The organism is Zestomonas ipomoeae (assembly GCF_057128665.1).
This window is the reverse complement of record NZ_JBSKHQ010000017.1, coordinates 55,202-110,756: the sequence shown is the minus strand read 5'-3', so window position 1 is coordinate 110,756 and position 55,555 is coordinate 55,202. Positions and strand designations below refer to the sequence as shown.

Below are 55,555 nucleotides of genomic sequence, written 5' to 3'. Positions count from 1 at the left end.
CTGCCGGCTCCTGGATACCGGCCTGCGCCGGTAAGACGGTGTCGAGCAGGACATATCCTGTCCACTCGCAGCCATGACGAGCGAAACCGCTCAGCCCCACTCGGTCCGTCACCCCGGCGCAGACCGGAGTCCAGAGTCGGCAGCGCGAGCTCTTCTGCGTTACCCACCCAGCGCCGGTACGACGCGGGTCAGGCGGGGCATCTCCTGACCATCCCTCGCCACGAAGAGCGAAACTGCACAGCCCCACTCGGTCCGCCACCCCGGCGCAGGCCGGGGCCCAGATTCGGCAACGCGGGCGTCTTCTGCGTACCCGCCCCTGAATACCGGCCAGTGTCGGTATGAAGGCATTGAGGAGGGCATTCCTGTCCATCCGCCGCCATGACGAGCGAAACCGCTCAGCCCCACTCGGTCCGTCACCCCGGCGCAGGCCGGGGCCCAGATTCGGCAACGCGGGCGTCTTCTGCGTACCCGCCTCTGAATACCGGCCAGTGTCGGTATGAAGGCATTGAGGAGGGTAATCCTGTCCATCCGCCGCCATGAAAAGCGAGACTGCACAGCCCCCACTCGGTCCGTCACCCCGGCGCAGGCCGGGGCCCAGGTTCGGCTGCACGGGGCCTCCTGTGCATTGCCCTCCCCAGCCGAATCCATCGCCCCCTCGCCTGCTGCACATGCGTTAGGATGGCCCGACTGTCCCTTTGCGAGGCCGCCATGCTCCATCGCCCTACCTCAAACGGCAGCCGGTCATGCTGATCGGCGCGCTGCTGTTCGTCACCTGGCTGATCCTGCTGGTGCGCTATCCGGGCAGGGCCCTGTCGGTGTCCTTCGCCGCCGCCTGCGGGCTCGCACTGGTGGCCAGCTGGGTGATCTGGCAGGAAAGCCGCGAGGAGCATCACCTGGCGCGGCTGGAACTGAGCCTCACCTACGATCCCGCGCTATGCCCGGCCAACCGCCCGCTGCGCATCGACCTCAAGAATGCCAGCGACAGCCCGCTGCTCGAACTGCACTGGCAGGTCGCCGCTTACCGGCCAGGCGACAGCGTCAACCTGACCGAAAACCGTTACGAAACCCCGCGCTATCGTGGTCCCGGCGAGCTGCAGCCGGGCGCGGACTGGCACGACTGCCTGCCCCTGCCGACACTACGCCCCGGCTATCGCGCCAGCACCCTGGAATTCCGCGCCGAACGCCTGCAGGGCAAGTTCGACTGATGCACGCAACACGGAAGGCAGCCTGCGCGCCATCATTCCGACCACCGGTTGCTCCCGTCCGCCAGCAGCATCACGCGGGCGGGCGGCCAAGCTGCGCCTAAGCTACTCAGGAACCCCATGCCAAGGAGCCGCGTCCCCATGCCCAGAACAGCATCGCTCGCCCTGCTGCTCGCCCTGGCCCTCGGCGGCTGCGCCACGGCACCGCCCGGCGACCGGCTGCGAGCCAGCGGGCAGATCGACCCCGTACTGCAACGCCAGGCCACCTGCCTGCTCGCGCTGAACGACGAACCCGCGCGCCGCATCGAGGGCCGCTTCGCGGTGGACTATGCGCTCGCGCCCGGCGACCGCCCGCACCATGTGCGCGTAGAATGCCGCACCGCCGATGGCCGCCTGCTGGCCAGCCAGCAAGGCATGGCCTCGACCGGCGAGGTCGACTTCGGCCTGATCGCCCTGCGCTGCCCCAGCACGATCGATGAGCGGGCCCAGGCCGAGGTATTGGCTGCCATCGAGCGCGACATGCACCAGCGCAGCGGGCCGAAGGTGACGCTTATGGAGATCTACGGGGTGCTGGTGGCAGGCGACTGGGCGCTGGCGGAAGTAGCCTTCGATCGGCTCGGCCCGACGCTGTTCGCCCTGCAGCGGGACGACGGCACCTACCGCGTGCGCAGCCATTACGCCACCGCGCGCCCCGGCCAGGCGCTGACGGCCAACGCCCACCAGCGCCTCAGCGAAGGAGCCCCCGGCTTGCCGCCGCACCTGCTCAGCTGCTACCCGCTGGCGCAATCGCGATGAAAACGGACTTCAGGAACCCCAGAACATGCTGCACACCCTCGCCGTCGCGAATTACCGCTCGATCAACACCCTGGTCCTGCCGCTGTCGCGGCTGAACGTCATTACCGGTCCGAACGGCAGCGGCAAGTCCAATCTGTACCGGGCCCTGCGCCTGCTGGCGGAAACGGCCCAGGGCGGCGTGGTCAATGCCCTGGCCCGCGAAGGCGGCCTGGAATCGACCTTCTGGGCCGGCCCCGAGCAGATTTCGCGGCGCATGCGCAACGGCGAAGTGCCCATCGAGGGCGGGCCGCGCCAATCGCCGGTACGCTTGCGCCTGGGGTTTTCCGGCGAGGACTTCGGCTATGCCATCAGCCTTGGCCTGCCCAAGCCATCGCAGTCGGCCTTCTCCCTGGACCCGGAAATCAAGCGCGAGTGCATCTGGGCCGGCGCCAGCTATCGGCCTGCCGCTTTATTGGTGGACCGCGACAACAGCATGGTGCGCCTGCGCGACGACCGCGACTGGACGGTGATTTCCCAGCACCTGCCGCTGTTCGACAGCCTGTTCGACCAGATCGGCAAAGACCCGGACTGCCCCGAGGTGTTCCAGATGCGCGAAACCATTCGCGGCTGGCGCTTCTACGATCACTTTCGCAGCGATGCCGACGCACCGGCGCGGCAGCCGCAGCTCGGCACCCGCACCCCGGTGCTGCACCATGACGGCCGCGACCTGGCGGCGGCGCTGCAGACCATTCGCGAAATCGGCGATCACCAGGCACTCGACGAGGCGATCGCCGATGCATTTCCCGGCAGTCGCCTGCGCATCGCCCAGCAGCCCGGGGGCCGTTTCGTTACCGAACTGCACCAGGAAGGCCTGCTGCGGCCGCTCTCCGCCGCCGAGCTTTCGGATGGCACCCTGCGCTACCTGTTGCTGGTGGCGGCGCTGCTCACCCCCAGGCCGCCATCGCTGATGGTGCTCAACGAGCCGGAGACCAGCCTGCACCCGGATCTTCTGCCAGCCCTCGGGCGGCTGATCGTCGGAGCCTCGCGGCATAGCCAGGTGTGGGTGGTCTCCCATGCCAGCCGGCTGATCGCCGCGCTCGAACAGCACGACGCGTGCAATTCGATCGTGCTCGACAAGCAATGGGGGCAGACCGAAGTCCTCGGCCAGGGCCCGCTCGACGGGCCGCCCTGGCGCTGGCCGGACTGATCTAGCGTGCCAGCTGCGCGCCCGGCACTGGCCGCGGTTGGCGAAACACCAGCACATTGCCCGCCATGACCAGTACCAGGCCGGCCAGCGCCGGCGGCGTCCACTGGTAGCCCTCGACGAACGCCGAGACATTCAGCGCCACCAGCGGAAACAGCACCGTGCAATACGCCGCCCGCTCCGGCCCCAGGCGCCCGACCAGGGTCAGGTAGGCGGTAAAGCCGATCACCGAACCGGGGATCGCCAGGTACAGCAGCGCACCGACGTAGCTGGGCCGCCAGTCGAAGGCGAAGGCCGTGCCCGTGGCGAGGCAATAGCCACCCAACAGCAGCGCGCCGTAGAGCATGCCCCAGGCATTGCTGCTGAGCGGCCGCACGCCGGCCTTCTGCTGCCGGCTGGAGATCAGGTTGCCGGCCGAGAAGCACAGCGTGCCGAGCAGCGCCAGGCCCAGGCCGATCAGCGTCTCGCGACTCGCCGTCTGCCCCACCACCTCCGGCCAGAACAGCAGCGCCAACCCGGCCAGCCCCAGCGCGCCTCCCGCCAGCACATTGGCGGCGATGTGCTGGCCGAAGAACAGGCGCGCGTTCAGCGCGTTCCACAGCGTCGCGGTGGAGAACACCACGGCGATCAGCCCGCTGGGGATGAACCGGCTGGCGCTGTAGAAGCAGATGAAGTTCACGCAGAACAGGCACAGCCCCTGGGCCAGGCACAGCAGGTGGGCACGCCGGTCGAGCCGCTGCAGGCGTCGGCTGAGCAGCAACCCGGCGAACAGCACCAGGGCCGCCAGGGCGAAGCGGTAAAGGATCGAGACGGTAATGGCCACCTCGCCCAGTTGCAGCTTGATGGCGATCCAGGTGGTGCCCCAGATCAGCACGGTCAACAGATACAGCGACAGGTTCATCGACAGCTCTCCAATGGCTGTCGCCAGTCTGACGCCACGACGCTCGCCGGGCTTGCACGAATTTGCGCATATCTCAGGTCGCGGCTGGCAACCCGGCCATTGCCGAAGCGTGTGGCCTGACTAGACTGAAGCACGCCCCGCTCTGGAATGCACCGCAGTCCTGGCGTTGGGAAACCTGGATGCCCAAGCCGCAAGAGAATGACAAGGTGTCGTATCGGTTCCGCTTCACCCTGCCCGTTGCCCTCGTCGCCTGCCTGCTCTGGGTCGGTGGGGTCGTTGCCGAGCCTTCGGGCCCGCAAACCGGCCCGCGGGCCCTTCCCGCCAAGCATGTGATCTTCATCGCCTCGGACTTCCAGAACGGCGGGGTGTCCGGCGTCTACCGCGGCTTCGAACGCGCCGCCAAGCTGCTGGGGTGGGAGATCGGCGCGCTGAACGGCAAGGGCGACGCGCAGCAATTGCACGATGCCCTCGCCGAGGCCATCGCCGCCCGCCCCGATGGCCTGGTGATCGGCGGCTTCGAGGCAAGCACCTATGCCGAACGGCTGGCCGAGGCCCGGCACGCCGGCATTGCCGTGGTCGGCTGGCATGCCACCGATCAACCCGGCCCCGGCGCGCTGCTGTTCACCAACATCACCACCGACCCCATCGCCGTCGCCGACGTCGCCGCCAGCCTGGTCGTTGCCAGCGGCAAGGCCGGCGTGGTGCTGCTCACCGACAGCCAGTTCTCCATCGCCACCGCCAAGACCGAACGCATGGCCGAGGTGATCCGGCGCTGCGCCGGCTGCCGGGTACTGGCCATCGAAGACGTGAAAATCTCCGAAGCCGGTCAGGCCATGCCGGTGCTGGTCGCGCGGCTGCATCAGCGCTTCGGCACAGCCTGGACCCACACCCTGGCGATCAACGACATCTACTTCGACAACATAAACGCCCCGCTGGCACGGCTGGGAAGACGGGATATCCAGCACATTTCCGCCGGCGACGGCTCCAGCAAGGCGCTTGGACGCATCCACTCGGGGCTGTCGCAGCAGGTGGCAACCGTTGCCGAACCGCTCGGCGCACAGGGCTGGCAACTGGTGGACGAACTCAACCGCGCCTTTGCCAGGCAGCCGCCCAGCGGCTTCGTCGCCACGCCTCGGCTGATCACCACCGACGTGCTGCGCAACAGCAAGACCCTGACCATCGAACTGGGCTACGACTACGAGGCGCACTACCTGCACATCTGGCGCCCCTGAGCGGCGCTGGCGGGCCCCGCGCACTTGCACGAACTTGCGCTTTTCGCCGGCCCGGGGCTGGCAAGGGCCGGGCACTGGCGTAGCATGCCGCCAGGAGGAGCGCGCCATGTCCCAGCCCGAACAACACCAGGTCTTCCAAGCCCTCAGCCGTTCCCGCGCCAGCCTGGAGCGCGCCGCCGACCTCGGCGACGGCCTGGCCGCAGCGCTCTGGCAGAACCGCCTGGACGCCCCAAGCTACAGCAACCCGGCGCATCACACCCTGACCTGCTACCTGGAAAACGGCTGGCAGACCTTCCGCCGCGACCGACCCCACCAGGGCGGCCATCCGAATGCGCTGTGCACCTTGCCCGCCGGGCAGGACTCGCAGTGGGTGGTCAACGGCCGCTTTCGCTTCCTGCACCTCTATGTCAGCCCCGAACAGTTCGCCCTCGGCGCCGTGCGCCTGCTCGACCGCGAACCGCGGGAGCTGCAACTGCGCGACGACACTTTCTTCGACGACCCGGTCCAGGCGGCGCGCTTCCATGCGCTGACCCACCTCGACTGGAGCGAGCCCGGCGAACGCCTGCTGACCAGCAGCCTGGCCCATGAGCTGCTCGATCACGCCCTGCTCAGCCAGGCCGGCCGGCGCGACGGCCTGCGCCTGAAGGGCGGCCTGGCGCCGGCGCAGCGCAAGCGATTGCGCGACTACATCGACTGTCATCTGGCCGAACCGTTGAGCCTGGGCCAGCTCGCCGGCCTAGTCGCGCAGTCCGAGTATCACTTCGCCCGCATGTTCCGCAGCAGCTTCGGCGTACCGCCGCACCGCTACGTGCTGGCCCGGCGCCTGGCCCGTGCCCGCCAGTTGCTGACGCACAGCGACCTGCCGCTCGGCGATATCGCCCTGGCCTGCGGCTTCGCCAGTGCCAGCCACTTCAGCAACCGCTTCCGCGCCGCCCACGGTGGTACGCCGGGGCAATACCGCGCCGCCCTGCGCCATTGAACCGGCGGGCTGCACAGCCGCCCCTTACCGTGCGAGAATTTCCGGCTGTTTTCTCGCTGGAAAAACCAATGCCGAGTTCACTGCCATATCGCAGCCGGTCGAACTGATGCCGCTGGATATCCATCATTTGCGCTGGCAGGACTGGGCGCTCGACTTCGACGATCGCTACTTCCAGCGCGGCCAGGTCTACGCCAAGGAAGGGCGGGTCACCCTGCTGGAAGTGGGCGATGGCGTGATTCTTGCCGAATGCCAGGGCAGCGGCAGAAATCGCTACCGGCAACGCATTTACCTGCACGCCAACGACCAGGGCTGGCAAGTGGACGGCGATTGCAGCTGCCCGGTCGACTACAACTGCAAGCATGTGGCCGCCGCCCTGCTCACCCTGGAGCGGCAACAACAGGTCGCACCGCCGCCGGAGGAGCGGCTGCTCGACGATCTGCAACCACAGCCGCTGCTCACCCTCGGCAGCCACTTCCGCGTGCACTACGACGCCCGTCGCGGGCGCATGGTCGACCAGTACCAGCACCGCGCCGCCCTGAGCTTTCTCTACGACGGACAACGTGCCTTCGGCAAACCGGCCAACGACCTGCTCAAGCCCGACGGCCCCGGCCGGGTACTGCGCATCCGCCGCCAGCCGAAGGCCGAAGAGACCTTGCGCCGCAGCCTCGGCGAATTTGGCTTCAGCGTCGCCCTGCGGCAGAGCGAGGCCCTGCGCCAGCTCGGCGGCGAGATGTACGAACAAGCCGACGATGCCGCCTGGTTGCGCTTCGTCCGCGAAGGTGTTCCGGCATTGCGCGAACGCGGCTGGCGCATCGACCAGCAGCCGGGCTTCCACTTCAACCTGGTGGAGGTGGAGGGCTGGTACGCCGAGATCGACGAGGAACCCGGACAGGACTGGTTCGACCTGGAACTGGGTATCGAAGTGGACGGCCAGCGCATCAGCCTGCTGCCGGTGATCCTCCATAGCATCCGCCACACCCCCTGGCTGCTGGCCCCGGAGGCCCTGGCCAAGCGCCGCGACGACGAACTGCTGCTGGTGCCGCTGCCCGGCGACGGCCAGGACGGCCGCCGTGTGGCGCTGCCCTTCGGCCGGCTCAAGGGCGTGCTGCACACTCTCGCCGAACTGTACTTCCGCGAGCCCGACTGGAACGAAGACCGCCTGCGCCTGAGCAAGCCGGACGCCGCCCGCCTGCTCGACCTGGAGACGGCCCTGCCGCTGCGCTGGCAGGGCGGCGAACAGTTGCGCCAGTTCGCCCAGCAGATGCGTGACCTGCCGCAACGCCCGCCGACCGCACCCACCGGCCTGCACGCCACCCTGCGCCCCTACCAGCTGGACGGCCTGGCCTGGATGCAGGCCCTGCGCGAACTCGGCTGCGGCGGCGTGCTGGCCGACGACATGGGCCTGGGCAAGACCCTGCAGACCCTCGCCCACCTTCTCGCCGAGAAGGAAGCCGGCCGTCTCGACGCCCCGGCGCTGATCGTCATGCCCACCAGCCTGATCCCCAACTGGCAGGACGAGGCGGCGCGCTTCGCCCCCGACCTGCGTGTGCTGGCCCTGCATGGCGCCAAGCGGCGCGAGGCATTCGCCCGGCTCGGCGATTACGACTTGCTACTGACCACCTACGCCCTGTTGCCGCGCGACCTCAAGGAGCTGGCCAAGCACGATTTCCACCTGCTGATCCTCGACGAAGCGCAGAACATCAAGAACAGCCGCAGCAAGGCGGCCCAGGCCGCACGCGAGCTGAGCGCCCGCCAGCGCCTGTGCCTGAGCGGCACGCCACTGGAAAACCACCTGGGCGAGCTGTGGTCACTGTTCCACTTCCTCATGCCCGGCTGGCTGGGCAACGAGAAGGCGTTCAACCGCGACTACCGCACCCCCATCGAGAAGCACGGCGACCGCAGCCGCCTGGCCCACCTCAACGACCGGGTGCGCCCGTTCCTGCTGCGCCGCACCAAGGAACAGGTGGCGCGCGAACTGCCGCCGAAGACCGAAATCATCCAGTGGGTGGAGCTGACCGAGGCCCAGCGCGACCGCTACGAGACCCTGCGCCTGGCCATGGATCGCAAGGTGCGCGAGGAGATCGACCGCCAGGGTCTCGGGCGCAGCCAGATCGTCATTCTCGAAGCCCTGCTGCGCCTGCGCCAGGCCTGTTGCGACCTGCGCTTGCTGGACCCGGACGCGCCGCTCAAGGCCGAACACTCGGCCAAGCTGAACACCCTGCTGGAAATGCTCGAAGAACTGTTCGACGAGGGCCGCCGGGTCCTGCTGTTCTCCCAGTTCACCGGCATGCTGGCGCTGATCCAGGCCGAACTGCAGCGGCGCAAGATTCCCTACGCCCTGCTCACCGGCGAGACCCGCGACCGCCGCACCCCGGTACAGGAATTCCAGGCCGGCAAGCTGCCGATCTTCCTGATCAGCCTGAAGGCCGGCGGCAGCGGCCTGAACCTCACCGCCGCCGACACCGTGATCCACTTCGACCCCTGGTGGAACCCCGCTGCCGAAGCCCAGGCCAGCGACCGCGCCTACCGCATCGGCCAGGACAAGCCGGTGTTCGTCTACAAGCTGATCGCCCGCGGCAGCGTCGAAGAAAAGATCCAGCAACTGCAGCAGCACAAGGCCGACCTCGCCCGCGACGTACTGGAAGGCGGCGCCCGTAGCGAATGGAAAATCAGCGAGGACGACATCGCCGCGCTGTTTGCGCCGCTGGCCTGACCTAGAGCGCTCTCACCAGGCCATGCTTCACAGGCGACCGACAGATCACCTGTTGGGCTTCGCTGCGCTCAACGCCAACCTACCGAAGGGGATAACGGTCGGGTTGAGATACGAAGCCCAACATGGAGCGCAAAGCGCTGCATCATTCAATTGCCGGCGAACTTGACCCAGAGCCGTTCGAATTGCTGGCCGTACTCGCCGACCAGATGGGCATCGTCGGTCACCAGGAAATTCTCTTCGTTGCCGGTGCTGGCGCTGCGGGTCCAGTTGAAGCTGCCGTTGAGCAGCCAGCGGCCATCGAACAGGGCGAACTTGTGGTGCATGTGGAACGGCCCGGCGTCGATGCGCAGCGGCACGCCCTTGCCGCGCAGCCATTGGATGTCGCTGCCTTCATCGAACTGCTTTTCGTTGTCGGTGATCACCCGCACGGCGATGCCGCGCTGGTGGCAAGCGAGGACTTCTTCGCTCAACTGGTCGTCGGAAATGGTGTACACACAGATGTCCACGCTGCGCCGGGCCTGGCGACACAGCTCGCGGACCTTGCGCCGACAGCTTTCGCCGGGGCTGAAGTGAGCGCTGGCCACACTGCGCTGTGGCGCGGAGCTGATATCCAGGGTCTTGATCACCTGCTCCAGCCATTTCAGCGTGGGCGCGGTGTTGTCGGCATTCTCGGCGATCAGCTCACGGACCAGCGCAAAGGCGCGGTTGCGCATGTAGCGCACCTGGTCCGGGCCCAGTTCGCTGCCGAGCTGGCGCAACTCGTCGCGTTCTTCGTTGCTGAGCTTGAGGTCCAGCAGGCTGTCGCGCAGTTGCTGGTCGAGGCGGTTGAAGTCCATTGCATCTCCTTGTTTGTCCCTTGGAAACCCACCGGGACACGCGCGACTGTAGGGCGAATTCATTCGCCTGAGGGAGCCGGGAAAGGCGAATGAATTCGCCCCTACGCTTGCCCCATGGTCAACCGGTTCCGCGTCATGCCGGCGTAAAGCACGCCGCAGACCGCGCCGGCGATATGGTATTCGAAGGACACCCCTTGCCGCGGCAGCAGGCCGAACAGCCAGCCGCCGTAGTAGAACAGCACCAGCACGGCCACCAGCAGGTCGAGCAGGCTGCGGCGGAACCAGGCCCTCGCCAGCAGGTAGCCCCAGAGACCGAACAGCCAGCCGCTGGCGCCGACATGAAACGCGGTGCGGCCGAACAGCCAGACCAGCAAGCCGCTGCCGAGGATGATCGCCGCGCTGGCGGAGACGAACTGGCGCACCGAGCCGAGCATGGCCAGCCAGCCGAGCACCAGCAGGCCGGGCAGGTTACTCAGCAAATGCAACCAACCGCCGTGCAGCCAGGGCGCGAAGAGGATACCGGGTAACCCCTGCAGGTGACGCGGCAACAGGCCCCAGGCGTTCAGGGCGTTGCCGCTGAGGCTGTTGAGCACCTGCAAGGCCAGCATCACCGCGGCGATGCCCAGCAGCAGGCGCAGCCGCGGCGCCAGCCAGGCGGTCACGACGGGTCGCCGTCGGGCGTCTGCCGCTGCTCCTGGCCGAGCAGGCGACCCAGGTCGTTCAGCTGGGTGGAGATGTCCTGCATGCGATTATGGGTGCGCAGGTCGATATCGATCTTCTTGTCCATTGCCCGGATCAGCGGCAGGAAGCTGTTCTCCAAGGCATGGGCCAGGCTTTCCAGCAGCGTCTGCACGGCCGGTGCCGGCTGGTTGACCACCTCGACACGGGGCGCCAGCTTCTCCAGCTTGTCCAGCCGGGCGAGCAGCTCGCTCCACGGCACCTCCGCGGGTTGCGGCAGCTCGACCGGCGGCCGGTCGAGCGCACTGCCGAGGCCGCGCACGCCTTCCACCAGGTCGTTGAGTTGGGCCACCACGCGTCCACCGACGTCCGTGTCGCTGCCGCCCATGGCCTTGTTGCGCAGGAAGTCGCGTTTGATCTGCGCCCAGCGCTCAGCTTGCTCGGCCGTCATATTGCCGCGCAGTTCGGCCAGCTTGAGCAGGTTCTCCTCGGCACCGGTGGTGAGCAGCTGCGATTCGCCTTGGTAGTGGTCGGCGATCAGCTGCAGCAACTCGGCTTCGTTCATCACCGAGGAAATCTTTTCCGCCATCTTGTTCATGTTGCGGTAGCTGCCCTGCAGCTTGAACGGCGGCTCGGTGCGGTACTGGTCGGCCTGGGCGGCGCTGGCGATGTACTGCTGGTTGACCTTGAGCACCACGTCGCGCACCTGCACCAGGCGCTCCAGGGTGGCGGTGATCTCGTTGATCTCCGCACCGCTGTAGCCGTGGGACAGCTCGTTGCTGGAGAACGGCTTGCCCTCGAGCTTGGCGATGAAGCGGTAGACGTCCGCCATGTCGCGGGTGGCCAGCGGCGCCAGCACCGGGTTGGAGGTCAGGGCGTTCTCGATGTAGCTGAGGTTGAACGCCTCCTGCATGCCGCTCAAGGTATCGCCGAGGTTATAGATATCGGCGCGGTTGGCCAGCATGTCGGGAATCTTGAAGACGTCGCCAGACTCGGTGTACGGGTTGCCGGACATGATCACGCAGAACTTGCGCCCGCGCATGTCATAGGTCTTGGTCTTGCCCTTCCACACGCCCTCGATGCGCCGGGTACCGTCGCATAGCGAGATGAACTTCTGTAGGAACTCCGGGTGGGTGTGCTGGATGTCGTCGACATACAGCATCACGTTGTTGCCCATCTCCAGCGCCAGGTTGAGCTTCTCCAGCTCCTGGCGGGCGGTGGCATCCGGCGCCTGGGCCGGGTCCAGCGAGCGGACTTCATGACCGAGCGCCGGGCCGTTGATCTTCATGAAGATCAGGCCGAGACGGTGCGCCACATATTCCATCAGGGTGGTCTTGCCGTAGCCGGGCGGCGAGATGAGCATGAGCAGGCCCATCAGGTCGGTACGCTTGTTCTCCCCGACGGTGCCCATCTGCTTGGCCAGGTTGTCGCCGATCACCCCGAGGTAGACATCGTTGATCAGCTTGTTGCGCACGAAGGAGCTGAGCGGGCGCGGCTTGAACTCAGCCAGGCGCAGGGCTTCGCGCTCGCGGGCGATGACCTCCTGGCGCAGCGCCTGGTAGCGGCGCAGGCCGGGCAGGAAGCGCTCGCGGTGCAGCCGCAGGCGGGCGAAGAAGTCGTCCACCGCCAGCACCAGGCGGCGCTCCTGGATGCGTGGGTGCTCACCCATCAGCTCGTCGACGGTGAAGCGCAGGTCGACCTCGGTGATGCGCTTGGGCAGGTCCTCGGCCAGCAGCGCCAGGGCCACGGCCTCGGGGATGTAGGCCGCCAGCTCGGCGAACTCGCCGGCATGGCAGAGGCCGTGCAACCAGTTGTCCACCAGCGCCCACTGCGCCGCCGGGCGCTCGCGCAGGCGCGCCAGGGTGCCCTGGTAGCCGTCCCAGACCCGCGCCTGTTGCAGATGGGTCTTGAGCCCGTCGAGCAGTTGCCGGGCGTACTTGCTGAAGGTGAATTCGAGGCGTTCGGCAGCCAGTTCGGCGACCAGGTACTCGGCGGCCTCGCCGAAGGCTTCGGCGGCCACCGGCAGGCTCTCGCGCTCGCTGAAGGCGGTCATGGCGGCGACGATTTCCCGCTGCAGCTGCTGCAGTCCGTCGCGGCGGCCGAACAGTTGCTGGATATGCCAGGCGCTGCGGGCGCGCTCCGGCCACTGCGCAGCGTGCTCATCGCCACGCAGGTGGCTCCAGCAGAACACCGCGATACCCCGGGGCAGCGCGCCATGGTGCAGCAGCCCGGCGCTCTCGCGCAGCGGCAGCAGCTTGGCCAGGATGGCAGCGGCATCGTGATCGTGGATGCCTTTCTCGTAGCCTTCCTTGTAGCGCGGCGCGGCGAACTCGCGCAGGGTCTTGACCAGCACCTCCGGCTGGCCGAGTTGCTGCTTGAGCAGTTCCAGGCTCAGCCCCTCGGCACCGGCTTCGGCCGCCGCCAGGGCCTGGCCGGCCAGGTACTCGGCGCGGTACAGCTGCGGCGTTTCCGACTCCAGCGACACCTGCCAGTAGTCGCGCAGCGCTTCCAGCTCGGTGCTCTGCAAGGGCTCGAGAAAGTCGGTGCCGGTCAGATGCAGGTAGAGCTGGTCGCCGCGCGGCATCAGCGTCAGGTCCAGCTCCTGGCTGTTGACGCTGAAGCGATGACGCGGACCGAGCTTGATGACGTTGCCGCCCTCTTCGAACAGCTCGGTCTTGTCGCGTAGCGCGCGTACCGCCTGGTCGCGGGCGCCCTTCAGGCGCGCCTCGACGTCGTCGGCCTTGACGCTGTCCTTCAGCTCGCGCAGGCGCTCGGCCATCTCGCGCAGCTTGAGGATCAGCGGATCGGCGGCGAAGAACGCGTTGAGTTCCTCGGCCTGGGTAAACTTGGCGGTGCGCCGGCCCAGCCCGTCGAGGATGCGCTTGGCCGCGTCGAGCACGCCCTGCGCCTTGCGCTGACGCTCGTCGAGCAGCGCCTGCTTGTGCGCCTCGAAGGTTTCCAGCAGCTCCTCGCGCTTGGCCAGGATGTCGCCGAGGAACTGCTCGTGATCGCCGAACTGGCTCTCCAGCTCCTCCAGTTGCACCAGCAGGCGCGACAGCTGCTCGTCGCAGCGCTCCGGGTCCTGGGCCATGGCCAGTGCATTGGTGATGCCCTGGCTGAACAGCTTGAACTGGGCACCGAACTGGGCCACGGTCTCCGCCGAGCCGAGACCCTTGCGGCGCTGCTCGGCACGGGCCTTGGCCTGGTTCAGGCGGGCATAGATCTCGGAAATCGACTCGACGATCTGGGTGCGCTGGGTGGCGTCGTCGATCTTCAGCGAGGCCATCAGCGAGGAGAGCATGTCCAGGTCGCCGGCCATCGCCTGCATGGCGCCCAACGGCTCGTTGAGCTGGGCCACGCTTTCAGCCTTCTGCGCCTCGCCGTCGAGCTTGCCCAGGCGCTCGGCGAACGGCTGCAGGGCCTGTGGGGCGGCGAGGAAGCGCGCGGTGCCGGCGGCTACCCGCTCGTGGGCGGCGAGCAGCTCGGCTTCCATGGCATCGATGCGCGCCACGTCGATGTAGCGGTAGTCGCGGATGGTCAGCAGTTGGCCGCGCTGGGCAGTGAGCTGGTTCAGCGCGTCGACGAAGGACTGCACTTCATCCCAGCTGTCCACCAGCAGGCCGTCGAGCAGCGTCTTCTGCCGGGTCTGCGCGGTGGCCATGGCCTGGGCCGATTGCCGGCGAATGCTCTCGACCTTCTCGAACTCGTCGAGCACCAGTTCGCCGGTGGCGGCGATTTCCCGCAGCAACGGCGCCAATCCGCCGCTCTGCGCATCGCCCAGCCAGTGGTAGGCATCGAACAGGCGGCGCACGTCCTGGCACAGCTGGCTGTAGCGCTGCACGGAAACCGCCGGCGCCTCGATTTCGCGGGATAGGTTGTAGAGATCGGACACCCCGCGCACCAGCTCGGCATTGCCGATGCGGCCGAAGAAGCTGTTCTTCGCCGGCTGGCGGGCGGCGAACTCGTCGCTGCAATAGGGCGTCTGCCAGATCTGCATCGGGTGCACGCGGGTCGGCTCGCTGCCCTCGGCGGCGAAGATGACCATGCGCCCGTCTTCCAGCCGCGCGTAGCCGTGGCCGAAGATCGGGTTCTGCAACTGGCGGTTGATCAGGTTGTAGGTAAACAGCGCGGAGCGGCCCTCTTCCGGCTGGTAGAAGATGTACAGCACGTCCTCGCCGTTGGGCGAGCGCACCGCGCGCTTGAAGCGCATGCCGTCCATCGGCTGCTCGAAGGTCTTGTATTCGCCGTTCTGCAGGTAGTAACCGCCGGGGAAGATGATCCCGTGGTCCTCCGGCAGCTGCACGCAGGCCAGGCCGATGGCGTCGATGCGCTCGACCTTGCGGGTCAGGCAGTTGAATACCAGGTAGCGCCACTGTTCCTCGCGATACGGCAACACCTTGAGCAGGATCAGGCTGCCGAGCTTGGCGAACTCGATCTGCGCGTCATCCAGTGACTGGGTCTTGTCCACCACCGGCTCGCGGTAGATGCCCAGGCCGTCCTCAGTGTTGTTCTCCACCTTGATGGTGAGGTCGCCGCCGATGGTCTCGACGAATACGGTATCGAGGATATTCAGGTGCGGATGGCGGCCGTTGACCACCATCTCGCGGCTGGTCTTCTGCCACTCGAAGTCGAACGGCGCCGGCAGCGCGATATCGCGCTCGCCGCGGTTGTCGATGTAGCGGATTTCCTTGCCGTCGGTGGAAATCGACCAGCGGAACACCCGCACGTCGCTGATGCGCTCGCCGATCTGGAAGCTGGCCAGCAGCTTGCTGTCGCGCACCATCAGTTGCAGCAGGCGGGTGTTCTTGTAATAGGTGTACAGCTCGTTGAAGTCCTGCACGAAGCTGGCATTGCCGAGGAAACTGCCTTGCAGCGGCAACGGCTCGGCCTCGTAGCCTTCTTCCTGCTCGCTGAGCCGGTACAGGGAAAACACGTCCTCGACGCGCGTCTCCTTCTTCAGGCCGAGAAAGACGTTGTAGCCGAACAGCAGGCAGTCGCCGACCTGCACGATGTCTCGGGCGATGCAGTTGTTCTCGGTGCGGATGCGCACCCGCCCGGTCACCGCCATCTGGCTGCTGCCGAACTCCTCCAGGCGCTGGGCATTCAGCCCGTCGGTGGTCTGCTTGAGGCGCTGGCCCTGCTCCAACAGGCGCTTGTGCAGCACCTCGTAGGCGCCGCCTTCGGCGACGGCCTTGTCCAGTGCGTCCTGTTCGCGGGTTTCGGCTTGAACGTCCGACATGCTGAGTCTTCCTGAATCGGGGGAACGTCTTCGACGGGGAGAAGAGAAACGGTTGGCCTGGCCGCCGAAGCAGCGGCCAGGCCTGGGCAGGGCGGCGAGCGCCACCCTGCCGGCCCGCAGAGGGTTACGTCAGCGGAATTCAGATTCCCGCGTCGACCTTGGGCTCCGGCGCCTTGCCAGTCATCAGGCGCGACAGCACGTCCTGGACCACCGGGCTCTTGCCGACCACGCCTTCGATGGCCTTGCCCACCGAGAGGGACTTGGCGAAGGAGTTGAAGAAGTCGCCTTCGCCACCGACGATCTCGATCTTCGCCTTGGACAGCGCGGCGGAAAGCACTTCGGCCTGCTCCTTGGCGATGTCCTTGTTGGCTGCGATGGCGGCCATGGCTTCCTCGAAGTTCTTCTCCAGCTGCATGCGGAATTCCTCGTGGGCGCGAGCGCTGTCGCTGAGGGCATCCAGGGCACCGAACTTCTTGCCCAGGCCTTCGGCCTCGGCGTTCAGGCGCTCCAGCAGGATCTGCGCTTCGGCAGAACCCAGGTCCTTGGTCGCCTTGGCCTTGGCCACGCCAAGCTGCTCTTCGCCGCGTGCCTGGGCAGTGAGTTTCTCTTCCAGCACCTTGGCTTCGGCCAGGCCGTCCTTCTCCTTCGCCGCGGCCTGGGCCTCGATGACACGCGCCTCGGCCAGACCTTTCTCCTGCTCGCCCTTGGCTTCGGCGATCAGGCGCTCGGCCTCGACACGCGCTTCGGCCAGACCTTCTTTCTCCTTGGCCGCCGCGGTGACTTCACGCACCTTGGCATCGGCCAGACCGGGCGCGGCGCGCTCGGCTTCGATACCCTCGGCCATTTTCTTCTTGGCCTCGGCCTGCTTGGCCGCTGCTTCCAGCTCTGCCTGGGCCAGGGTATTGATTTCCACCGCCTTGTGCTTGGAGCGGGTCTCGTCGGCTTCGGCCTGCTTGACCTGGCGCACCAGCTCCTGCTCGGCTTCGGCCTGGGCCTGCAGCACCACGACCTGCTTCATGCGCTCGGCCTCGGAGACCTCGCGAACTTCCTTGATGCGCTCTTCTTCCTGGGCCACGGTCTTCTCCACGGCGACGCGCTCGCGGATCACGGTGGCGATGTTCTTGCGCTCTTCTTCCAGCGCCTTTTCCTTCTCGATGCGCTGCAGCTCTACTTCGCGCTCGCGAGCGACCACTTCCAGGTCCTTGGCACGGGTAACCTTTTCCACCTCGATGACCACGGCACGCTGGCGGTTCTGCTGGGCAACCTCCACCTCGCGCTGGCGGTTTTCCTCGCGCACTTCGATTTCCTGTTGAGACTGGATGCGTGCCTGTTCGGCCTTCCAGCGCTCCTCTTCCTGCACCTTGATGGTCTCGGCCTGCTCGCGGGCGCGAATGGTTTCGATCTCACGCTTCTGCCGTGCCTCGGCATCGGCCTGCTGGCGCTCCAGGGCGAGGGTCGCTTCGCGGGTCTCGACGTTCTTCTTCTTGATCGCCAGCTCTTCGTTGCGCTCCAGCTCATTGGTGATGACGTTCTGCGCAGCGGTCAGCTGGGTGATCTTGCGGATACCCTCGGCGTCGAGAATGTTGCTCGGGTCGAGGGAGTTTTTGGCAGTTTGTTCCAGGTAGTCGATGGCGACGTCTTCCAGCACGTAGCCGTTGAGGTCGTTGCCGATCACTTCGACGATTCTGTCGCGGAAGTCCTGGCGGTTCTCGAACAGCTGGACGAAGTCGAATTGCTTGCCCACGGTCTTCAGCGCCTCGGAGAACTTGGCGTTGAACAGCTCGTTGACCGCCGCGCGGTCGGAAGCGCGGTCCACGCCGATGGCCTTGGCCACCTTGAGTACGTCTTCCTGGGTTTCGTTAACGCGCAGGTAGAAAGCCACGGTGATGTCGGCGCGCATGTTGTCGCGGCAGATCAGCCCGTCCTTGGCGCGGCGGTCGACTTCCAGCGTGATCAGGGAGATCTTCATGAACTCCTTGAGGTGGATGACCGGGTAGACCAGGGCGCCGGTGAAATGCACCTTGGGCGTCGACGACATGTCGTTGACGATCAGCGCGGTGCCCTGCGGGACCTTGATGTAGAACGCCTTGAACAGCGCCAGCAGACCCACGATCACCAGAATGACCAGGCCAGCCCCCATCAGGAGTGGCAGCAAAGTCGCTATATTCATCGAAATCAATCTCCTTTGATTCTGAGTGAGCCGGGATCAGACGTTCCTAAACTCATCTTCGGTAATGACCCGATAGGCGTGCTCGGCCTTCAGGTACTCCAACAGCACGACGCGATCGCCGCGCTTGAAACCACGAGCCTCATCGGCACGTACACGCAGGATCAGGCCCGCGCCACCGTCTTCGAGCACAGCCTCGCCATGGGTCAGCGTGACTTTGCCACTGCGCACCACCGCCGTCTGGCCGAGCACGCTCTTGCTGCTGGTAGCCTCGAGCTTGTGGAATAGCGGGCGCAGCGGCCGGCAGATCGCCGAGCTGATCAGCACCGCCGGCAACAGCACGGCGAATGCCACCACCACGCCCAACGGATAGCGCAGCAGACCCAGCGGGAGCTGGCTCATCACCCACAGTTCGACGAAGTAACTGAAGAACCACGCGAAGAAAAACAGCAGCGTAAGCACCAGCGTGACCGGCACGCCATTGAGGTTCAGCTTGGTCAGTAGCCCGGCCAACCCTTCGGTCTGTCCGCCCTCGGTCACTGCGTCGGCATCGACGTCCAGCAGGTCGATATCGAGCCCGCCGAGCACCACGATGAGCCAGTAGAAGACGGCCACGCACAACAGGAAACTGAACAGCGCCGTGGGAAACGACAGTGCCGTCTGCAGGAAAACTTCCATCGCGCTCACATCCCTGGATGAAGATCAGGCGAGGCCCAAAGGCCCCGCCGTTGTCGCCTGACGGATCAGGACTTGGCTTTTTCTTTCAGTCGCGCCAGTACGCTGCCGGCGCTGCTGCTGTCCGGCACGATGCCGGCAGCGCGCAGCTTGGTTTCCAGCGAGTCGTCCTGGGCGGTCGACTCGGCCAGCTCTTCGCTGGCTTCCATCTTTGCCGCACGCTCGGCCTGCTTCTGCTTGATGCGCTCCAGCGACTCGACGGCAGTCTGCAGCTTGGCCTGGGAGCCACCGTAGCGCTGGGCCACGGCCATCTGCGCCTTCTGCACGCTCTCGGTGGCCTTGACGGTGTCCACCTGCTGCTTCATGCGCTTGATGTTGCCTTCGGCCTGGGCAACCGCCTTGCGCAGCTTCGCCACGCTGGCGGCATAGCCTTCGGCCTGCTCGCGCTCGCTAGCCAGCTCGGATTCCAGAGCGGCGATCTTCTCGGCCACTTCCGTCGCCAGGGCTTCGTTGCCGGACTCGAGGGCCTTGAGCGCGTACTGTTCGTACTCGGCGATCTTCGCCTCGCCCTTGCCAACTCGCTCGCTGGCCAGCTTCTGCTTGGCCATGATTTCAGCCAAGGCTTCCTTGGATTTGCGCAGCTCCAGGTCCGCGTCGCGGATTTCCTGGTCGAGGATACGCAGCGCCTGGCTGTCCACCACCGCCTCGCCCATCTCGTTGGCACCGCCACGCAGGGCCGTCAGCATCTTGCTCCAAACATTCATGGGAAACTCCTCCGGTTAGGCACTGGCCTTGAGGAAGCCTTCGTAGGCTTCGGTGGCCTTGATCACGTTGTCAGCGAGCATCTCGATCTCGAACTGCACGTCGGCCAGGGTCGAGGACGCGCTCAGCGCGCCGAACATGGTGTAGCAGGACTGCCCGTCAAAGGTTTCCAGGCCGATGCTGGACAGCGGGAAGAGCTTGTGGGTACGAAGCACCTCTTCGTTGAACGCAGCCACATCGCTTACGTCCGCCTGCGGCCAGAGCACCGACTCGACGATGATCTGCTCGCCGAACACGGCGATGAACACAGGAAGATCCCCATACTCGCGCATCGTCACGTGCAGGCTCGACTCTGCGCCCTGCAGCAACTCGATGCTGGCCTGCCCATTGCCGAACAGCTCGGTCTCCGCCAATGCCTCGTACAGCGCGGCTGCCGTCCATATCTGCGGCATGTTCATTTCTACCTCCTTCTCCATCGAAGCCAGCTCTACGTGAGGCTGGCGCAGTTTCCGTTCAATCGCCCCGAGCGCCTGGGCATGCTCGGGGCGTATCCATACTTCCTTCTTCACCAGGCCCTGCTCACGCAGGCGCTGGCGATAGAGGCGTTGATAGTGAGCCGATGATTTGCTGTGCATGGTGGCAGATTAGTTCATCACATGTAATGCAGCAAGACTTACATGTAACAAATTCCGAATAAGTCAAAGCCAAAACGATGCGCAATGGCATCGAGCCATGATTCGAGCTGAAGGAACTATAGCGGGAGACAAAACCGGAGGGTGGAGCCGCGCATCCTTTCGCCGCGCGGATTAAACCGCAGAAGTTCCCGACAAGAGCGCCAACCCTGTCGCATTTCGGGTCATGCTAGCCAATGGCTTACAACGGGACAAAGCCGCCGGCAATGGAATAGGCTTAGCGGCCCGATCCAGCCGCGGAGCTTCCATGAGCAGCAGCAAACCCCTCGCCGGCCTCAAAGTCATCGAACTCGGCACCCTGATCGCCGGCCCGTTCGCCTCGCGCATCTGCGCGGAATTCGGCGCCGAGGTGATCAAGGTCGAATCCCCCGATGGCGGCGACCCGCTGCGCAAATGGCGCAAGCTGTACGAGGGCACCTCGCTGTGGTGGTTCGTCCAGGCCCGCAACAAGAAGTCTCTGACCCTCAACCTCAAGCACCCCGAGGGCAGAGCCATCCTGCTGAAGCTGCTAGGCGAGACGGACATCCTGATCGAGAACTTTCGCCCCGGCGTGCTGGAAAAACTCGGCCTGGGCTGGGACGTTCTGCACGAACTGAACCCCAGGCTGGTCATGGTGCGTCTTTCCGGCTTCGGCCAGAGCGGCCCGCTAAAGGATCAACCCGGCTTCGGCGCAGTGGGCGAATCCATGGGCGGGCTGCGCTACATCACCGGCTTCGAGGACCGTCCGCCGGTGCGCACCGGGATTTCCATCGGCGATTCCATCGCCGCCCTCTGGGGCGTGATCGGCGCCCTGATGGCGCTGCGGCACCGCGAAGTCGGCGGCGGAACGGGCCAGGTAGTAGACGTAGCGCTCTATGAAGCAGTATTCGCCATGATGGAATCGCTGGTGCCGGAGTTCGACGTGTTCGGCTTCGTTCGCGAGCGCACGGGCAACATCATGCCCGGCATCACGCCCTCTTCCATCCATACCAGCGCCGATGGCAAGCACATCCAGATCGGCGCCAACGGCGATGCTATATTCCGCCGCTTCATGGCCGCCATCGGTCGGACCGACCTGGCCGACGATCCGCAACTAGCCAGCAACGACGGCCGGGACGCACGCCGCGACGAACTCTATGGAGTGATCGACCGCTGGGTCGGCAGCCTGCCCCTGGAACAGGTCCTGGAAACGCTCATACGTGCCGAAGTACCGGCCAGTCGCATCTACTCCGCTGAAGACATGTTCACCGACCCGCAATTCCTTGCCCGCGAGATGCTCCTCTCCGCGAAGCTACCGGACGGCAAGCCCTTCAGGATGCCCGGCATCGTGCCCAAGCTGTCGGAGACACCCGGCAGCGCCGAGTGGATCGGACCGGAGCTGGGCCAACACAACACGGAACTGCTCGCCGGACTGGGCTACACCGCCCAACAGATCGCCGAGCTGCGCGAGCAGGGAGCCATCTAGCAAGCCCAGCTCAGGTCTTGCCGCCGAACAGCAGGAAGCTCAGCACCACAGCCACGACCAGCATCAGCCAGAGCAAACCGCGGCGATTGCTTTCGGTCGTGGCGCTCTGGAAGCGCGAGCGGCTCTGCGGATGCTCGCGCAGATAGCGCTCCACTTCGTCCTTGGCCTCCTTCAGTCCCAGGCCAGTACCTTCGCGCAGTAACTTGATCGCTTCGATCTTGCGCCCCTGCTCCAAGGCCGAGATCACCTCCAGGGGCAGTTCGGTTTGCTGCTTCATTTGCGCCTCGCGCCATGCGATTCATTTCTCCAGCGTAGCTGCAGAATTTCATGAAACGCCCGCCCGGGATCGCTGCCCAACCCATGAAGGAGGCCACATGAACAGACCGCACAGGGCGCTGCCGCCCGACGTCATCGCCGCCCTGCAACGAGGCGACACCGCGGAAGCCGCACGGCTACTGCAGGAGCATCACCCGGCGAGCGACGACGAAACCAAGCAGGCGCTGAGCGACTACCTGGAGAACAACCCGCCGATCCGCACGCGCGGAGCAGCGGTGATCGCACAAAGCGTGCGCAACGGGCTCATCTGGGCGCTGTTCATCTTCATCATGGTGATCGTCTATCTACTGATCGCCCACTGAATGAGGCGCATAAAAAAAGCCCGCGCGGTTTGCCGGCGGGCCCCTGGGTCGAACGATCAACTACTCAGAGCGGCTTGCCGCGATTGCCGTGGGCGGCGACGAACTGCTGCACAGTTTTCAAGTCGTTGGCCAGTACCGTGTAGCGTTCCTCACGCTGGAACAGGTCGGCCAGGTGCGGCGGCAGGGCCGGCACCGCGTCGATACCGGCCTTCTCCACCGCTTCCGGGAACTTGACCGGGTGCGCGGTGCCCAGGGTGACCATGGGGATGGACAGGCTGCGGCGGCACTCGCGAGCGGCACGCACGCCGATGGCGGTGTGCGGGTCGAGCAGCTCGCCGCACTCCTTGTACACCTCGGTGATGGTCTCGCAGGTCTGCTCATCATTGACCGCCAGGGAGTCGAACAGCTTGCGCGCCTCGGTCCAGCGGTCTTGCTCGACACTGAAGCCGCCGCCCTGCTTGAAGCTGTCCATCAGGTTGGCGATAGCCGTGCCGTTGCGGCCGTGCAGGTCGAACAGCAAGCGCTCGAAGTTCGACGAAACCATGATGTCCATGGACGGCGACAGGGTCGGGTGCAGGGTGTCCTTGACGTACTGGTTGCCGCTCATGAAGCGATGGAGGATGTCGTTGCGATTGGTGGCGACGATCAGCTGGCTGATCGGCAGGCCCATGTTGCGCGCCAGGTAGCCGGCGAAAATGTCGCCGAAGTTGCCGGTCGGCACTGAGAAGGCCACAGACCGCGCCGGACCACCCAGCTGCAGGGCGGCGTGGAAGTAGTAGACGATCTGGGCCATGATGCGCGCCCAGTTGATCGAGTTGACCGCCACCAGACGAGTACCCTTGAGGAAGCCCTGATCGGCAAAGCTGGCCTTGACCATCTCCTGGCAGTCGTCGAAGTTGCCTTCGATGGCGATGTTGTGGATGTTCTCGCCGAGGATGGTGGTCATCTGCCGGCGCTGCACCTCGGACACGCGGTTGTGCGGGTGCATGATGAAGATGTCGACGTGCTCGCAGGCCTTGCAGCCTTCGATGGCCGCCGAGCCGGTGTCACCGGAGGTGGCACCCATGATCACCACCCGCTCGCCGCGCTTGCTCAGCACGTGGTCGAGCAGGCGCCCCAGCAACTGCAGGGCAAAGTCCTTGAAGGCCAGAGTCGGGCCGTGGAACAGCTCCATGACCCACTCGTTGCCGTTGAGCTGACGCAGCGGCGCCACGGCGTTGTGGGCGAACACGCCACCTGAGCCGGCCGCGTAGGTTTCCTCGAGAATCTTCTTGAAGTCGGCATCGCCAATACTGCCGGCGACGAACGGGCGCATCACGCGGAAGGCCAGCTCGTGGTACGGCAGGCCAGCCCAGGAAGCGATCTCTTCCTGGGTGAAGCGCGGCAGGTTTTCCGGCACGTAGAGGCCGCCATCGCTGGCCAGGCCGGCGAGCAGTACGTCTTCGAAATTGAGGGCAGGAGCCTGGCCACGGGTGCTGATATAGCGCATTTCTTCAAACCTTCGCTTCGAGCCGCAAGCGCCGAGCGAAGCGCCGAGCGGGCCTGAGCCGCTCGCCGCCTATCGCCTCTCGCCCGCCGCTGCGGTTAATTGAGTTGTTCCACGCGGATGCGCACGACCTTGCCAACCACATCGGCCAGCGCTTCCAGGGCGGCGATGGCGTCGTCGATACGACTCTCGATCACCCGATGGGTCACGAGAATCATCGGCACCAGACCATCGTGCTCTTCCACTTCCTTCTGCATGATCGATTCGATGTTGATGCCGCGCTCGGACAGAATGGTCGCCACCTGGGCCAGCACGCCGGGATGATCCTTGGCCTGGATGCGCAGGTAGTAGGCGCTCTCGCATTCGCTGATCGAGAGGATCGGGTGGTCGGACAGCGCATCTGGCTGGAAGGCCAGGTGAGGTACACGATTGCCCGGATCGGAGGTCATCGCGCGCACCACGTCCACCAGGTCGGCAACCACCGCCGAGGCGGTCGGCTCCATGCCGGCACCGGCACCGTAATAAAGGGTCGAGCCAACCGCATCGCCGTTGACCATCACAGCGTTCATTACGCCGTTCACATTGGCGATCAGCCGATCAGCGGGAATCAGCGTCGGATGCACGCGCAACTCGATGCCGCTCGCGGTACTGCGCGCCACACCCAGGTGCTTGATGCGATAACCCAGGGCCTCGGCGTAGTTCACGTCGGCAGTGGTCAGCTTGGCGATGCCTTCGGTGTAGGCCTTGTCGAACTGCAGCGGAATGCCGAAGGCGATGGACGCCAGGATGGTCAGCTTGTGCGCGGCATCGATGCCTTCCACATCGAAAGTCGGATCGGCCTCGGCATAGCCCAGCTCCTGGGCCTCCTTCAGCACATCGCCGAAGGTGCGGCCTTTCTCGCGCATTTCGGTGAGGATGAAGTTGCCGGTGCCATTGATGATGCCGGCGACCCAGTTGATGCGATTGCCGGCCAGGCCCTCGCGGATGGCCTTGATCACCGGGATACCGCCAGCCACCGCCGCCTCGAAGGCGACGATCACGCCCTTCTCGCGGGCCTTGGCGAAGATTTCGTTGCCGTGCACGGCGATCAGCGCCTTGTTCGCAGTGACCACGTGCTTGCCGTTGTCGATAGCCTTGAGCACCAGTTCTCGGGCCAACGTATAGCCACCGATCAGCTCGACGACGATATCAATGTCGGGATTTTCCGCGACGGTGAAGATATCGGCGGTCACTGCCGTGGTGCCGATGTCGCACTTCGGGTTGGTCCGGCGCATGGCGATCTGTGCAACTTCAATACCGCGCCCGGCACGGCGGGCAATCTCCTCGGCGTTGCGTTTGAGTACGTTGAAGGCGCCGCTTCCGACGGTGCCCAACCCACAGATGCCCACTTTGACCGGTTTCACGCTGAAACTCCCATTTTCACGGCAAAAAGCGGCCGGGCATGCCCGGCCACAGAAAGAGCCGCACATTACGAAGCGGCTCCTTGTTAGTCAATCCGCCAGAACGCTCTACTTACTTGGCTTCCAGCGCGATCTTCGCCAATTGTGGCGCCGGCTGGTAGCCGGGGATCAGTTGTCCGTTGGCCAGAACGATGGCCGGCGTACCCTGCACACCGATCATCTGGCCCAGCTGGTACTGCTCGGCTACCGGGTTCTGGCATTCGGCGGCCGGAAGCTCCTGGCGCGCCTTGGCCTTGTTCATCGCGGCCTGGCGGTCGGACGAGCACCAGACGCTGACCATGGTGTTGTAGCCATGGGAACCGATGCCCTGGCGCGGAAACGCCGCGTAGCGCACCTCGACGCCGAGCCGATTGAGCTCCGCGACTTCGCTATGCAGCTTCTGGCAGTAGCCGCAATCAGTGTCGGTGAAAACGGTGATATGGGTCTTCGGGTTCTTGGGCGCGAACACCACCAGCTCGCTCTTCGGCAGCGCATTGACTTCCTTGGCGATGGAACGGCTCTCGGCCTGCTCGGTCAGGTTGACGGCATTGCCGTCGCGGAACTGGAACAGGTAGCCCTGCAGGATGAACTGACCGTCGGCACTGGCATAGAGCACCCGACCACCCTTGAGCTGGACCTGGTACAGGCCCTCCATCGGGCTTTCGGCGATCGCTTCGATGGGCAGGTCGTTTTTCAGCGACTGCAGGGAACTGCGGATGGCCTGCTCGGGGTCGGCAGCAAGGACGATGCTGCTCGCCAGGCTGAGCGCCGCGGCAGCGAAGAATCGGGGCAAATACATGGGGTCTCCTGGATCGGGCCGCAGACGGTAGAGCGGATTCCACAGCCTACCATAGATGCCCTGGCGCACATGCGCGGCGGCGCGAAAGGGTGAAATCGTCGGACCTGCGGAAGCTCAGCCACGCGGGTGATGATGAGCATGCAGCTCCTGCAGGCGTGCCTGGGCGATATGGGTGTAGATCTGGGTAGTCGACAGATCGCTATGCCCCAGCAGCATCTGCACCGAGCGCAGGTCGGCGCCATGGTTGAGCAGGTGGGTGGCGAAGGCGTGGCGTAGGGTATGCGGCGACAGCGATTTGCCAATGCCGGCAACCTGCGCCTGATGCTTGATGCGGTGCCAGAAGGTCTGCCGGGTCATCTGCTCGCCGCGCAGGCTGAGGAACAGCACATCGCTCGGCCGACCTTTCATCAGCAATGGGCGGCACTCGCGCAGATAGCGCTCGATCCAGCGCATTGCCTCCTCTCCCAGCGGCACCAGACGCTCCTTGCTACCCTTGCCGAAGGCCCGCAGCACCCCCTGGCGCAGATTGACCTGCTCCAGGGTCAGCCCCACCAGCTCGCTCACCCGCAATCCGCAGGCATAGAGCACCTCGAACATGGCTCGATCGCGCAGCCCCAGGGGATCATCCACCTCCGGCGCCCCCAGCAGCGCCTCGACGTCCCGTTCCGACAGCGACTTGGGCAACGGGCGCCCCAGCCGGGGCAACTCCACTTGCAAGGTCGGATCGGCAGCGATCAGCCCTTCGCGCAGCAGGAACCGATAGAAACCGCGCAGTCCGGACAGGAAGCGCGCCGTCGAGCGCGCCTGGTAACCGGCACTCAAGCGCCAGGCGAGATGGTCGAGAATCAGTTCGCGACCGGCAGCCGCCAGGTCGAGGCCGCGCTCCTGCAACCAGCCATTGAAATGTGCCAGATCGCTGCGATAGGCAGAGCGGGTATGGGTGGACAGCCCCTTTTCCATCCACAGCGCATCGAGAAATTGATCAATCAGGGCATGGTCGACGGCAGACATGGGAACCGGGCAGATGAAGAAGGCGGTGCTAGTCTTCCATAGCAGCTGCCCGCTGTCAGCGAAAAGGCAGGCACAGCCGCGGTTCGGTCACCCCACCGTTCGATGGGTGACAAAGGACCATGCCCACCGCATGATTGCAATTTGATATCAAAGATTATGGATTCCGCCCATGTCCCACCATTCCCGCCTCGGCCAGATACTGATCAACAAGGGCCTGATCGACCACGCCCAACTCGACCAGGCCATGCAGTTGCAGCTGACCAGCAACAAGCGACTGGGCGAAATCCTCATCGAGCAGGGCCTGCTGAGCGAACGCCAGTTGCACAAGGCCTTGAAGAAGCAGAACAACCTGCGCCTGGCCGCCACCCTGGTCGCGGCCCTGCTCAGTCCGTTCCAGATGGCCAGCGCGGACATCCAGCGTCTGCAGCCACCGAACAGCATCAGCCGCCAGGAAACTCCGCGCGGGCTGCAGCCACTCAGTGACGACGAAATGAGCGAAATCAGCGCCCAAGGACTGGACAGCGTGCTGCAAGGCCTCTTCCTGCAGGCGCAGAGCGGCGACGGCCTGGCCACCGTGGAGCAATTGGCACGCCTGGTGATGCCGGTGCTGAACAGCCTTGAGGCGCAGACCTCATTGCATGAGGTGCGCTACGACACGAGCCGGATGACTTCGCTGGTCAACCCGGATGGCTCGGTCAATGTTCGCCTACCCAGCTCGATCGGCGAATTGCGCTTCGACAACATTCGCGTCGCTGGCGCCCCCCAAGGACAAAGCTTCGGCAGCCTGACGCTGCAGGACATCGACCTTTCCCAGGCGTCATTGAAGATCAGCCTGCACTGAAGTTGGCGGCATCCGCTACTGGTCGAAGACAGCAAAACCCACAAACGAAAAAAGCAGCCAGAAGGCTGCTTTTTTCTGAAGAAAAACGGCTTAAGCCAGCTTTTCCTTGATGCGCGCTGCCTTGCCGGACAGGTCGCGCAGGTAGTACAGCTTGGCTTTGCGCACGTCACCGCGACGCTTGACGCTCAGGCTGTCGACCAGCGGGGAGTAGGTCTGGAAGGTACGCTCCACACCCACGCCATTGGAAATCTTGCGCACGGTGAACGCGCTGTTCAGGCCGCGATTGCGCTTGGCGATGACCACACCTTCAAAGGCCTGCAGACGCTGACGGTCGCCTTCCTTCACTTTCACTTGAACAATCACGGTATCGCCCGGGGCGAAGGCCGGAATTTCTTTGTTCATCTGCTCGGCTTCGAGCTGCTGAATAATCTTGTTGGTCATCTGAATGCTCCTAAGACAGACCGGCAGGCCTGCCATCGATACGTTAACTATCGTCCCGCTGGCGAAGGTATTCCGCCAACAGCTTTTGCTCTTCTCCAGAAAGCGAGCGGCTATCCAGAAGATCAGCGCGACGTTCGTAGGTCCGAGCAAGGGACTGCTGCAAACGCCAGCGCCGGATGTGTTCGTGATTGCCGCTGAGCAGCACCTCAGGAACACGTTTACCCTCGTACACCTCGGGTCGGGTGTAGTGCGGGCAGTCGAGCAGGCCGTCGGTAAACGAATCCTCCTCGGCGGAATCGGCATGCCCCAGCGCACCGGGCAGCAAGCGCGTCACCGCATCGATCAGCACCATTGCCGGCAGCTCGCCGCCGGACAGCACATAGTCGCCAATCGACCATTCTTCGTCGACGTGCGCCTCGATAAAGCGTTCGTCGATACCTTCGTAGCGCCCGGCGATGAGCACAAGAGCCTTCTCGTTCGCCAGCTCGCGCACGGCCGCCTGATTCAACTGGCGCCCCTGCGGCGAGAGGTAGATCACCTTCGCCTCTCCGCCCAGCGCCGCCTTGGCATCGGCCAGGGCCCGCTCCAGCGGCTGGATCTTCATCACCATGCCCGGACCACCGCCGAAAGGCCGGTCATCCACCGTCTGGTGGCGATCCGCGGTATAGTCGCGCGGATTGCGGCAGCTCAACTTGAGCAGACCCTGCTTCACCGCACGGCTGGTAATGCCGTAATCGCTGATGGCGGCGAACATTTCCGGGAAAATGCTGATGACCTCGACCTGCATGCTTTTCATGTCATGCAACTCAGAAGTCCGCGTCCCAGTCCACCCGCATCTCGCCGGCGTCCAGATCGACCTCGAGCACGCATTGCTGCGTATAGGGCAATAGCCGCTCGCGATCGTCCAGGCTGCCTGCGCAAGGCTTGACCACCATGACGTCATTGGCGCCGGTTTCCAGCAGATGATCGATACAGCCGAGCAACTGCTCGTCCTGATTGATCACCTTGAGGCCCACCAGTTGGTACCAGTAGAACTCGTCGTCGCTGAGCGCCGGCAACTGTTCACGGGGCACGCAAATGTCGAAACCCGCGAGAGTACGCGCCTCTTCACGGTCATCGAGACCTTTCAGCTTGGCCACCAGGACCTTGCCTTGCATGCGACCCTTGACCAGTTCAGCCTGCCGGGTTTCACCATCGCGCTTCAGCGTCCAATGGCGATAATCCAACAGGTTGTCGATCGGATCAGTGAAGGAATAGACCTTCACTTCGCCGCGAACGCCGTGTACCGATGTGATCTTACCGAGAACGACCAGGTCCTCGGCGGGAGTCGGCGTCGCGCTCATGCTGCTCAGGCAGTAGCCTTGGCAGCTTCCTTCAGCAACTGAGCAACGCGCTCAGACGGCTGGGCGCCCTGGCTCAACCAGTAAGTGGCGCGCTCCTGATTGACGGAGAGCTTCACTTCAGCACCCGAAGCGACCGGGTTGAAGAAGCCGATACGCTCAACGAAACGACCATCGCGCGCATTGCGGCTGTTGGTCACGGTCAGGTGGTAGAAGGGGCGCTTCTTGGAGCCGCCACGGGCAAGACGGATGGTTACCATGTGAACATCGTTCCTGTAGTCGGTGCTGCAAAATCTAAAGGCACACTTGGGCGCTAGGCCCGAAAGGTCGCGTATTGTACGGAGGATAACCGCAAGCTGCAAGCTCAACGCCGCCGAGCATGCAGCAGGCCGGACGAGCCAATCCTGCCAACGGGGCGAACCCGCCTGACACCGCGCCTCAGAGCTTCGGCATGCCGCCGGGCAGCATGCCGCCCATCCCGCGCATCATCTTGGCCATGCCACCCTTGGCGGTGAATTTCTTCATCATCTTCTGCATTTGCTTGTGCTGCTTGATCAACCGGCCGATGTCCTGCACCTGGGTGCCGGAGCCCATGGCGATTCGGCGCTTGCGCGAGCCGCTGATGATCTCGGGATCGCGCCGCTCCGCGGGCGTCATGGAGTTGATGATCGCCTCCATCTGCTTGAACTGCTTCTCCGCCGCGCCCTGAGCGCTGCCCATCTGCGCCAGGTTGACGCCACCAATGGACGGCAGCTTGTCCATCAGGCCACCGAGCCCACCCATGTTCTTCATCTGCTGCAGCTGGTCGCGGAAGTCTTCGAGATCGAAGCCCTTGCCCTTCTTCAGTTTCTTGGTGAGCTTCTCGGCCTTCTCGCGGTCGAGCGTCTGCTCCGCCTGCTCGATCAGGCTGAGCACGTCGCCCATGCCGAGAATGCGCGAGGCGATACGATCCGGATGGAAGGGCTCGAGCGCATCGCTCTTCTCGCCCATGCCAAGGAACTTGATCGGCTTACCGGTGATGGCGCGCACCGACAGCGCCGCACCGCCGCGCGCATCGCCGTCGACCTTGGTGAGCACCACGCCGGTCAGCGGCAGCGCCTCGTCGAAGGCCTTGGCGGTATTCGCGGCATCCTGGCCGGTCATGGCATCGACCACGAACAGCGTCTCGGCCGGCTTGACCGCAGCATGCAGCGCCTGGATCTCCCCCATCATTTCCGCGTCGACATGCAAGCGACCGGCGGTATCCAGCAGCACCACGTCAATGAACTTGAGCTTGGCCTCGCGAATAGCCGCCTCGGCGATGGCCACCGGCTTCTGGCTGATATCGGAGGGGAAAAAGGTCACGCCGATCTCGCCAGCCAGGGTTTCCAGCTGCTTGATCGCCGCCGGGCGATAGACGTCGGCGGAAACCACCATCACCGACTTCTTCTTCCTTTCCTTAAGAAAGCGCGCCAGCTTGCCAACGGTGGTGGTCTTGCCGGCGCCCTGCAGGCCCGCCATCAGCACCACCGCCGGCGGCGCAACGTTCAGCACCAAATCTTCGTTGGCCGCACCCATCAGCTGTTCGAGCTCGGCGCGGACGATCTTCACGAACACCTGCCCAGGCGTCAGGCTCTTCGAAACCTCGGTACCGACCGCGCGCTCCTTGACCTTGTTGACGAAATCCTTGACCACCGGCAGCGCCACATCGGCCTCGAGCAGCGCCATGCGCACTTCGCGCAGGGTGTCCTTGATGTTGTCCTCGCTCAGCTTGGCTTTGCCAGTGACGGTACGCAGGGTGTGCGAGAGGCGGTCGGTAAGGTTGTCGAACATAAAGAGTTTCCACGCTGGAATGCGGTAAGGGCGGAATTATAGAAGCCCCAGGGCACCCGCTGGAAGCGCGGGCTCCGCGCGACCGGGCAGATTGCTTGACCGAAGGCGCGGAGATGTCGCGAATTGCGCATCGGTTCGAATGTCCGCACGGCCCGCGCTTTCATTACCTACGGCTTTTGCGCCTCCGGGGTTTGTGCGACACTCTCGCCCTTTCGGGCTTGCCTAACAAGGATTTATGCAACCTCTGCTGCCCAGCCTCGTGGCCGCCTGCCTCTACGCCGGTGCCGCCGCCTATCAAGGCATCCGCCTGTCCCAGCGTCGCGTACCGGACAAGCGCCTGCTGGTCCTGCTCGGCATTGCCGCCCTGCTCGCCCACGGTGTGAGCCTGTTCCATCAGTTGCTGATGCCCAACGGGCTGAGCCTGAACTTCTTCAACGCCGGCAGCCTGATCGCTGCGGCAGTGATCGGCCTGACCCTGCTGGCCAGCACCCGCATACCGGTGGAGAACCTGTTGCTGCTGCTGTTTCCGCTCGGCTGCCTGACCGCACTGCTGGTGCTGTTCGCGCCGACCGGCACCATTCCGGTGATCGAAGAGGAGCCGGGCATCCTGGCCCATATCCTGCTGTCGATCCTGGCCTATGGCCTGCTCACCATTGCCATGTTCCAGTCGCTGCTGCTGCTGGTCCAGGATCACCAGCTCAAGCACAAGCACCCCACCGGCCTGATCCGCAACTTTCCGCCGCTGCAGACCATGGAAAGCCTTCTGTTCGGCTTCCTCTGGGCCGGCTGGCTGCTGCTGTCGCTGTCGCTGCTCTCCGGCTGGCTTTTCCTCGAGGACCTGTTCGCCCAGCACCTGGCGCACAAGACCCTACTCTCCAGCCTCGCCTGGCTGGTATTCGGCGTGCTGCTATGGGGGCGCCACCAGCTCGGCTGGCGCGGCCACAAGGCAATTCGCTGGACCCTGGCCGGCTTCTGCCTGCTGATGCTCGCGTACTTCGGCAGCAAGCTGGTGCGCGAATTCATCCTGCACATTTAGGCCACCGACGTGCAAAACCTACATCCTGGCTTCCTGCTTGGCCTGCTGGTCTTCCTGCTGCTGTGTTCGGCGTTCTTCTCCAGCTCCGAAACCGGCATGCTCAGCCTCAACCGCTACCGCCTGCGGCACATGGCCAAGGAGGGGCATCGCGGCGCCAAGCGCGCCAGCGCCCTGCTCAGCCGGCCCGACCGCCTGCTCGGCACCATTCTGATCGGCAACAATTTCGTCAACATCCTCGCCTCGTCGATCGCCACGGTGCTGGCCATCCAGCTCTGGGGCGAAGCGGGCATCGCCATCGCCACCATCGTGCTGACACTGGTGCTGCTGATTTTCGGCGAGATCACGCCGAAGACCCTGGCCGCGCTGAAGCCCGAGTCCGTCGCCTACCCGGCGAGCATGCTGTTGATGGCGCTGCTCAAGGTCTTCTACCCGCTGGTTCTGCTGCTCAACTGGGTGAGCAACGGCCTGCTGCGACTGTTCGGCGTCGACCCGTCGAAGAAGAGCAGCGACAGCCTGACCACCGAGGAACTGCGTAGCGTGGTGCGCGAATCCGGCCACGAGCTACCGCTGAACCGGCAGAACATGCTGCTCGGCATCCTCGACCTGGAGCGGGTCACGGTGAACGACATCATGATCCCGCGCAACGAGGCGGTCGGCATCAACCTGGAAGATGCCCTGGAAGACATCGTCACCCAGCTGCGAACCACCACTCATACTCGCCTGCCGGTGTTCCGCAACGACATCAACCAGATCGAGGGCGTGGTGCACATGCGCCAGATCGCCCGCCTGCTGTCGCATAACCAGCTGACCAAGGACAGCCTGCTGGAGGCGTGCCACGAACCCTACTTCGTGCCGGAAAGCACGCCGCTGTCGACCCAGCTGATCAACTTCCAGAAGCACAAGCGGCGCATCGGCATCGTCGTCGATGAATACGGCGAAGTGCTCGGCATCGTCACGCTGGAAGACATTCTCGAAGAGATCGTCGGCGAGTTCAGCAACCAGGACGCCCTGCGCAGCCCGGACATTCATCCGCAGGAGGACGGTACCCAGGTCATCGATGGTGCCGCCTACATTCGCGAAGTGAACAAGGCCCTCGGCTGGCAATTGCCCTGCGACGGCCCCAAGACCCTCAACGGCCTGATCACCGAAGCGCTGGAGAGCATTCCCGACAGCGGCGTCTGCCTGAAAATCGGCCGCTACCGCCTGGAAATCCTCCAGGCCACGGAAAACCGCGTGAAGAGCGTGCGTGTCTGGGAGGCGCAAACGCTCATCCCGGCGGAGCCGGACGAGACGCCGTAAGCAACTGCGCCAACCCCTGCGCCCAGACGAGGTAGCCCAAGCTGGACGGATGGTAGCCGTCCACCGCCAGGTAATCGCGCACGAACGGCAGCGCCAATGGGCAATACTGCACCTGAAGGTCCTGCGCCAGGGCACGCAGCTCGTCGTCGAGCAGGCGCCCGCGCCAGCCCAGCAGCCTGCGCAGCAGCCAGGGCAACGCGGAAAAATGCTGCAGCGGCGGCACACCACTGACCGCCACTCGCGCCCCGCGCTCGTCAAATGCCTGCACCAGGTGGCACAGGGCCCCGCGCCAGGCAGCAAGCGAACTGAGGTGGGTGCTGTCGTTGACGCCGAAGACCAGCAGGACCAGATCCGCCGGCCGCTCCAGCGCTCCTGGCAGCAGCCGCTCGACCGCCTCGGCTGCAGTGATGCCATTCTCCCCGCAGGCGCGCCAGTGCACCGGCCGCCCCAGATGTTCGGACAGTAGCGCAGCCAATCGTCCGGGAAGCGCATGCTCCAGAGAGGTGGTACCAACCCCCACCACAGTCGACTCGCCGAGCACCAGCAAGCGGAACAGCTCGCCGCCCAGCTCTACCCCGATCTCCCCGTGTCGAGGCCCGGCCGCGGGCGGCAGGCGCAGCGCCCGCCGACGGACATGCCAGGCCATCGGCAAGACCAGCGGCAGCGACAGCAAGGCAGCCGTCCACCAAGCCAGTCGGGACAAGCGCCTCACAGCTCGACGCTGACCGCCTGGGCCGCACGCGTGGCCTTGGCCCTGGCCTGCTCGACCGACTCGTCTCGCGCCAAGGCCACGCCCATGCGCCGCTGACCGGCGACTTCCGGCTTGCCGAACAGCCGCAGGGCTGTATCCGACTCACTCAACGCCGCCGCCAGATTGCCGAAGCTGACCTGGCGGGACTGGCCTTCAACGAGGATCACCGCCGAAGCCGAGGGCCCCAGCTGACGGATAGCCGGTATCGGCAAGCCGAGAATGGCCCGCGCATGCAGGGCGAACTCCGACAGGTCCTGGGAGATCAGCGTGACCAGGCCGGTGTCGTGCGGGCGTGGCGAGACTTCGCTGAACCACACCTGATCGCCCTTGACGAACAGCTCCACGCCGAACAACCCACGGCCACCCAGCGCCTCAGTCACCGCCAGCGCGATGCGCTCCGACTCGGCCAGCGCCTGTGGGCTCATCGCTTGCGGCTGCCAGGACTCATGGTAGTCGCCCTTGACCTGGCGATGGCCGACCGGGGCGCAGAAGCAGGTCCCGCCGACATGACGCACAGTCAGCAGGGTGATCTCGTAGTCGAAGTCGATAAAGCCTTCGACGATGACCCGCCCCTTGCCGGCACGCCCGCCTTCCTGGGCGTAATCCCAGGCCGCCTGCACGTCGTCCGGCCCCTTGAGCAGGCTCTGACCCTTGCCGGAGGAACTCATGATCGGCTTCACCACACAGGGAAAACCCAACGCGCTCACCGCCGCACGATAGTCCTCGACGGTATCGGCAAAGCGATACGGCGAAGTGGGCAGCCCCAGTTCTTCGGCTGCCAGGCGGCGAATGCCTTCGCGATTCATGGTCAACTGCGCGGCGCGGGCCGTGGGGATCACAGTAAAGCCCTCAGCTTCCAGTTCGGCCAGGGTGGCGGTGGCGATGGCCTCGATTTCCGGCACGATGTAGTGCGGTCGCTCCTGCTCGATCACCGCGCGCAGGGCGGCGCCGTCGAGCATGTTGACCACATGGCTGCGATGAGCCACCTGCATCGCCGGCGCGTCGGCGTAGCGGTCGACGGCAATCACCTCGACGCCCAGGCGCTGCAGTTCGATTACCACTTCCTTGCCCAGCTCGCCGGAGCCGCACAGCAGTACACGGGTCGCAGCAGGCGACAGGGGGGTTCCAATACGGGGCATGGGTTCCTCGGCAATAGACGGGCCGGACCAGGCCGGCGCAACGGGTTGGAATCTACGAGAGCAGTTGGCCCTTGGCGCGGGCGCGCTCGTGGCAGAGCGTCAGCACGGTCCGGCGCTCGGCGTCGTCCATGCGGCCCCAACGGGTGATCTCGGCCACCGTGCGTTGGCAACCGATGCAGATGTCGTCCTCGTCCAGCGCGCAAATGTGCACGCAGGGCGAGGCGACCGGCTTTGGCTCGATCACTCGTCCACCGCCAGGTCGCGGGCATAGCGCCGGGCATTGTGCACGTAGTGGGCGGCGCTCGCTTCGAGCATTTTCTTCTGCTGCTCGGTCAGCTCGCGCACCACCTTGCCGGGAGAGCCCATCACCAGCGAGCCATCGGGTATCTCCTTGCCTTCGGGAATCAGCGCGTTGGCGCCGATGATGCAATGCTTGCCGATCTTCGCCCCGTTGAGCACGACGGCGTTGATGCCGATCAGGCTGTAGTCGCCGACCGAGCAACCGTGCAGCATGACCTTGTGGCCGATGGTCACGCCCTTGCCGATGGACAGTGGATAGCCCATGTCGGTGTGCATCACGCTGCCATCCTGCACGTTGCTGTTCTCGCCGATATGGATCAGTTCGTTGTCGCCCCGCAGCACCGCGTTGAACCAGACACTGGCACCGGGCTCCAGCTTGACCTTGCCGATCAGGGTGGCGCTGGGCGCGACCCAGCTATCCGGATGGACTTCGACGCGGGCATCTCCCAGGCGATATTTCATGGCGTTGAACCTCGAACGGTCAGCTCAGTTTGATAAAGGTGTCGGGCGCGCGGTGCAGGGAGATATCGGCGTCGTAGAGCAGGTTGACCAGCTCAACCACCATGATTGCCGTCAGCCCCCAGATCTTGTAGGCGCCGAAGCGATAGCTGGGCACGTACCAGCTACGCCCCTGGTAGTCGATGCGGTGGGTAGTTTCGCGACTGTCCTCGCGGAAGAAGGCCAGCGGCACACTGAACACCGCGGCGATCTCGCCGTCGTTGGGCTGGTACTCGACGTAGTCAGGCACCAGACCGACATAGGGCGTCACCTGGATGCCGTGGCGCGACACCAGCGGGCTCAGCGGACCGATCACTTCCACCAACCCCGGCGGCAGGCCGACCTCCTCCTCCGCCTCGCGCAGCGCGGTATGGATCAGGTCGCGGTCATCGGGATCGCGGCGACCACCGGGAAAGGCGACTTCGCCGCCATGGGTGGACAGGCCACTGGCGCGCAAGGTCAGGACCAGTTCGGGTTCTTCGCTTCGGGTGATCGGTACCAGCACGGCGGCTTCGGGGAAGCGCCGATCGGTTTCCAGCTGGCGCGGAGAGTAGTCGCGCACACGTTGGAGCAGCTCGTCCAGCATCGCATTTCCGGTGTTTCGCTTTATTGCCCATCATGGCATGAATGCAGGAACGCGCCCAAGCCTTGCGTCGACATGACGCAGCTTTTGGCAGCTTTGCCTGCACTTGCCCGCCCGATTGCCGCGCGCCAAGATGAACGAATCATCCAGGGGACAGCCATGAACTATTGCAGCCAGTGCGGCAGTGCCGTAACCCAGAGCATTCCCGCCGGCGACAATCGCCTGCGCTTCGTCTGCAGCCAGTGCCAGGTGGTGCACTACCAGAATCCGCGCATCGTCGCCGGCTGCCTGCCGGTGTGGGGCGAACAGGTGCTGCTCTGTCGCCGCGCCATCGAGCCGCGCCGCGGCTACTGGACGCTGCCGGCCGGCTTCATGGAGAACGGCGAGACCCTCGCCCAGGCTGCAGCGCGGGAGACCGAGGAGGAGGCCTGCGCGCGGGTGCGCGACCTCAGCCTCTATACCCTGTTCGACCTGCCGCATATCAGCCAGGTGTACATGTTCTTCCGCGCCGAACTGGTCGACCTGAATTTCGCCGCCGGCGACGAGAGCCTGGAGGTACGGCTCTTCGACGAACGCGACATCCCCTGGTCAGAGCTGGCTTTCCCGACGGTCGGGCGTACCCTAGAATGCTTCTTCGCCGACCGGCCGAAGCAGATTTATCCGGTGCGCAACGAGCCCATCGAGGCGTTGCAGGCGTACTATAGGAACCGTTGATACTCCAACCGTACTGCAGGGTCTTGTCGCAAAATGCGCTGGTTGTTCGCTGCCCTTTGTCTGTCCTTCGCCACCCTTTCCCACGCCAATGCCTCGCCCTCCCTGGAAGACCGAAACATCGACAAGGTGCTGGTCATCAAGTCCGAGCGCAAACTGCATCTGCTGAGCCGCGGCGAAACCCTGAAGTCCTATCGCATCTCCCTGGGCAAGCGGCCGGATGGCGCCAAGCAGCGCGAGGGCGACAAGCGCACGCCGGAAGGTTTCTACTGGATCGACTGGCGCAAGAACAGCGACAAGTACAACCTGGCCATGCACATTTCCTACCCCAATGCGCGCGACCTGCAACGGGCCAGCGCGGAAGGCGTCAAGCCGGGCGGCATGATCATGATCCACGGCACCCCGCTGGATGAGGAGTATCCCGAATGGTACTTCCATACCCTCGACTGGACCGAGGGCTGCATTGCCATGAAGAACGATGACATGCGCGAGATCTGGCAACTGGTGAAGGACGGCACGTTGATCGAGATCCGCCCCTGACGCACCGCACCGGGCCAAACCCGGTGCAGGCGCCAACCGTCAGAAGGTCAGGTCGGACAGGCGCCAGACATCGAATGCCGGGGTTTCGTAGGGATGGGCCTTCTTCAGGGCCTTGACCGCATCGTGGATCAGCTCGTCGGCCACCACCAGCTCGACCTTCCACTCCGCCACCTGCTCCACCCTGCCGGTTTGCCCGAGAAACGGCTGGCTGCCTTCCAGCGGCCTGAACTGCCCCTGGCCCAGGGTCTGCCAGCAACAACTGTCGTAATGGCCGATCCGCCCGGCGCCCGCGGCGAATACCGCCTTCTTGACGGCATCCAGGTGAGTTTCCGGCACATAGAAACACAGCTTGTACATCAACGGGTCTCCGAGAACAGGCGGGACTTACAATGACAGGGTGTCAATAATATCGCGAAATAATGGCACTTTGCCCTATCACTGTAGGGCGCAATGGTTCACAACCTGACGATTGGACCCATCATTCATTGCCATGTTCGCGCTCGATGCGCAGAGCCTATGAGCCCAGCTCGCCGCGCCAGAATCGTCGCCACTTGGCCTTGTGGGATGGCGTCGGGGGACTGTGTTTGCCATCGCAATACGGCAGGCTCGTGGAGCGACCGCAGCGGCACAGCAACAGTCGCTGCGAGCGCGGCGCGGTCAGCCGCAGGCCTTCGGTGCATTCGTCGCAGCAGTCGGGGAGTCGCGGCGAGCGGCCGCAGGTGCAGAGATGCAAGGCGGCGCCGGCTTGGACTTGGCGCACCTCGGGGAGAAGGGCCGCCGACCCGGACGGGTCGACGGCGGTGTCGATCAGTCGACCCACACGCGGGCGTTGCGGAACATGCGCAGCCAGCCGGCGTCTTCGCGCCACTCGTCCGAGTGCCAGGAATTCTGCACAGCGCGGAACACGCGCTCCGGGTGCGGCATCATGATGGTCACCCGGCCGTCGCGACTGGTCAGGCCGGTGATGCCACGCGGCGAGCCGTTGGGGTTAGCCGGATAGCGTTCGGTGACCTTGCCATGGTTGTCGACGAAGCGCAGCGCCACGGTGCCGGACAGATCCGCCTCCAGCAGCGCTTCCTCGCTTTCGTACTCGGCATGGCCTTCGCCATGGGCGATGGCGATCGGCATGCGCGAACCGGCCATGCCCTGCAGGAAGATCGACGCCGATTCCTGCACCTGGACCATCGCCACGCGTGCCTCGAACTGCTCCGAGCGGTTGCGCACGAAGTGCGGCCAGTACTCGCTGCCGGGGATCAGCTCGCGCAGGTTGGACATCATCTGGCAACCGTTGCAGACGCCGAGGGCAAAGCTGTCCTTGCGCTCGAAATAGGCCTGGAACGCCTCGCGGGCACGGGCATTGAACAGCACCGACTTGGCCCAGCCCTCGCCGGCACCGAGCACGTCGCCGTAGGAGAAGCCGCCGCAGGCCACCAGGCCCTTGAACTCATTCAGATCGACGCGGCCAGCGAGGATGTCGCTCATGTGCACGTCGATGGCGGCGAAGCCGGCACGGTCGAAGGCCGCGGCCATTTCCACCTGGCCATTGACACCCTGCTCGCGCAGCACGGCCACCTGGGGACGCACACCTTTCTTGATGTAAGGCGCGGCGATATCTTCGTTGACGTCGAAACCGAGCTTGATCGACAGGCCGGGGTTGTCTTCTTCGAGAATGGCGTCGAATTCCTGGTCGGCGCAGTCGGCGTTGTCGCGCAGGCGCTGGATCTGGTAGCTGGTCTCGCTCCACTGGCGCTGCAACAGGCGACGCTCGCCACCGAACACGGCCTTGCCGTTGAAATTGATGGTCACGTGGGCACCGTTGACCGGCTGGCCGATCACCGCCACGCAGTCGCCGAGGCCGGCAGCGCTGAACTGCGCCAGCACCTCGGGCGTAACGTCCTGGCGAACCTGGATGACCGCCCCCAGCTCCTCGTTGAACAGAACCCCGGCAAAGTCCTCGGGTCCGTCGGCCAGGGCGTCGAGGAACAGGTTCAGCCCGCAATGACCGGCAAAGGCCATTTCCAGCACGGTGGTGATCAGGCCGCCATCGGAGCGGTCATGGTAGGCGAGCAACTGGCCATCGGCGTTCAGCCCCTGGATCACCGCGAAGAAGGCCTTCAGGTCCTCGGCGTCGTCGACGTCCGGCGCCTGATTGCCGAGCCGGCCGTAGGTCTGTGCCAGGATCGAGGCGCCGAGGCGGTTCTGCCCGCGGCCGAGGTCGATCAGGACCAGGTCGGTCTCGCCCTTATCCATGCGCAGTTGCGGAGTCAGGGTCTGGCGGACGTCGAGCACCGGCGCGAAACCGGAGACGATCAACGACAGCGGCGAGGTAACGCTCTTCTCGGCGCCCTCTTCCTGCCAGCGGGTCTTCATCGACATCGAGTCCTTGCCTACCGGCACGGTGATGCCCAGCGCCGGGCACAGCTCCATGCCGACCGCCTTGACGGTGTCGTACAGCCGCGCGTCTTCGCCGGGGTGACCGGCAGCGGCCATCCAGTTGGCGGAAAGCTTGATGTCGGACAGTTTGTCGATGCGCGACGCAGCCAGGTTGGTCAGCGTCTCGCCGATGGCCATGCGCCCGGAGGCCGGAGCATCGAGCAGCGCCAGCGGCGTGCGCTCACCCATCGCCATGGCTTCGCCGGTATAGACGTCGAAGCTGGTGGCAGTGACGGCACAGTCGGCCACCGGTACCTGCCAGGGGCCGACCATCTGGTCGCGAGCGACCAGGCCGGTGATGGTGCGGTCGCCGATGGTGATCAGGAAGCTCTTGCTGGCTACCGCCGGGTGGCGCAGCACGCGCTCGACCGCTTCGCCGATTTCGATGCCCCGGGCATCGAAATCGTCGCCAAGCGAGCCTTCGCGGCTGGCACTGCGATGCATGCGCGGCGCCTTGCCGAGCAGCACATTGAGCGGCATGTCCACCGGCTTGTTGCCGAAGTGGCTATCGGCAACGGTCAGGTGCGGTTCGGCGGTGGCTTCGCCAACCACCGCGAACGGGCAGCGCTCGCGCTCGCAGATAGCCCTGAAACGCTCGAAGTCGGCACTGTCGACAGACAGCACATAGCGTTCCTGGGACTCGTTGCACCAGATTTCCAGCGGTGCCATGCCCGGCTCGTCGTTGGGAATGTTGCGCAGCTCGAAGCGACCGCCGCGGCCACCGTCGTTGACCAGTTCCGGGAAGGCGTTGGACAGGCCGCCGGCGCCGACGTCGTGGATGAACTTGATCGGGTTGTGCTCGCCGAGTTGCCAGCAGCGGTCGATGACCTCCTGGCAGCGGCGTTCCATTTCCGGGTTATCGCGCTGCACCGAGGCGAAATCCAGGTCCGCCGAGCTGGTGCCGGTGGCCATCGACGAAGCCGCGCCGCCACCCAAACCGATCAGCATCGCCGGGCCGCCGAGCACGATCAGCTTGGCGCCGACGGAGATCTCGCCCTTCTGCACATGATCTTCACGGATGTTGCCCATGCCGCCGGCGAGCATGATCGGCTTGTGGTAGCCGCGCACTTCCTCGCCACGCGGGCCGTTGACCGCCTGTTCGAAGGTACGGAAGTAGCCGGTCAGTGCCGGGCGGCCGAACTCGTTGTTGAACGCCGCGCCGCCGAGCGGGCCTTCGATCATGATGTCCAGCGCGGTGACGATGCGCTCGGGCTTGCCGTAGGGTTTCTCCCACGGCTGCTCGAAGCCGGGGATGTTCAGGTTGGAGACGGTGAAACCGGTCAGGCCTGCCTTCGGCTTGGCGCCGCGCCCGGTGGCGCCTTCGTCGCGGATCTCGCCGCCGGAGCCGGTGGAGGCGCCGGGGAACGGGGCGATGGCGGTCGGGTGGTTGTGGGTTTCCACCTTCATCAGGATGTGCACCGGCTCCTGGCTGGCGCCGTACTGACGGGTTTCCGGGTTCGGGTAGAAGCGCCCGGCGACATTGCCGACGATCACCGCGGCGTTGTCCTTGTAGGCGGACAGCACGCCGTCGCGGTGCATTTCATAGGTGTTCTTGATCATGCCGAACAGGGACTTGTCCTGGCTCTCGCCGTCGATGTCCCAGCTGGCATTGAAGATCTTGTGCCGGCAGTGTTCGGAGTTGGCCTGGGCGAACATCATCAGTTCGATGTCGTGGGGGTTGCGCCCCAGCTCACCGAAGCTCTTCACCAAGTAGTCGATTTCGTCCTCGGCCAGGGCCAGACCCAGTTCGACGTTGGCCTTCTCCAGGGCGGCGCGGCCGCCGCCGAGCACGTCCACCGCGGTCAGCGGCTTGGGCTCGGCATGGCTGAACAGGCCGGCGGCTTCATCCAGGCTGCCCAGTACCAGTTGGGTCATGCGGTCGTGCAGCACGGCGGCGATCTGCCCGGCCTGGGCGTCGTCGAACTCACCGGCGACGTAGTAGGCGATGCCGCGTTCCAGGCGCTGGATCTTGCCCAGGCCGCAGTTGTGGGCGATGTCGCTGGCCTTGCTCGACCAGGGCGAGATGGTGCCGAAGCGCGGCACCACCAGGAACAGGCGTCCGCTGGGTTCCTGCACCGGCACGCTGGGGCCGTATTTCAGCAGTCGGGCGAGCACCTGCTGCTCGTCGTCGCCGAGTGCGCCAGCGACTTCGGCGAAGTGGGCGAATTCGGCGTACAGCCCAGTCACGGCGGGGACCTTGGTGGTCAATTGCGCAAGCAATTTGCCGTGGCGGAAGGCGGAGAGAGCGGGAGCGCCGCGCAGGATCAACATCGTCGGGACAGCCTCTGGGAAGGGGTGTACTGGGAGGCCGTGCATTCTAGCCTATTGCGATCCAAAGCTAGAAGCCGGAAGCGGAACGCGCCGCCGGCCGGGCGCCCGACCGGCGGCGCCTAGCAGTTTGCCGTTGCGCTGTCCAGATATGGCGCTGGTGGCCCTTTGCGTATACTGCGCCAATGTTTGCCCAACACGTGTTCCGCAAGCGCTGCGCCGCCTGGCTGCTGGCGACCGGAATCCTTCTGTTGCTCGGCGGCTGCGAAGAACCGCAGCCAACTACGCTCGAGCGCGTGCAGAAGGACGGCGTGCTGCGCGTGGTCACCCGTAACAGCCCCGCCACCTACTTCCAGGATCGCAACGGCGAAACCGGCTTCGAGTACGAACTGGTCAAGCGCTTCGCCGACGATCTGGGCGTCGAGCTGAAGATCGAAACCGCCGATCACCTCGACGACCTGTTTGCCCGCCTCGATCGCCCCGACGGCCCGGAGCTGGCCGCCGCCGGCCTGATCGCTACCGATGGACGCAAGCAACAGGCGCGGTTCTCCCGCGCCTATCTCGAAGTCAGTCCGCAGGTGATCTATCGCCATGGCCAACAGCGCCCGACCAAGGTGCAGGACCTGCTGGGCAAGCGCATCCTGGTGCTCAAGGGCAGCAGCCATGCCGAGCAGTTGAAAGAACTCAAGGCGCAGGTGCCGGAGCTGAGCTGGGAAGAATCCGATGCGGTGGAAGTGGTCGACCTGTTGCACCTGGTCGACGAAGGCCAGATCGACCTGACCCTGGTCGACTCCAACGAGCTGGCGATGAACCAGGTGTACTTCCCTAACGTGCGGGTCGCCTTCGACCTCGGCGACAGCCGCGGCCAGAGCTGGGCCGTGGCGCCGGGCGAAGACGACAGCCTGCTGCGGGAGATCGACGCCTTCCTGGCGCGGGTCAAGCAGAACGGCACCCTGCAGCGCCTCAAGGACCGCTACTACGGCCACGTCGACGTGCTCGGCTACGTCGGCGCCTACACCTTCGCCCAACACCTGCAGCAACGCCTGCCACGCTACGAACGCTTTTTCCAGCAGACCGCGCAGAGCAACGACCTGGACTGGCGCCTGCTGGCTGCCATCGGCTACCAGGAGTCGCTGTGGCAACCCAACGCCACCTCCAAGACCGGTGTGCGCGGCCTAATGATGCTGACCATGGGCACCGCCCAGGAAATGGGCGTGGCCAACCGCCTTGACCCGCGCCAGAGCATCACCGGCGGCGGCAAGTACTTCTCGCTGATCCACAGCCGCCTGAGCAAGGACATCGAGGAACCGGACCGCACCTGGTTCGCCCTCGCCGCCTACAACATCGGCATCGGCCACCTGGCCGACGCGCGCAAGCTGGCCAAGGCCGAGGGCCTCGACCCGAACAAGTGGCTGGATGTGAACAAGATGCTGCCGCGCCTGGCGCAGAAGCAGTGGTACAGCAAGACCCGCCACGGCTACGCGCGCGGCGGCGAGACCGTGCACTTCGTGCGCAACGTTCGGCGCTACTACGACATCCTCACCTGGGTGACCCAGCCGCAGCTCGAAAGCGGCCAGTTGATCGAAGCCGGGCTGCACGTGCCAGGGGTCAATCACAACAAGCCCAGCGACGACCTACCGCCGCTGTAGCCGGCGCGGTCAGCCGCGACGGGCCTTGAAGAATTCGCTGAGCACCGCCCCGCATTGCTCCGCCAGCACCCCGCCTTCCACCAGCACCCGGTGATTGAGAAAGTCCTGGGCGAAGAACTGGCCGCGGCTGATCGCCACGCCAGCCTTCGGCTCGGTGGCGCCGTAGACCACCCGCTGGATGCGCGAATGCACGATCAGCCCGGCGCACATGCTGCACGGTTCCAAGGTTACGTAGAGCGTGGTGCCCGGCAGGCGATAGTTCTGCAGCGCCGCGGCGGCGGCGCGAATGGCCACCATCTCGGCGTGGGCGCTAGGGTCGTGGCGGATGATCGGGCAGTTGAAGCCGCGCCCGACGATCTCGCCGTCGCGAACCAGTACCGCACCCACCGGCACCTCGCCCAATGCCGCCCCTTCGGCGGCCAGGGCCAGGGCCTCTGCCATGAAGCGCTCGTCCTGGCTGCGGTCGATGATCTGCACCTTTCTCATGCGTCCACCCTAGACCACCGCGATGGCGGCCATCAGGCCGGTTTCCATATGGTCGATCACATGGCAGTGGAACATCCATACGCCAGGGTTATCCGCCACCAGGGCGATCTGCGCGGTTTCGTTCTTGCCCAGCAGGTAGGTGTCGGTGAAATACGGGACGATGGCCCGGCGGTCCGACTTGAGCACCTTGAAGGTCATGCCGTGCAGGTGGATCGGGTGTTGGTACTGGGTCATGTTGCGCAGTTCGAACAGGTAATGGCCGCCGTGCTTGAGGGTGGCGATCGGCCGGTCGGCGCAGGTCTTGTCCTGGATATCCCAGGCCTGGCCGTTGATCTGCCAGAACTTGTGGGCCGCGCCCTGATCGACGTTTACCGACAAGGCGCCGACCCACTCGAAGTTGAAACGCAGCTTCTCGGCCCGTGCCAGGTCCGGCTCGGCGATCGGATTGGCCGGCAGCGCCGCCGGCCACTCACCAGGCGCCTCATTGTTCGGCCGGCTGACCAGGGTCGCCAGGCGCAGCGGCCCGTTGCGCAGGGCCAGCTCGGTGCCGGCTTGCGGCACCTTCAGAGCCAGGTCGATGCGCATGCCCGGTCCCAGCCAGTACTGCTTGCCCAGCGGGCGCGGGGCGATGGGATTGCCGTCCAGCGCGTAGATGCGCGCCTCGGCGCCCGGCACGTTGAGGCGATAGGTCAGGCTGTTGTCCAGGTTGAGCACCCGCAGCCGCACGATCTGCCCGGCCGGCAAGTCGAGGCTCGGCGCATGCACGCCGTTGACCGTCGACAGCGGGCCGACGGTACCGCCACGGGCCGCCTCGCGCGGCACGCTGAAGGCGGTATAGGCGCCCTCGGCATCCACATGCCAGTTCTTCAGGCTGAGGGTGCGCTCGTGGCGAAAGCCGCTCGGTTCCCGCTCCTCGATGATCAGCGGGCCGACCAGGCCGCGGCCAAGCTGCTCGCTGCTCGAGGTGTGCGGGTGATACCAGAAGCTGCCGGCGTCGGGAACCTGGAAGCGGTAGTCGAAATACTCGCCGGGCAACACCGGCAACTGCGAGACATAGGGCACGCCATCCATCTCCAGCGGCAGGCGAATGCCATGCCAGTGAATGGTGGTGGGCACGTCGAGTCGATTGATGAAGCGCACGCGCAGCCAGTCGCCCTGCCGGGCTCGCACCTCCCGCCCTGGCGCGCTGCCGCCGAAGGCCCAGGCGGTGGTGCGGTGGCCGGGCACCAGTTCGACCTCCAGGGGCGCGGCGATCAGTTCGTAGTCATGGCTGGCGGCGGTGGCGCGGCTCAACCAGAAGCGCGCGCCGCCCCCCCCCAGGGCAAGGACGCCGGCACCGGTAAGGCCGGCGAGAATCTGTCTGCGGCTGAACGGCATGCGCGGACTCCTGCGGAACGGGCCCGCGCGGGGGCGGGCCGGAAATTTGAGCAGGGCACGATACACGCGCTGCGGGGCATTGATAAAGCGACAACGCGCCGCAACGGCGCGCCGGTCGTCAGAGGCCCTGCAGGTGCAGCAACTGATCGACCACCTCGCGGGCATGGCGCTCGACGATCAGCGGGGTCATGTCCTCGTTGTAGTCGAGCAGACGGCCAAAAATGAATTTCCAGCGCAGCTGCACCTGCCGCAATCGCCGCTGCCGCTCGTCGCTGCCGCCGCTCTTGAGCATCGCCGCCAGCTCGGCCTGCACGCTCTTGGCCAGCACGTCGATGTCCTGGTTGAAATAGAAGTGCTGCTGCTCGGGCAAGGCCTCGATGTCGCCGATATAGGCACGGGCGGTATAGCGCATCGCCAGGTATTGCACTTTGGCCGGCAGGTCCAGCAGTTGCAGATGCTCGTCATCGAGCGGCTGTACCTGGGCCTGCTGCAGAATCTCGCCGAGCTGGTGCAGGTCTTCGAGCAGTTCACGCTGGGCCTTGCTGTACTCGAAGTTGAATTCCCACGGCAGGTCCGGCTCGCCGGGCGCATAGAGCAGGGTTTCGCGCACCTTGATCTGGAAGTTCAGCAACGCCGGCTTGATGCGCTCCAGCACTTCCCGCGCCGCCGAGGGCAACGGCCAGGCTTCCAGGGTCTTGAGGTTTTCATCGAGCTGGTCGAGGCTCGCCTCGGTGCGGGCGGCCTGCTCGGCATGGCGGCCTTCGCCGCGATGGATGAACAGGTCGGTACTGGTGCGCAGCAACAGGACCTTGGCCTGCTGCACCTGCAGCAGCGAGGCGTCCAGCGCCGCCTCGGCAAGCGCGCAGGTGCCCATGAGCAAACAGAACGCCAGCAGATGCTTGAGCGGGTTTCGCATGTGTTTCCCCTACCTTCGGCAATCGACAAAAAGCGCAGATTGTAGGGATGGCGCAGAAAGCCAGCCAGGAGATAACTAGCATTTCGCCAGTATACCGACCGAAGGTTGGGTTACCGCGCGGCGATATGCGCCACCAGCAACTGCACGCTTTCCTGGCCACGGAACTCATTAACGTCCAGCTTGTAGGCCAGCTCAGCCCAACGCACTTCCGGGTTGGGCCAGACCTCGCGGTCGATATTGAAGGCGATGCCGTCGAGCTGCAGGCGACCGCACTCGCTCTTGAGAACCAGCTTGAGGTGCCGCTCGCCGACGATGCGCTGCTGCACCAGCTGGAAGATGCCGTGGAACAGCGGTTCGGGAAAATGCTGGCCCCAGGGCCCCGCCTGGCGCAGCGCCTTGGCCAGTTCCAGATGGAATTCCTCGACGCCCAGTTGGCCGTCGGACAACAGCCGGCCGGTCAGGTCGTCCTCGCACAGTTGGCGGCGCACTTCGGCATCGAAGGCGGCGGCGAAGGCGCCGAAATGCTCCTGGGGCAGCGACAGGCCGGCGGCCATGGCGTGCCCGCCGAACTTGCTGATCAGTCCCGGGTGCCGGGCCGCCACCGCATCCAGCGCATCGCGGATATGCAGCCCCGGCACCGAGCGCGCCGAGCCTTTGAGCAAGCCTTCGCCGGCATCGGCGAAAGCGATGGCCGGGCGGTGGTAGCGCTCCTTCAGCCGCGAAGCGAGGATACCGATCACCCCCTGGTGCCAGTCCGGCTCGAACAGGCACAGGCCGAACGGCAGGCTCTCCACCGGCAGGTCCTTGAGCTGGGCCAGGGCTTCGCGCTGCATGCCCTGCTCGATGGCCTTGCGGTCCTGATTGAGCTGGTCGAGCTGTACCGCCATGTCGCGGGCCAGGGCCTCGTCCTCGCAGAGCAGACACTCGATGCCGAGGCTCATGTCGTCCAGCCGGCCGGCCGCGTTCAGCCGAGGGCCGAGAATGAAGCCGAGGTCGGTGGAGCTGATGCGGCGGTGATCGCGACCGGCCACCTCGAGAATCGCCCGCAACCCCGGCCGCGCGCGTCCGGCGCGAATGCGCGCCAGGCCCTGGTGCACCAGGATGCGGTTGTTGGCATCCAGCGGAACCACGTCGGCAACACTGCCGAGTGCCACCAGATCGAGCAGTTCGGCCAGGTTGGGCTCGGCACGGCCATCGGCGAACCAGCCCAGCGCACGCAGGCGGGCACGCAGCGCCAACAGGACATAGAAGATCACTCCGACCCCGGCGATGCACTTGCTGGGGAACCGGCACTCCGGCTGGTTCGGGTTGACGATGGCATCGGCCGCGGGCAGCTCCTGGCCGGGCAGGTGGTGGTCGGTGACCAGCACCTTGAGGCCGGCGGCCTTGGCCGCCGCCACGCCATCCACGCTGGAAATGCCATTGTCCACGGTCACCAGCAGATCGGGCTGGCGCTCCAGGGCAACGGCGACGATTTCCGGAGTCAGGCCGTAGCCATACTCGAAGCGGTTGGGTACCAGATAGTCGACATGGGCCGCGCCGAGCATGCGCAGGCCGAGCACGCCGACGGTACTGGCCGTGGCGCCGTCGGCATCGAAATCGCCGACGAACAGGATACGCTGGCGGCGCTGCAAGGCCTCGACCAGCAACTCGATGGCGGCGTCGATGCCCTTGAACTGCTGGTAGGGAATCAACCGCGCCAGGCTCTTGTCCAGCTCAGCCGCGCTGCAGACGCCACGGGCGGCGTAGAGACGGGTCAGCAGCGGCGGCAGGTCGCCCAGGTCGGGCAGGGTCTCGGGAAGCGGGCGGGGTTCGATGCGCATGGGGCCTTGGTTTCTCGGGATTCGAAGCAGGCGCGCTCAGCGTTCGCCAAGCAGCCACTCTAGCGGCACTTCGTGCTGGCCGTTCTCGTCGGTGACGAACAGCGTGCCTTCGCTGATCATCACGCTCCAGCCGATGCTGCGCGGCAAGTCGCGGGCCAGTTCGGTCAGCGTGTCGGAATCGATGGCGGCAATATTCAGGTTCTTCAGCCCCTTCACCGCATCGACCACCTTGCCCTGCCAGACCCGCAGGTTGCCGTAGGCCAGCAGGCTGACGCGCTCGGTGCGGCGCGAACACCAGGTCAGGCGCTCGGCATCCGGCTGGCCGACTTCGATCCAGTGCAGCACGCGGTCGTCGAGGCTCTTCTCCCACAGGGCCGGCTCGTCCACGTCCGACAGGCCACGGCCGAAGGCGAGCTGCTCGCCGTACCAGAGCGCATAGGCCAGCAGGCGCACCACCAGGCGTTCTTCGGTTTCCGAGGGATGCTTGGCCACAGTGAAGCGCAGGTTCTCGTAGACCCCGCGATCCAGATCGGTGAGGTTCATTTCGACTTTGTACGGCGTGGACGGCAGAGCCATTGACGGGCTTCCTGGGCGGGCGCGGAGGCGGCAGTCTACCCGGAAAGCACCCGCCCGACACCTGCGCGGCACACCGCCGGGGGTGGCGGAAAACCGTCAGGCACCGCCGTTATGCGTTTTTACTCGCTGATTTATTTCCTCTTTCTCCAAGGCAGGCACTCGCCAACGGTCGACACCGCAGCGGCGCTGGACTAGGTTCAAACAGAACCATCGCTCATCAATCCGCAGCACTCCTTCCAATCGGAGGTGGGTCGTATGGCTATGCGACGTTACCGGGCGCTCGTTTACCTGCTGCTGTGCTGGATGACCGGCCCTGCGCTGGCCGAAAACGACTGGCAAGCCCTGCAGATCTTCACCGAGGAGTTTCCTCCCTACAACTACACCGAGAGTGGCATCGCCCGCGGCATCACCGTCGATGTGCTGCTGGAGGCGGCGGAAGCCGCCGGCCTGCCGCTGGAGCGCAAGGACATCCGCTCGCTGCCCTGGGCACGCGGCTACCAGCTGGTGCAGAAGGGACCGGGGGTGATGCTCTTCGCCATGACCTACTCCGAAGCACGCAAGCCGCTGTTCAAATGGGTCGGGCCGGTCATCGCCACCCGCGTGGTGCTGATGGCGCGCAAGGCGCGGCAGATCAAGGTGAACTCTCCTGCCGATCTCGCCGCCTACCAGATCGGCGCGATCCGCGAGGACATCGGCCACCTCCTGGTACGGGGGCTGGGCATCGCCGACAAAGACCTGCAACTCTCGGCCAATGCGGTGTCCATCGCCAACATGTTGAACAAGGACCGGGTCGATCTGTGGGCCTACGACGAAGTGACGGCCACCTGGTTTCTCAAGCGCCTTGGGTTGAACAGTAGCGACTTCGAGCCGGTATACGTGCTCACCGAGGGCCAGATGTACTACGCCTTCAGCCTCGACGTCGACGATGCATCCTTGCAGCAGTTGCAGGCCGGGCTGGACAGGCTGAAACAGCAGCAGCGCTACCTGGACATCATCAACAACTACAAGTGACGCCGCCGCCGGTGGCTGGCCAACCTCGCCTCGCACTGCTAAGTTCAGGCGCGATCCCGCCATGCAAGCCGAACCATGTCCGAGAAATCCGCGCTTATCGATTCGATCCGCAACATGCTGCTGGACTGCGGCCTGTTCGACAGCCTGCAATCCGGCGAACTGCAGATTGCCGCCGGTTACTTCAGCGTCAGCAAGGTCGCCCAGGGCCAGGTCATCTTCAGCGAAGGCGATGCCGGCACCTTCATGTGCATTCTCAACAGCGGCACCGTAGCGGTGCACAAGACCAACGCCGACGAGCAAACCGTCGAGATCGCCAGGCTGCGCCCCGGCCGCGCCTTCGGCGAGATGGCGGTGCTCGACGGCGAGCGGCGCTCGGCCAGTTGCATCGCTGCCAGCGACTGCCTGCTGCTGACCCTGGCCAAGGACTCCCTGGAAAAGATGCTCAACGAGGCGCCGAAGGTGGCGGCCAAACTGATCCGCGCCATCGCCGTGTCGCTGTCCAAGCGCCTGCGCATGGCCGATGGCCGGCTGGTCAACCAGCAGGTATGAGGTCCGCGCCGCTTTCCCTGCGGCGACGCCGGGCTGGTCAAACGCCGCCGGGCGACCTACACTGCGCCACCAACTGTACAAATAACCAGTATCAGTAACCTGTCAGCATGAAGGCATATGAGGTGATGAATGGCCGTCGAAGTGGTGTACCGCAGCAGCAGAGACCCGGAGCGTTTGTTTATGGATAAGGCCGAAGCCGATCGTTACGACAAGATGCTGGAACTGGCCGAGTCGCTGTCCGGCGTATTGCAGCAGGCGGTGCCGTCGCTGAACGAGCAACAGGCCGAGGAACTGGGCATCTTCATGGCGAAGAACCGCGACGTGTTCGCCAAGGCTTTCAAGAGCAGCCCGGATGCCCTCGCCGAGCTGAACGCCGCCGAGCAGTAACCCGCCCGCTCGCTACCGCCGGTCGCCCTGGCCGGCGGCGCGACGAGCCGTCCGTTGCGCGGAGAACTTGCCCCGGAGCACCCGGTCCATTGCTCAGACCTACAGACTTGGTGCCGCGCAATGGACAGTCCCTTCCAGATGATCAGCAACGCCTTCCAGGCTCACTACTGCGTGAATTTCAGCGTCGAGCGCCCCGATGGCAGCATTGTGCTGACCCTCTCCAACGGCGAGGGTGCGGTGGTCAAGCGCTTCATCACGGCCGACCAGTGGCGCAATCCCGAGAAACTGCAGCGCTTCATCATGAGCGTGCGGTTCGGCCTGGCCATCGAGAACGGCCAGGCCTCGCCGGAGTTGCTGGCGGCGATGAACGGCGGCTACAGCGTAGCCGCCAATCCGTCCTGATCCCCGCGTTCTGACCGGAGGATCGGCCGTTCGTCGACCGATCCTCTGCCAGCATCCTATTCCGGCGCTTCCAGGGCCTGAACCAGGGCCTTGAGGAAGCGCGCCGCCTCGCCGCCGGTGACCGCCCGGTGATCGAAAGTCAGCGACAACGGCAGAATCGGGTGCACCACCACTTCCCCGCCCATCGCCACCGGTTCGTCGCGAATGCCCCCGGCACCGATGATCGCCACCTGCGGCGGCACCACCACTGGGTTGGCGTAGCGGCCGAACAGCGTGCCGAAGTTGGAGAGAGTGATGGTCGCGCCCATCATTTCCTTCGGCGGAATCGAACGGGCCTGCACGTCCACCCGCAGGCGTGCCATGCCCTGCTTGAGGTCCTCCGCGTCGCGTCCGCCGACGTTGCGCAACACGGGCACGAACAAGCCGTCCGGGGTGTCCACGGCGATGCCCAGGTCGAGCTGCTCGTGCAGCTTGATCGACAGGCCCTTGCCGTCGAACCAGGCATTGAGCACCGGCTCGACGCGGGCTGCCGCGGCAATGGCCTTGCCCAGGCGGATCAGCGGGTCGCGGGCCTTGCCCCAGCGGTGCAGGTCGGCATCGCCATAGATGGTCACCGGCACCACTTCGGCATGGGACTTGGCCATGTTGATCGCCATGCTGCGCCGCACGCCGCGCAGCTTCTCCCCACCGAACTTGTCCCGTGCACTCTGGCTCACCGCCTCCACGTCACCGCGGGTAATCAGCCCGTCGGGGCCGCTGCCGCTCAGCCCGGCCAGGTCGACGCCCATCTGCCGCGCCAGTTGTCGCACCGCCGGGGTGGCCCGTGGTGCCAGGTGCTCGCGGGTCGAAGGCGCGGCACCGACGAAGAAGCTGTCGGCCTGCGCGTCGCCACCGCCTTCGAGGCGACCGACCACGGTGCCAGCATCGGCATCGTCGCCTTCGTAAGCCAGCAACGGCTCGCCGACGTGCAGGATGTCGCCCTCGCCGCCGAAGGTCTTGGCCACCACGCCGTCGTGGGGCGCCGGGATGTCCACCAGGGCCTTGGCGGTTTCCACCGACACCAGCAGTTGGTCGGCCTTCACCGTGTCGCCGGGCTTGACGTGCCACTCGACGATCTCGGCTTCCTGCAAGCCCTCGCCCAGGTCGGGCAGTTTGAAGTATTTCATCGCGTTCTCTCCTGATTTGGCCGCCGCAGGGCCAAGCCATGTCCGAGGCTCATAGCGCCTTCGCGGGCATGGCCCGCTCCTACAGGGCCAGCGCTAGGCGTAGTTCAAGACCGTGTCGCAGGCGGCGAGGATGTCCTCGACGCCGGGCATGTACAGTTGCTCCAGGCGGTACAACGGCGGCGGAATGTCCGGCGCGGTAACCCGCTGGATCGGCGCCTGCAGGTCGAGCAGCGCGCGCTCATAGAGGCTGGCGGCAATCTCCGCACCCACCGCGCAGCTCTTCGGCGCCTCGTGCACGATCACGCAGCGGCCGGTCTTGCGCACCGAGGCTTCCAGCGTGTCCAGGTCCAGCGGCTTGACGCAGGCGACGTCGATCACCTCGGCGGCGATGCCTTGCTCTTCCAGGCGGGCGGCGGCCTGCAGGGTTTCATGCACGCTGCCGCCCCAACTGATCAGGGTCAGATCGCTGCCTTCGCGCAGGGTGAAGCAGCTGTCCAGCGGCAGGCGCTTGCCATCGTCCACCAGCGGCTGCGGATTCATCCGGTACAACCGCGTCGGTTCGAGGAACAGCACCGGATCGGGATCGTCGATGGCGGCGAGCAGCAGGCCATAGGCCCGCGCCGGCGAGGATGGAATCACCACGCGCACGCCGGGGATGTGAGCGAACATCGCCTCCGTGCTCTCGCTGTGGTGTTCCGGCGCGCGAATGCCGGCACCCATCGGCGTGCGCAGCACCATCGGGCAGGTCAACCGGCCACGGGTGCGGTTGCGCATGCGGCTGGCGTGGGACACCAGGTGCTCCATGGCCGCATAAATGAAGCCCATGAACTGGATTTCCATCACCGGCTTGAGGCCCTGGGCGGCCATGCCGACCACCAGGCCGCCAATCATGGTCTCGGCCAGCGGCGTGTCGATCACCCGCTTGAAGCCGAAGGCGTCGCGCAGGCCAAGGGTAGCGCGGAACACGCCGCCGTTGACGCCGACGTCCTCGCCGAGCACCACCACGTTCTCGTCCTCGGCCATGGCCCGGTGCAACGCCAGGTTGATGGCCTCCAGCATGCTGATCTTCTTCTGCTCACTCATGGCGTGCCTCCTCGCGACGGGCCGCCCGCTCCAGCAGCATCTCGCGCTGCTCGGCCAGCGCCGCCGGCCACTGCGCGTAGACGTAGTCCAGCGCCGCTTCGGGGGGCTGGGTGCCAAGCGCTTCGAAGGCTTCCACCGACTGCTGCACTTCGGCCTGGCACTCGGCGATCAAGGCCTGTTCGCGCCCCTCGTCCCAGACGCCCTGGCCAGCAAGAAACGCCTGCAGGCGCTTGATCGGCTCCTCCTGCCAGGCCTGCTTGACCTCCTCGGCCGGACGGTAGCGGGTGGCATCGTCGGCGGTGGTGTGGTCGCCCAGGCGATAGCTGATGCACTCCAGCAGCGCCGGGCCTTTACCGTGGCGGGCACGGTCGAGGGCGACGCGAACCCGGTCATAGACGGCCAGCATGTCGTTGCCATCCACCTGCTCGCCGTGGAAGCCGGCACCGATGGCCTTCTGCGCCAGGGTCGGCGCGCCGCACTGGATGCGCCGCGGCACCGAAATCGCCCACTGGTTGTTGTTGACCACGACCACCACCGGCAGCTGCCAGGCACCGGCGACGTTCAGCGCTTCGAGGAAGTCGCCCTTGCTGGTGGCCCCATCGCCGCAAGTGGTGACGGCGACCCGATGCTCGCCACGGATCTTGAACGCCGTGGCCACGCCGCAGGCATGCAGGGCCTGGGTGGCGATCGGCACGCAGAGCGGGAAGTCCTGCGCCACCGCCGGGTCGGCGTAGGCGCTGCCGCGCTCGTCGCCGCCCCAGTAGGCGAGAATTTCCTCCATCTTCACCCCGCGCATCAGTTGCACGGCGGTATCGCGGTAGTAGGGCACCAGCACGTCCTCAGGCTGCATCAGGCTGCCGATGGCGACACCGATTGCCTCCTGGCCGAGGGTCGGCGCGTAGGTGCCGATGCGCCCGGTGCGCTGCAGGGCCACGGCCTTCTGGTCGAACAGGCGGGTCAGCACCATTTCCCGGTAGAGGCCGGTGAGCAGGTTGAAGTCGTCCGCCCACGCCGGCAGCTCGCCGAGCAGGCGGCCATCGGGGGACAGGTAGCGGGTAAAGGGCAAATCGATCTTGCTGTGGGGCATTACGGCTACTCCTTAGCGCCTTGTGGGCGCGTCTTCTGGGCCGCCGCTTGTGGCGGACGGGTCAAGCTGGGGCGGGTCGCCGGTGGTCCGATCCGCTCCGGGGATAGCAAGGTGTCACGGGCCGTATAGCAGGCGCTCGGCCTGGGCGTCGGCCACCCGCGCCGGCGAGCGTTTGTCGGC

53 protein-coding genes (1 of these 53 only partly in view) are annotated in these 55,555 nt (G+C 65.4%); 18 read left to right on the top strand and 35 right to left on the bottom strand.

Going from position 1 to position 55,555, the window contains the following annotated elements:
• The first annotated feature begins 743 nt into the window (after positions 1 to 743).
• The 3 genes from ACWKV7_RS17730 to ACWKV7_RS17720 all read left to right on the top strand — a co-directional run bounded on the left by ACWKV7_RS17730 (position 744) and on the right by ACWKV7_RS17720 (position 3,183).
• Positions 744 to 1,205, top strand: coding sequence for a multidrug transporter (locus ACWKV7_RS17730; RefSeq protein WP_483859019.1), 462 nt, complete (start codon positions 744 to 746; stop codon positions 1,203 to 1,205).
• Positions 1,206 to 1,343: 138 nt separating this feature from the next.
• Positions 1,344 to 1,997: a hypothetical protein gene (locus tag ACWKV7_RS17725; protein WP_483859018.1), complete on the top strand. Its 654-nt coding sequence runs from the start codon at positions 1,344 to 1,346 to the stop codon at positions 1,995 to 1,997.
• 25 nt (positions 1,998 to 2,022) lie between these two features.
• The gene (locus tag ACWKV7_RS17720) at positions 2,023 to 3,183 is read left to right on the top strand and encodes an AAA family ATPase (RefSeq protein WP_483859017.1); all 1,161 of its coding nucleotides are present in this window, start codon (positions 2,023 to 2,025) and stop codon (positions 3,181 to 3,183) included.
• A gap of 1 nt (position 3,184) precedes the next feature.
• On the opposite strand, the gene ACWKV7_RS17715 is transcribed toward ACWKV7_RS17720, so the two are convergent.
• A complete protein-coding gene (locus ACWKV7_RS17715) occupies positions 3,185 to 4,081 on the bottom strand; it encodes a DMT family transporter (protein WP_483859016.1) in 897 nt (298 codons plus the stop codon).
• Positions 4,082 to 4,260: 179 nt separating this feature from the next.
• Here ACWKV7_RS17715 and ACWKV7_RS17710 point away from each other — a divergent pair, with 179 nt between their 5' ends.
• The 3 genes from ACWKV7_RS17710 (at position 4,261) to ACWKV7_RS17700 (ending at position 9,005) form a co-directional block, all read left to right on the top strand.
• Complete coding sequence (locus ACWKV7_RS17710) at positions 4,261 to 5,313, top strand: substrate-binding domain-containing protein (RefSeq protein WP_483859015.1); 1,053 nt, start codon at positions 4,261 to 4,263, stop codon at positions 5,311 to 5,313.
• Positions 5,314 to 5,419: 106 nt separating this feature from the next.
• Positions 5,420 to 6,292, top strand: coding sequence for a helix-turn-helix domain-containing protein (locus ACWKV7_RS17705; RefSeq protein ID WP_483859014.1), 873 nt, complete (start codon positions 5,420 to 5,422; stop codon positions 6,290 to 6,292).
• Between the two features lie 106 nt (positions 6,293 to 6,398).
• Positions 6,399 to 9,005 (top strand): SNF2-related protein, encoded by a 2,607-nt coding sequence (locus ACWKV7_RS17700; protein WP_483859013.1) that lies wholly within the window; start codon positions 6,399 to 6,401, stop codon positions 9,003 to 9,005.
• A 146-nt stretch (positions 9,006 to 9,151) separates the two neighbouring features.
• Here ACWKV7_RS17700 and ACWKV7_RS17695 read toward each other — a convergent pair whose 3' ends face one another.
• The 7 genes from ACWKV7_RS17695 to bacA form a co-directional block, all read right to left on the bottom strand.
• Positions 9,152 to 9,841, bottom strand: coding sequence for a phospholipase D-like domain-containing protein (locus ACWKV7_RS17695; protein ID WP_483859012.1), 690 nt, complete (start codon positions 9,839 to 9,841; stop codon positions 9,152 to 9,154).
• Positions 9,842 to 9,942: 101 nt separating this feature from the next.
• Positions 9,943 to 10,449, bottom strand: a complete 507-nt coding sequence (locus tag ACWKV7_RS17690) for a rhomboid family intramembrane serine protease (protein WP_483859036.1) — start codon at positions 10,447 to 10,449, stop codon at positions 9,943 to 9,945.
• A gap of 50 nt (positions 10,450 to 10,499) precedes the next feature.
• A complete protein-coding gene (locus ACWKV7_RS17685; RefSeq protein ID WP_483859011.1) occupies positions 10,500 to 15,758 on the bottom strand; it encodes a DNA repair ATPase in 5,259 nt (1,752 codons plus the stop codon).
• A gap of 139 nt (positions 15,759 to 15,897) precedes the next feature.
• Positions 15,898 to 17,928: a hypothetical protein gene (locus ACWKV7_RS17680; RefSeq protein WP_483859010.1), complete on the bottom strand. Its 2,031-nt coding sequence runs from the start codon at positions 17,926 to 17,928 to the stop codon at positions 15,898 to 15,900.
• 36 nt (positions 17,929 to 17,964) lie between these two features.
• Positions 17,965 to 18,603 carry a hypothetical protein gene (locus ACWKV7_RS17675; protein WP_483859009.1) on the bottom strand — a complete coding sequence of 213 codons (639 nt, stop codon included), beginning with the start codon at positions 18,601 to 18,603 and terminating at the stop codon, positions 17,965 to 17,967.
• Positions 18,604 to 18,668: 65 nt separating this feature from the next.
• Complete coding sequence (locus ACWKV7_RS17670) at positions 18,669 to 19,364, bottom strand: PspA/IM30 family protein (RefSeq protein WP_483859008.1); 696 nt, start codon at positions 19,362 to 19,364, stop codon at positions 18,669 to 18,671.
• A gap of 15 nt (positions 19,365 to 19,379) precedes the next feature.
• Positions 19,380 to 19,997: a biofilm formation regulator BacA gene (bacA, locus tag ACWKV7_RS17665; RefSeq protein ID WP_483859007.1), complete on the bottom strand. Its 618-nt coding sequence runs from the start codon at positions 19,995 to 19,997 to the stop codon at positions 19,380 to 19,382.
• 304 nt (positions 19,998 to 20,301) lie between these two features.
• Between bacA and ACWKV7_RS17660 the strand changes: the two genes are divergently transcribed.
• On the top strand, positions 20,302 to 21,498 hold the full coding sequence (locus ACWKV7_RS17660) for a CaiB/BaiF CoA transferase family protein (protein ID WP_483859006.1): 1,197 nt from the start codon (positions 20,302 to 20,304) through the stop codon (positions 21,496 to 21,498).
• A 10-nt stretch (positions 21,499 to 21,508) separates the two neighbouring features.
• On the opposite strand, the gene ACWKV7_RS17655 is transcribed toward ACWKV7_RS17660, so the two are convergent.
• Positions 21,509 to 21,775 (bottom strand): ribosomal protein L7/L12, encoded by a 267-nt coding sequence (locus ACWKV7_RS17655; protein WP_483859005.1) that lies wholly within the window; start codon positions 21,773 to 21,775, stop codon positions 21,509 to 21,511.
• A 97-nt stretch (positions 21,776 to 21,872) separates the two neighbouring features.
• Between ACWKV7_RS17655 and ACWKV7_RS17650 the strand changes: the two genes are divergently transcribed.
• Positions 21,873 to 22,136, top strand: a complete 264-nt coding sequence (locus ACWKV7_RS17650; RefSeq protein WP_483859004.1) for a hypothetical protein — start codon at positions 21,873 to 21,875, stop codon at positions 22,134 to 22,136.
• 64 nt (positions 22,137 to 22,200) lie between these two features.
• Here ACWKV7_RS17650 and thrC read toward each other — a convergent pair whose 3' ends face one another.
• The 4 genes from thrC to xerD all read right to left on the bottom strand — a co-directional run bounded on the left by thrC (position 22,201) and on the right by xerD (position 26,871).
• Positions 22,201 to 23,625, bottom strand: coding sequence for a threonine synthase (gene thrC / locus ACWKV7_RS17645; RefSeq protein WP_483859003.1), 1,425 nt, complete (start codon positions 23,623 to 23,625; stop codon positions 22,201 to 22,203).
• 95 nt (positions 23,626 to 23,720) lie between these two features.
• Positions 23,721 to 25,025, bottom strand: coding sequence for a homoserine dehydrogenase (locus tag ACWKV7_RS17640; RefSeq protein ID WP_483859002.1), 1,305 nt, complete (start codon positions 25,023 to 25,025; stop codon positions 23,721 to 23,723).
• Between the two features lie 109 nt (positions 25,026 to 25,134).
• Positions 25,135 to 25,860, bottom strand: a complete 726-nt coding sequence (locus tag ACWKV7_RS17635) for a DsbC family protein (protein ID WP_483859001.1) — start codon at positions 25,858 to 25,860, stop codon at positions 25,135 to 25,137.
• Positions 25,861 to 25,974: 114 nt separating this feature from the next.
• Entirely contained in the window at positions 25,975 to 26,871 is an 897-nt protein-coding gene (gene xerD, locus ACWKV7_RS17630; RefSeq protein WP_483859000.1) for a site-specific tyrosine recombinase XerD, read from the bottom strand.
• Between the two features lie 169 nt (positions 26,872 to 27,040).
• Here xerD and ACWKV7_RS17625 point away from each other — a divergent pair, with 169 nt between their 5' ends.
• Complete coding sequence (locus ACWKV7_RS17625) at positions 27,041 to 27,712, top strand: cyclic di-GMP-binding domain-containing protein, MshE-related (protein WP_483858999.1); 672 nt, start codon at positions 27,041 to 27,043, stop codon at positions 27,710 to 27,712.
• A 90-nt stretch (positions 27,713 to 27,802) separates the two neighbouring features.
• On the opposite strand, the gene rplS is transcribed toward ACWKV7_RS17625, so the two are convergent.
• The 5 genes from rplS to ffh form a co-directional block, all read right to left on the bottom strand.
• Positions 27,803 to 28,153, bottom strand: a complete 351-nt coding sequence (gene rplS / locus ACWKV7_RS17620) for a 50S ribosomal protein L19 (RefSeq protein WP_483858998.1) — start codon at positions 28,151 to 28,153, stop codon at positions 27,803 to 27,805.
• Positions 28,154 to 28,196: 43 nt separating this feature from the next.
• Positions 28,197 to 28,949 (bottom strand): tRNA (guanosine(37)-N1)-methyltransferase TrmD, encoded by a 753-nt coding sequence (trmD, locus tag ACWKV7_RS17615; RefSeq protein WP_483858997.1) that lies wholly within the window; start codon positions 28,947 to 28,949, stop codon positions 28,197 to 28,199.
• A gap of 10 nt (positions 28,950 to 28,959) precedes the next feature.
• Complete coding sequence (rimM, locus tag ACWKV7_RS17610; protein WP_483858996.1) at positions 28,960 to 29,496, bottom strand: ribosome maturation factor RimM; 537 nt, start codon at positions 29,494 to 29,496, stop codon at positions 28,960 to 28,962.
• 5 nt (positions 29,497 to 29,501) lie between these two features.
• A complete protein-coding gene (gene rpsP, locus ACWKV7_RS17605; protein WP_483858995.1) occupies positions 29,502 to 29,753 on the bottom strand; it encodes a 30S ribosomal protein S16 in 252 nt (83 codons plus the stop codon).
• 178 nt (positions 29,754 to 29,931) lie between these two features.
• Positions 29,932 to 31,305: a signal recognition particle protein gene (ffh, locus tag ACWKV7_RS17600; RefSeq protein WP_483858994.1), complete on the bottom strand. Its 1,374-nt coding sequence runs from the start codon at positions 31,303 to 31,305 to the stop codon at positions 29,932 to 29,934.
• Between the two features lie 235 nt (positions 31,306 to 31,540).
• On the opposite strand from ffh, the gene ACWKV7_RS17595 reads away from it, so the two are divergent.
• Both ACWKV7_RS17595 and ACWKV7_RS17590 read left to right on the top strand, forming a co-directional pair.
• Positions 31,541 to 32,341 carry a cytochrome C assembly family protein gene (locus ACWKV7_RS17595; protein WP_483858993.1) on the top strand — a complete coding sequence of 267 codons (801 nt, stop codon included), beginning with the start codon at positions 31,541 to 31,543 and terminating at the stop codon, positions 32,339 to 32,341.
• Positions 32,342 to 32,350: 9 nt separating this feature from the next.
• Positions 32,351 to 33,640, top strand: a complete 1,290-nt coding sequence (locus tag ACWKV7_RS17590; RefSeq protein WP_483858992.1) for an HlyC/CorC family transporter — start codon at positions 32,351 to 32,353, stop codon at positions 33,638 to 33,640.
• Here the strand turns inward: ACWKV7_RS17590 and ACWKV7_RS17585 are convergent.
• Genes ACWKV7_RS17585 through ACWKV7_RS17565 form a run of 5 tightly spaced genes read right to left on the bottom strand, consistent with a single transcriptional unit; the run spans position 33,609 to position 36,914 of the window.
• Positions 33,609 to 34,352 (bottom strand): GDSL-type esterase/lipase family protein, encoded by a 744-nt coding sequence (locus ACWKV7_RS17585; RefSeq protein ID WP_483858991.1) that lies wholly within the window; start codon positions 34,350 to 34,352, stop codon positions 33,609 to 33,611. The two genes, ACWKV7_RS17590 and ACWKV7_RS17585, sit on opposite strands and share 32 nt — an antisense overlap.
• The gene (gene purT, locus ACWKV7_RS17580; RefSeq protein WP_483858990.1) at positions 34,349 to 35,530 is read right to left on the bottom strand and encodes a formate-dependent phosphoribosylglycinamide formyltransferase; all 1,182 of its coding nucleotides are present in this window, start codon (positions 35,528 to 35,530) and stop codon (positions 34,349 to 34,351) included. The genes ACWKV7_RS17585 and purT overlap by 4 nt, the downstream gene beginning before the upstream one ends.
• 52 nt (positions 35,531 to 35,582) lie before the next feature.
• Complete coding sequence (locus tag ACWKV7_RS17575; protein ID WP_487249225.1) at positions 35,583 to 35,774, bottom strand: DUF1289 domain-containing protein; 192 nt, start codon at positions 35,772 to 35,774, stop codon at positions 35,583 to 35,585.
• The gene (locus ACWKV7_RS17570) at positions 35,771 to 36,292 is read right to left on the bottom strand and encodes a gamma carbonic anhydrase family protein (RefSeq protein ID WP_483858989.1); all 522 of its coding nucleotides are present in this window, start codon (positions 36,290 to 36,292) and stop codon (positions 35,771 to 35,773) included. The genes ACWKV7_RS17575 and ACWKV7_RS17570 overlap by 4 nt, the downstream gene beginning before the upstream one ends.
• 19 nt (positions 36,293 to 36,311) lie before the next feature.
• A complete protein-coding gene (locus ACWKV7_RS17565) occupies positions 36,312 to 36,914 on the bottom strand; it encodes a CoA pyrophosphatase (protein ID WP_483858988.1) in 603 nt (200 codons plus the stop codon).
• Positions 36,915 to 37,070: 156 nt separating this feature from the next.
• On the opposite strand from ACWKV7_RS17565, the gene ACWKV7_RS17560 reads away from it, so the two are divergent.
• Positions 37,071 to 37,625 (top strand): NUDIX hydrolase, encoded by a 555-nt coding sequence (locus ACWKV7_RS17560; RefSeq protein WP_483858987.1) that lies wholly within the window; start codon positions 37,071 to 37,073, stop codon positions 37,623 to 37,625.
• A 33-nt stretch (positions 37,626 to 37,658) separates the two neighbouring features.
• On the top strand, positions 37,659 to 38,162 hold the full coding sequence (locus tag ACWKV7_RS17555; RefSeq protein WP_483858986.1) for a L,D-transpeptidase family protein: 504 nt from the start codon (positions 37,659 to 37,661) through the stop codon (positions 38,160 to 38,162).
• 39 nt (positions 38,163 to 38,201) lie between these two features.
• Here the strand turns inward: ACWKV7_RS17555 and ACWKV7_RS17550 are convergent, their stop codons facing one another.
• From ACWKV7_RS17550 to purL, 3 genes are all read right to left on the bottom strand, one after another.
• Complete coding sequence (locus ACWKV7_RS17550) at positions 38,202 to 38,519, bottom strand: NGG1p interacting factor NIF3 (RefSeq protein WP_483858985.1); 318 nt, start codon at positions 38,517 to 38,519, stop codon at positions 38,202 to 38,204.
• A gap of 157 nt (positions 38,520 to 38,676) precedes the next feature.
• Positions 38,677 to 38,922 carry a CDGSH iron-sulfur domain-containing protein gene (locus ACWKV7_RS17545; protein WP_483859034.1) on the bottom strand — a complete coding sequence of 82 codons (246 nt, stop codon included), beginning with the start codon at positions 38,920 to 38,922 and terminating at the stop codon, positions 38,677 to 38,679.
• Between the two features lie 47 nt (positions 38,923 to 38,969).
• A complete protein-coding gene (gene purL / locus ACWKV7_RS17540; RefSeq protein ID WP_483858984.1) occupies positions 38,970 to 42,866 on the bottom strand; it encodes a phosphoribosylformylglycinamidine synthase in 3,897 nt (1,298 codons plus the stop codon).
• Positions 42,867 to 43,048: 182 nt separating this feature from the next.
• Here purL and mltF point away from each other — a divergent pair, with 182 nt between their 5' ends.
• Entirely contained in the window at positions 43,049 to 44,512 is a 1,464-nt protein-coding gene (gene mltF, locus ACWKV7_RS17535) for a membrane-bound lytic murein transglycosylase MltF (RefSeq protein ID WP_483858983.1), read from the top strand.
• 9 nt (positions 44,513 to 44,521) lie between these two features.
• On the opposite strand, the gene tadA is transcribed toward mltF, so the two are convergent.
• The 5 genes from tadA to ACWKV7_RS17510 form a co-directional block, all read right to left on the bottom strand.
• Positions 44,522 to 44,998: a tRNA adenosine(34) deaminase TadA gene (tadA, locus tag ACWKV7_RS17530; RefSeq protein ID WP_483858982.1), complete on the bottom strand. Its 477-nt coding sequence runs from the start codon at positions 44,996 to 44,998 to the stop codon at positions 44,522 to 44,524.
• Between the two features lie 9 nt (positions 44,999 to 45,007).
• Positions 45,008 to 46,375 (bottom strand): multicopper oxidase family protein, encoded by a 1,368-nt coding sequence (locus tag ACWKV7_RS17525; RefSeq protein WP_483858981.1) that lies wholly within the window; start codon positions 46,373 to 46,375, stop codon positions 45,008 to 45,010.
• A gap of 118 nt (positions 46,376 to 46,493) precedes the next feature.
• On the bottom strand, positions 46,494 to 47,291 hold the full coding sequence (locus ACWKV7_RS17520; RefSeq protein ID WP_483858980.1) for a hypothetical protein: 798 nt from the start codon (positions 47,289 to 47,291) through the stop codon (positions 46,494 to 46,496).
• Between the two features lie 110 nt (positions 47,292 to 47,401).
• A complete protein-coding gene (gene recJ, locus ACWKV7_RS17515; protein WP_483858979.1) occupies positions 47,402 to 49,114 on the bottom strand; it encodes a single-stranded-DNA-specific exonuclease RecJ in 1,713 nt (570 codons plus the stop codon).
• 36 nt (positions 49,115 to 49,150) lie between these two features.
• Positions 49,151 to 49,690, bottom strand: a complete 540-nt coding sequence (locus ACWKV7_RS17510; RefSeq protein WP_483858978.1) for a YaeQ family protein — start codon at positions 49,688 to 49,690, stop codon at positions 49,151 to 49,153.
• A gap of 255 nt (positions 49,691 to 49,945) precedes the next feature.
• Here ACWKV7_RS17510 and ACWKV7_RS17505 point away from each other — a divergent pair, with 255 nt between their 5' ends.
• From ACWKV7_RS17505 to ACWKV7_RS17490, 4 genes are all read left to right on the top strand, one after another.
• Positions 49,946 to 50,701, top strand: a complete 756-nt coding sequence (locus ACWKV7_RS17505; RefSeq protein ID WP_483858977.1) for a substrate-binding periplasmic protein — start codon at positions 49,946 to 49,948, stop codon at positions 50,699 to 50,701.
• Between the two features lie 75 nt (positions 50,702 to 50,776).
• On the top strand, positions 50,777 to 51,250 hold the full coding sequence (locus ACWKV7_RS17500) for a Crp/Fnr family transcriptional regulator (protein ID WP_483858976.1): 474 nt from the start codon (positions 50,777 to 50,779) through the stop codon (positions 51,248 to 51,250).
• A 129-nt stretch (positions 51,251 to 51,379) separates the two neighbouring features.
• Positions 51,380 to 51,637, top strand: a complete 258-nt coding sequence (locus ACWKV7_RS17495; protein WP_483858975.1) for a YebG family protein — start codon at positions 51,380 to 51,382, stop codon at positions 51,635 to 51,637.
• Between the two features lie 120 nt (positions 51,638 to 51,757).
• The gene (locus ACWKV7_RS17490; protein ID WP_483858974.1) at positions 51,758 to 52,039 is read left to right on the top strand and encodes a DUF3509 domain-containing protein; all 282 of its coding nucleotides are present in this window, start codon (positions 51,758 to 51,760) and stop codon (positions 52,037 to 52,039) included.
• A gap of 56 nt (positions 52,040 to 52,095) precedes the next feature.
• Here ACWKV7_RS17490 and ACWKV7_RS17485 read toward each other — a convergent pair whose 3' ends face one another.
• The 4 genes from ACWKV7_RS17485 to ACWKV7_RS17470 all read right to left on the bottom strand — a co-directional run.
• The gene (locus ACWKV7_RS17485; protein ID WP_483858973.1) at positions 52,096 to 53,205 is read right to left on the bottom strand and encodes a dihydrolipoamide acetyltransferase family protein; all 1,110 of its coding nucleotides are present in this window, start codon (positions 53,203 to 53,205) and stop codon (positions 52,096 to 52,098) included.
• Between the two features lie 93 nt (positions 53,206 to 53,298).
• On the bottom strand, positions 53,299 to 54,288 hold the full coding sequence (locus tag ACWKV7_RS17480) for an alpha-ketoacid dehydrogenase subunit beta (RefSeq protein ID WP_483858972.1): 990 nt from the start codon (positions 54,286 to 54,288) through the stop codon (positions 53,299 to 53,301).
• The gene (pdhA, locus tag ACWKV7_RS17475) at positions 54,281 to 55,375 is read right to left on the bottom strand and encodes a pyruvate dehydrogenase (acetyl-transferring) E1 component subunit alpha (RefSeq protein ID WP_483858971.1); all 1,095 of its coding nucleotides are present in this window, start codon (positions 55,373 to 55,375) and stop codon (positions 54,281 to 54,283) included. The genes ACWKV7_RS17480 and pdhA overlap by 8 nt, the downstream gene beginning before the upstream one ends.
• 114 nt (positions 55,376 to 55,489) lie before the next feature.
• Positions 55,490 to 55,555 carry the 3' portion of a Leu/Phe/Val dehydrogenase gene (locus ACWKV7_RS17470; protein ID WP_483858970.1) on the bottom strand. It continues 957 nt past the right edge of the window, so only the last 66 of its 1,023 coding nucleotides appear in the window; the start codon falls outside the window, past its right edge; it ends in the stop codon at positions 55,490 to 55,492.

Coding starts and splice junctions, on each gene's coding strand:
- ACWKV7_RS17670 (WP_483859008.1), bottom strand. CDS start 19,364: ATGAATGTTTGGAGCAAGATGCTGACGGCCCTGCGTGGCGGTGCCAAC.
- ACWKV7_RS17655 (WP_483859005.1), bottom strand. CDS start 21,775: ATGAAGCAGCAAACCGAACTGCCCCTGGAGGTGATCTCGGCCTTGGAG.
- ACWKV7_RS17725 (WP_483859018.1), top strand. CDS start 1,344: ATGCCCAGAACAGCATCGCTCGCCCTGCTGCTCGCCCTGGCCCTCGGC.
- ACWKV7_RS17500 (WP_483858976.1), top strand. CDS start 50,777: ATGTCCGAGAAATCCGCGCTTATCGATTCGATCCGCAACATGCTGCTG.
- thrC (WP_483859003.1), bottom strand. CDS start 23,625: ATGCGCTATATCAGCACCCGTGGCCAGGCTCCTGCCCTCAATTTCGAA.
- ACWKV7_RS17520 (WP_483858980.1), bottom strand. CDS start 47,291: ATGCGAAACCCGCTCAAGCATCTGCTGGCGTTCTGTTTGCTCATGGGC.
- ACWKV7_RS17555 (WP_483858986.1), top strand. CDS start 37,659: ATGCGCTGGTTGTTCGCTGCCCTTTGTCTGTCCTTCGCCACCCTTTCC.
- ACWKV7_RS17505 (WP_483858977.1), top strand. CDS start 49,946: ATGGCTATGCGACGTTACCGGGCGCTCGTTTACCTGCTGCTGTGCTGG.
- ACWKV7_RS17715 (WP_483859016.1), bottom strand. CDS start 4,081: ATGAACCTGTCGCTGTATCTGTTGACCGTGCTGATCTGGGGCACCACC.
- pdhA (WP_483858971.1), bottom strand. CDS start 55,375: ATGCCCCACAGCAAGATCGATTTGCCCTTTACCCGCTACCTGTCCCCC.
- ACWKV7_RS17480 (WP_483858972.1), bottom strand. CDS start 54,288: ATGAGTGAGCAGAAGAAGATCAGCATGCTGGAGGCCATCAACCTGGCG.
- ACWKV7_RS17495 (WP_483858975.1), top strand. CDS start 51,380: ATGGCCGTCGAAGTGGTGTACCGCAGCAGCAGAGACCCGGAGCGTTTG.
- rpsP (WP_483858995.1), bottom strand. CDS start 29,753: ATGGTAACCATCCGTCTTGCCCGTGGCGGCTCCAAGAAGCGCCCCTTC.
- ACWKV7_RS17695 (WP_483859012.1), bottom strand. CDS start 9,841: ATGGACTTCAACCGCCTCGACCAGCAACTGCGCGACAGCCTGCTGGAC.
- ACWKV7_RS17650 (WP_483859004.1), top strand. CDS start 21,873: ATGAACAGACCGCACAGGGCGCTGCCGCCCGACGTCATCGCCGCCCTG.
- ACWKV7_RS17730 (WP_483859019.1), top strand. CDS start 744: ATGCTGATCGGCGCGCTGCTGTTCGTCACCTGGCTGATCCTGCTGGTG.
- ACWKV7_RS17510 (WP_483858978.1), bottom strand. CDS start 49,690: ATGGCTCTGCCGTCCACGCCGTACAAAGTCGAAATGAACCTCACCGAT.
- recJ (WP_483858979.1), bottom strand. CDS start 49,114: ATGCGCATCGAACCCCGCCCGCTTCCCGAGACCCTGCCCGACCTGGGC.
- ACWKV7_RS17720 (WP_483859017.1), top strand. CDS start 2,023: ATGCTGCACACCCTCGCCGTCGCGAATTACCGCTCGATCAACACCCTG.
- ACWKV7_RS17685 (WP_483859011.1), bottom strand. CDS start 15,758: ATGTCGGACGTTCAAGCCGAAACCCGCGAACAGGACGCACTGGACAAG.
- ACWKV7_RS17560 (WP_483858987.1), top strand. CDS start 37,071: ATGAACTATTGCAGCCAGTGCGGCAGTGCCGTAACCCAGAGCATTCCC.
- xerD (WP_483859000.1), bottom strand. CDS start 26,871: ATGTCTGCCGTCGACCATGCCCTGATTGATCAATTTCTCGATGCGCTG.
- ACWKV7_RS17700 (WP_483859013.1), top strand. CDS start 6,399: ATGCCGCTGGATATCCATCATTTGCGCTGGCAGGACTGGGCGCTCGAC.
- ACWKV7_RS17710 (WP_483859015.1), top strand. CDS start 4,261: ATGCCCAAGCCGCAAGAGAATGACAAGGTGTCGTATCGGTTCCGCTTC.
- ffh (WP_483858994.1), bottom strand. CDS start 31,305: ATGTTCGACAACCTTACCGACCGCCTCTCGCACACCCTGCGTACCGTC.
- ACWKV7_RS17635 (WP_483859001.1), bottom strand. CDS start 25,860: ATGTATTTGCCCCGATTCTTCGCTGCCGCGGCGCTCAGCCTGGCGAGC.
- ACWKV7_RS17565 (WP_483858988.1), bottom strand. CDS start 36,914: ATGCTGGACGAGCTGCTCCAACGTGTGCGCGACTACTCTCCGCGCCAG.
- rimM (WP_483858996.1), bottom strand. CDS start 29,496: ATGAGCGCGACGCCGACTCCCGCCGAGGACCTGGTCGTTCTCGGTAAG.
- ACWKV7_RS17675 (WP_483859009.1), bottom strand. CDS start 18,603: ATGGAAGTTTTCCTGCAGACGGCACTGTCGTTTCCCACGGCGCTGTTC.
- ACWKV7_RS17595 (WP_483858993.1), top strand. CDS start 31,541: ATGCAACCTCTGCTGCCCAGCCTCGTGGCCGCCTGCCTCTACGCCGGT.
- purT (WP_483858990.1), bottom strand. CDS start 35,530: ATGCCCCGTATTGGAACCCCCCTGTCGCCTGCTGCGACCCGTGTACTG.
- ACWKV7_RS17525 (WP_483858981.1), bottom strand. CDS start 46,375: ATGCCGTTCAGCCGCAGACAGATTCTCGCCGGCCTTACCGGTGCCGGC.
- ACWKV7_RS17660 (WP_483859006.1), top strand. CDS start 20,302: ATGAGCAGCAGCAAACCCCTCGCCGGCCTCAAAGTCATCGAACTCGGC.
- ACWKV7_RS17625 (WP_483858999.1), top strand. CDS start 27,041: ATGTCCCACCATTCCCGCCTCGGCCAGATACTGATCAACAAGGGCCTG.
- mltF (WP_483858983.1), top strand. CDS start 43,049: ATGTTTGCCCAACACGTGTTCCGCAAGCGCTGCGCCGCCTGGCTGCTG.
- ACWKV7_RS17705 (WP_483859014.1), top strand. CDS start 5,420: ATGTCCCAGCCCGAACAACACCAGGTCTTCCAAGCCCTCAGCCGTTCC.
- bacA (WP_483859007.1), bottom strand. CDS start 19,997: ATGCACAGCAAATCATCGGCTCACTATCAACGCCTCTATCGCCAGCGC.
- ACWKV7_RS17690 (WP_483859036.1), bottom strand. CDS start 10,449: ATGCTGGCCTTGCAGGTGCTCAACAGCCTCAGCGGCAACGCCCTGAAC.
- ACWKV7_RS17550 (WP_483858985.1), bottom strand. CDS start 38,519: ATGTACAAGCTGTGTTTCTATGTGCCGGAAACTCACCTGGATGCCGTC.
- ACWKV7_RS17680 (WP_483859010.1), bottom strand. CDS start 17,928: ATGAATATAGCGACTTTGCTGCCACTCCTGATGGGGGCTGGCCTGGTC.
- ACWKV7_RS17570 (WP_483858989.1), bottom strand. CDS start 36,292: ATGAAATATCGCCTGGGAGATGCCCGCGTCGAAGTCCATCCGGATAGC.
- ACWKV7_RS17485 (WP_483858973.1), bottom strand. CDS start 53,205: ATGAAATACTTCAAACTGCCCGACCTGGGCGAGGGCTTGCAGGAAGCC.
- ACWKV7_RS17490 (WP_483858974.1), top strand. CDS start 51,758: ATGGACAGTCCCTTCCAGATGATCAGCAACGCCTTCCAGGCTCACTAC.
- tadA (WP_483858982.1), bottom strand. CDS start 44,998: ATGAGAAAGGTGCAGATCATCGACCGCAGCCAGGACGAGCGCTTCATG.
- rplS (WP_483858998.1), bottom strand. CDS start 28,153: ATGACCAACAAGATTATTCAGCAGCTCGAAGCCGAGCAGATGAACAAA.
- purL (WP_483858984.1), bottom strand. CDS start 42,866: ATGTTGATCCTGCGCGGCGCTCCCGCTCTCTCCGCCTTCCGCCACGGC.
- trmD (WP_483858997.1), bottom strand. CDS start 28,949: ATGAAAAGCATGCAGGTCGAGGTCATCAGCATTTTCCCGGAAATGTTC.